We start from the raw sequence: 57515 nt of genomic DNA, 5'->3' as shown, positions 1-57515 counted from the left end.
TCCAGTTTTGAAAGAATAATCTTTCTAACCTTAGGGTTTCAAGACACAAGCTAGTCAAGGAAACAACTGAGCGAATGAAGGAGCGTACTTAAGTACGTGACTGATTGAGCGAAGGCGGTTGACGCAGGATAGCGCCGTGTATTGGAAGCCGAATAAGTGAAGTGATGATGGCAAAGAGGTCACACCCGTTCCCATACCGAACACGGAAGTTAAGCTCTTTAGCGCCGATGGTAGTTGGGGGCTTCCCCCTGTGAGAGTAGGACATCGCTTCGCGCAAAAAGTCGTTGCTGATTTAGTCAGTAGTGGCTTTTTTATTTTTGTATTAATATTAAACAGTACTATTAAGTATTAGGCTGTCCAATAAAATCTTTAAAAAGCACGAAAGTATGTGAGATTAATAAGGCAGAAACGTTGTTAAAACCTAACGTTTCTGCCTTTTGTTATATCTATTTTTAGCGATGTTTCGTTTTATACTGTTAATTTTACAAAACGCTTAAAGGCCTCTTCTTCCTCAATAAATGGATTATGATTTGATATTTCAAAAATTGTTAATGAGGCATTAGGAATTAAATTAACAATTTCAGTCCCAAATTCTACAGGGCATTGCGCATCGTGTTTTCCTGCAAATATAAAGGTTGGTACTTGAATAGATGCTAATTGCTCCCGGAGATCAAAGTTTTGAACTACAACTTTTCTAAAATAATCGAGATTCCTTCCAATAGTAAGCCCACTATTTGGACGCAATAACGCTGATTTTAGGTTTTCCTCAGAATGATAAGACATTAAAGCCCATTCGTAACTCAGACTTTTGCGTTCCTCTTGTAACGTGCTAGAATCCTTCAGTAGCTCCATAATTTCAATAGTCCGCGAATAATTGTCGTTACTAGGACTATAAATACTATTAGGATGGCTGGCATATGCTTTACTTGCTGCAGTACATCCAGCTACTACTTTAGTTAACGATTGGGGTGCTTCAATGGCGTATTGTAGCGCGAGCATCCCTCCAGTAGAATGACCTGCAAAAGCCCATTTCTCAAGTCCTAAAACCTCTCTAATGTCTTCTAAATCAAGAATAATTTCCTTTAAACTCAATTGCTTGTTATCTTCCAGTTTAGCAGAATTTGCGGCACCTCTCACATTAATCAAATATACTTTATAATCTTTGGTAAATGGATTAGCAAATAAATTTCCTCGTGAATTGAATTCCATGTAAAAATGAGTAATTGCTATTGGTTCACCATTCCCTGCTACAAAATATTCAAAACGCCCTCTACTCGTTTCAATATAATTTGTTTCCCACATAACATAGCTCCTATCTAAAAAGTTTTCATTCAATACTTTTACTGTAAAACGATGGATACCCATATAAATAAAATCTCAGTCTTTTGTGTAAGTTAATCTAGTCCGAATATTTGAAACTTTATTAAATGTACAACGTAAAGGTGGTATTGGCTATTTTTGAGGAGGCTTATGATGAAAAAGTTTCTAGTTTTAATGGGAATGACAGCTGTCCTTGCAGCGTGTGGCGATAAGGAACAACCAACAGAACAAAAGCAAGCTAATTCTACAGCTACTGAACAACAAGAAAAGAAGGGAGAACAAGCAATAATGGATGAAAAAATATTAGGCAAATGGCAAGGGGAAATTGAAATTCCACAATTGCCACTTGAAATTATTGTTAACTTACAAAAGGATAGTGGTACCCTTTCTGTACCAGCTCAAAACTTAATTGATTTTCCATTTGAGTCGATTCAGTATAAAGGTGAGGAAGTTAAAATTTTAATTAATTTAGCGGGATCAGTTATAAAAATTACAGGTACATTTGATGGTACGTCTATTAACGGTTCCTTTACGCAAAATGGACAAACATTCCCGGTGCAGCTTAAAGCATTTCAAGAGGAAGTTATAACGTATGAAATAGTTCATGTTCCAGTTTCGGGAGGCACGTTAAAGGTGGCACTTCAAATGCCAGAAAAGCCAACAGGGGAACTGGTAATTATTCAAGCAGGCTCTGGACCGACGAATAAGGACGGGAATTCCATTGGTGGTGGTAAAAATAACAGCTTAAAAATGATAGCAGAAGGATTAGCGGAAAAGGGCATCGCTACGATTCGTTTCGATAAGCGGGGAATTGGTGAAAATACGGCACTCATCAAGAAAGAGGAAGATCTCACAATAGATCAATATGTGGGAGATGTAAATGACATCATTGCCTTTTTCGAAAAGGATGAGCGTTTCCAGGAAATTCACTTAATTGGTCATAGTGAAGGCGCATTAATTATGACGCTAGCTGCACAAAATAACAATGTAACCTCACTTATATCATTAGCTGGAACTGGACGAAGAGCAAATGTTATATTAGAAGAACAGTTAGCTAAACAATTACCATCAAACTTAATGGAGCAGTCGCACCAAATATTAGACAGATTGTTAAAGGGAGAACAAGTTAAAACGGTACCTACAGAGCTTCAAAGCCTCTTTAGACCATCTGTACAACCATATTTCATTTCATGGCTTAAATATGATCCTAAAGAGGAAATGAGCAAAGTCCAAGTACCCGTATTAATTGTTCAAGGACATAATGATATTCAAGTGACAGTAGAGGACGCAGAACTGCTAAAAGCAGGTAATCCAAAAGCAAAAGTTGTTTATTTTGAGGAAATGAATCATGTTTTAAAGAATACATCTAGTAACTATGAACAAAATATAGCGAGTTACTCTAACCCAGAGCTTCCATTGGCAAAGGGATTATTAGAAGAGATTATAAAAATAATCGAATAACTGTTTGCAGGAAGGATATAAATTTACACGATGTAGAGTAAGTTTATATCCTTTTATTAAAAAGAAGTAAACAGACAATTAAAACTGATAAATAGTTATAATAAACACTTGAAAATTTTTATAACGTTGCTATAATAATAAATGTGCTTAAGAGATAGGCATAAATGAATAGTAATGTTCCGAAGTAGCTCAGTGGTAGAGCAACCGGCTGTTAACCGGTTGGTCGTAGGTTCGAGTCCTACCTTCGGAGCCATTTTTTTGCTCATTTTAATAAGAAAATGATAAAAATAATAAAGATTTAAATTATTTTTAAAAAAGACTTGCACAAATGAGAAAACGATGGTATTATAAATATTGTCTTAAAGAGTTCGACATCCATGGCCCGTTGGTCAAGCGGTTAAGACACCGCCCTTTCACGGCGGTAACACGGGTTCGAATCCCGTACGGGTCACCATTTAGGACTTTACAATCAAATAGTAAGTAACACTCGTTTATAATGGAGGATTAGCTCAGCTGGGAGAGCATCTGCCTTACAAGCAGAGGGTCGGCGGTTCGAGCCCGTCATCCTCCACCATTTTTTAAAAAGTGTTATTACTTATATCGGTGGGGTAGCGAAGTGGCTAAACGCGGCGGACTGTAAATCCGCTCCTTAGGGTTCGGCGGTTCGAATCCGTCCCCCACCACCATCTTATAAAATGTTTGGGGTATAGCCAAGCGGTAAGGCAACGGATTTTGATTCCGTCATGCCCTGGTTCGAATCCAGGTTCCCCAGCCATTTTTTTTGCTTTATGAGCCATTAGCTCAGTTGGTAGAGCATCTGACTTTTAATCAGAGGGTCGTAGGTTCGAATCCTGCATGGCTCACTTTTGTTTTTAAAATGATAAGTGTACTTAAATAATAAATTTCAATCCTTTACTTATGAAAATTGAGTAAAGGATTTTTTGCGTATAAAAAGGGAATTATAATGAATGTCTCGAATTTCCAACATAAGCTTTAACTAAGCTTATGTTGAAAAAAAGTATAGGCAACTTTAGAGGGGGCAAAATAGATGGGGAAAAAAGATGTTTCAATTATTGGGGTGCCGTGTGATTACGGACAGCAAAGACGCGGAGTAGATATGGGACCAAGTGCAATTCGATATGCGGGGTTACAAAGCCGATTAACAGTGCTTGGTTATAGCGTAGAGGATGAGGGCGATATTCATGTAAGCAATCAAACATCGACTAACCAGGTGGATGCGCAATTATTAAATTTAGATGAAGTTGTTAAAGTGAATACAGCATTAGCGAATAAAGTAAATGAAGTAGTTGAAAAGCAGCGTGTGCCCCTTGTTTTAGGGGGAGATCATAGCATTGCAATTGGAACACTTGCGGGGCTCTCTAAGCATTATCAAAACATGGGGATTATTTGGTTTGATGCACATGCTGATTTAAATACACCTGAAACGACACCATCTGGAAATATCCATGGTATGCCACTTGCAACGAGTTTAGGTCTTGGTCATGAAAGGCTGACGGCGATTTTACATGATGCCCCTAAAATTAAGCAAGAAAATATTATTATTATTGGTGGTCGCTCGATTGACGAGGGAGAACGTAAACTTATAAAAAAACTTGGAATAAAAGTATATACGATGTATGAAATTGACCGACTTGGTATGACGTATGTAATGGAAGACACGTTAGATTACTTCCGTAAGCAAAAAATTGATGGGTTACACTTATCATTAGATTTAGATGCTTTAGATCCGCTCTATACACCAGGTGTAGGGACGCCGGTAGCGGGGGGGATTACGTATCGTGAAAGTCATTTAGCGATGGAAATGATTCAGGAGTCTGGTCTACTCACATCAGCAGAGTTCGTGGAAGTAAACCCGATTTTAGATGAGCGCAATAAAACGGCAGATGTCGCAGTGGCATTAATAGGTTCCTTATTTGGAGAAACTTTAGTTTGAATATTTTAGGAGAAAGCGGACCACTCAACATAAAATTTGATATAATGTAGTTATGCGTTTTTTAGTTTGGATAAAAATGAGGACATAGTTAAATCAATCCCAAAAGAATTTAAATAAAAGTGAAACTTTCTCATAAATGAAACGTAAATATAGAACAGCTATAAAGGTGGAGAGGAAAAACACATGGATGCGTTAGTAAATAAAAGAATAAAGCAAGTGCTAAAAGGTGATCAAAACGCATATGCCGATATTGTTAACCTCTACCAGCACAAGCTGTACCAAGTTTGTTATCGTATGCTAAGCAATAAGCAAGAAGCGGAAGATATTGCACAGGAAGCGTTTATTCGTGCTTATATCAACCTTCATTCATACGATCAAAATCGAAAATTTTCAACATGGCTTTACCGAATTGCGACCAATTTATGTATCGATCGCATACGAAAGAAAAAGCCTGATTATTATTTAGATGCCGAAGTTGCAGGGACAGAGGGGCTAGATATGTATTCCCAAATCGCAGCGGATGGTCAGTTACCTGAAGAAGCTGTTGAGCAAATGGAACTTCAGGACCGTATTCAATATGAAATTAGCCGCTTACCAGATAAATATCGTTCTGTAATTGTCCTAAAATATATTGAAGAATTATCATTACTTGAGATTAGTGAAATATTAGATATGCCGCTTGGTACAGTGAAAACACGTATTCATCGTGGACGTGAGGCACTGAGAAAGCAATTAAACAATGTAAAGTAGGAGGCTGATAGGCATGAAAATGTGTCCGTCACAATTCGTGAATTATATGCACGAATATTTAGATGGCGATATTAGTCGCGAGCATGAGCAAGAATTAAAGCACCACCTACAAGCATGCCAAGATTGCCAACAACATATGCATGAATTAAGTGACACAATTGCGTTTATTAAAAGCGCAGCGCATATTACTGCCCCGTCTAGCTTTGAGGATAGAGTAATAAAGCGTCTACCAAAACGTAAAAATTCAGTAGGCATTAAGCGTTGGTTCCGTCAGCATCCAGTTCTCGTTGCTGCTGCCGTATTCTGCTTATTTATGAGTGCTACATTGCTTGGCAGTTTCCCGAATGATGATCAGTTTTCTGTTACGAAGCAACCGAATTTAGTCGTGAATGGTCAAACGGTCCTTGTTCCGGCAGGTGAGGTTGTAAAAGGTGATATTGTTGTCAAAAACGGTGATATTGTTATTGAAGGGGAAGTTGATGGCAATGTAACAGTAATTAACGGTAATTACATGGCATCGACAGCGGTTGTAACAGGCCAAGTGAAAGAAATTGATGAAGCATTTGGCTGGTTATGGTATAAAATCAAAAAGGGATTTAATGATTTTACAAATATGTTCGAATAAATACGCAACTTTAACGTTTAAAGAACGTTTTATTAGAAATAGCAAAGTCTACTCGCTTGGGTAGACTTTTTTCTGTGATAAAGTTAATCATGGAGATAAATATGCTATACTAAATTCATTATGAATCGTTATTAAAAGTGGGGGATGCCACATGCAATTTATTGAGCAACTTGCAGATATAACAGCTGTTGAGGTTATATTTAAGTTATTGGATGTACTGCTCGTATGGTACGTCATTTATAAAGCATTAACCCTCATAAAAGGAACGAAAGCTGTTCAATTATTAAAAGGGTTATTTGTGATTGTTTTAGCTAAAATTGCGACGTATGTACTTGAACTTAATACGCTTGATTGGCTATTACAAGAAGTAATTGATTGGGGTTTCTTAGCCATCATCATTATCTTCCAACCTGAAATACGTCGTGCTCTTGAGCAAATTGGTCGAGGGAAGATTTTCCAACGTACGAATACACAGCAAGATGATGAACAAACACGTTTAATCGACGCAATGAAGAAATCTGTAAGCTATATGGCAAAGCGGCGCATTGGTGCCCTTATTTCGATTGAAAAAGAAACAGGGCTCAATGAATATGTGGAAACAGGAATTAAGATGGATGCCCAAATTTCATCCGAGCTACTGATTAATGTTTTCATACCAAATACGCCATTGCACGATGGCGCGGTTATTGTTCAAAAAAATAAGATTTCTGCTGCGGCTTGTTATTTACCACTTTCAGAAAGTGCATTTATTTCAAAAGAGCTAGGTACACGTCATCGAGCTGCACTTGGATTAAGTGAAGTAACAGATGCGATTACAATTATTGTGTCAGAGGAAACAGGTGCGATTAGTATTACGGCAAATGGTAACCTACACCGCAATTTATCCCTGACAGAATTTGAGGAATTATTACGTAAAATGTGGTTTGGCCCTGAGCAAGATTCAAACTTAGCTTCTAAGTGGACTTGGGGAGGGAAAAAGAATGGATAAATTATTCGATAGCCGGTGGATGTTGCTTTTGACATCGTTAATTTTAGCTGGCGCATTATTCTTATATGTCCAAACAGAGCTGAAAAAGGGCGATAATTCGGGCTCATATAATGAGGCAGATATTATTACAAATGTGCCGTTAGAAGTGTATTACGATGACAGCAATTTATTTGTAACGGGGCTACCAGATACGGTGAATGTCAAAATTTCTGGATCGACGCCAATTGTTAAAACAACGAAGCTCGAGAAGGATTTTAAAATATTCGTCAATTTAAACTCATTGTTAATTGGCGAACATAGCGTTACAATACAGCATGAAAACTTTTCTGAAAAACTAAATGTAGAGATTGAGCCAAAAATGATTAATGTGGTCATTGAAGAGAAAATCACAGGAGAGTTTCGAGTTGAGCCGGATATGAATAATAGTCTTGTGGCCGATGAATATATCGTAAAAAGTATGACGGCCAATCCAAGTCGCGTATCCATTACCGGTGCAAAAAGTGTTATTAATAGCATTAGTTATGTAAAAGCAACAGTTACCGGTGAAAAAGGCATGAAAGCATCCTTTGAGCAAGGAGCAACGGTTAAAGTGTTAGACCGCGACTTAAATAAGCTCGATGTGCAAGTCAGCCCTGAAAAGGTAAAAGTGAAAGTCGACATAATTGAATATAGTCGAGACTTTCCGCTTACAATTAAACAAAAGGGTGAGACAGCTGAAGGGGTAACAATCGAAAATTTAACAATCGAACCTTCAAAGATAGCTGTATACGGAATAAAGTCTGTAATTGATTCGATTTCAGATGTAGTGGTGGAAGTGGATCTTTCTAAAATTACAGAATCGGGATCTTATGAATTTAAAGTAACCTTACCAACAGGTGCAACAAAACTATCACAAGATAAAGTAACTGTTCATGCGGATGTAGTAAAAGAGTTAGTAAATCCAGAGGAATCACCAGAAAGCCCAACCGAAGATAAAGCTAGTATAGAAGATGTAGTGGATACGGGTGAGGTAGAGGACAATGTAATGGATAATTCAAATTAACGCATGGAATGTCAAGTGTTGAAGGAGAGAAAAAAGTAATGGGTAAATATTTCGGAACAGATGGCGTTCGAGGTGTCGCAAATAGTGAGTTGACGCCAGAGTTTGCGTTCAAGTTAGGTCGTATTGGAGGCTATGTATTAACAAAGGATTCAAAAGATCGGCCGAAAGTGTTAATTGGACGTGATACACGTATTTCTGGAGAGATGTTAGAAGGCGCATTAGTGGCAGGGCTTCTTTCAATTGGTGCGGAGGTTATGCGTTTAGGTGTGATTAGTACACCAGGTGTTGCGTATCTATCTCGCGTAATGAATGCAGAAGCGGGTGTCATGATTTCAGCTTCACATAATCCTGTGTCAGATAACGGCATTAAGTTTTTTGGTCCAGATGGCTTTAAATTGACGGATGCACAAGAAGCAGAAATTGAAGAGTTAATTGATGCAGAGGAAGACACATTACCACGTCCTATAGGCGCTGATATTGGTTCAGTAAGCGACTATTTCGAGGGCGGACAAAAATATATTTCTTACTTAAAACAAACAGTAGATGAAGATTTTGAAGGAATTCATGTTGGACTAGACTGTGCGCATGGTGCCACGTCTTCATTAGCAACGCATTTATTTGCGGATTTAGAAGCCGATATTTCAACGATGGGTTCATCACCAACGGGTTTAAACATTAATGAAGGTGTTGGGTCTACTCATCCTGAAAAGCTTGCGGAATTTGTGTTAGAGCGCGGTGCACATATAGGTTTAGCATTTGATGGTGACGGAGATCGTTTAATTGCAGTTGATGAGAATGGTCAAGTCGTGGATGGTGACCAAATTATGTTCATCATTGGTAAATACTTAAATACTAAAGGTCGTTTAAATAAAAATACGATTGTCTCAACGGTAATGAGTAATATGGGCTTTTATAAAGCAGTCGAAGAAAACAGTATGACAAGTGTGAAAACAGCTGTTGGTGATCGATATGTAGTGGAAGAAATGCGTGCAAATGGCTACAACGTTGGCGGCGAGCAATCAGGTCATATTGTATTTTTAGATTACAATACGACAGGTGACGGCTTACTAACAGGCATTCAGCTTGTGAGCATCATGAAAGCAACAGGTAAAAAACTTTCAGAGCTTGCAGGAGAAATGCTGATTTTCCCACAACGTTTAGTAAATGTGCGTGTAACAGACAAGCATGCCGTAACGCAAAACGAAAAAGTAGCAGCGGTTATTGCGGAAGTGGAAGCAGAAATGGCTGGAAATGGCCGTGTGTTAGTGCGCCCTTCAGGTACAGAACCTTTAGTGCGTGTCATGGTGGAAGCTGCAACAGAAGAAGCATGTGAATCATATGTAAATCGCATTGCAGATGTTGTACGTGATGAAATGGGACTTGCAGATTAATTGAATAATCAATTATGGGACGCAATCACTTAGGTGGTTGTGTCCCTTTTTGTAACAATTATTTGACGAACTGCATAAATTTTTGTATGATAATATTGCTCTTTGGATATTCAATAAAATACCAATTAAAAAACAAAGAGCATGAGTGTAAAAGGAGGAACGTTTAACACTTTAAACAATCGGAAAACAATTATAGCGCCTGAGCTAAGGAATCGAACGGAAAGTAAACCTTAGTTGACGAGGTGGAGGATTATCGAAATTTCGGCGGATACCTCCCGATCGCATGCCCGGTCGTCATTTTCGTTTTAAAACAGAGGAGTAATCCTATGCACAGAAAAACGAAACGGCAACAATTACACACGTAACACAGCTGCAAAGCATTTGGAAGTGAAGTGCGGAATCAATTACGCCTTGGCGTAATTGATTCCAGATTTTTTCGAGCTCGCTCGAAAAGTTTCTCTTAAAATCTGTGACATCCGCTGGGGCATTAACTTGATTTAGCTGAGGTTTGAACCATCACTTATAGAAGTGGTGCACTTCTGCTAAATCAAGTTAATCAGAATCCCATCACCAATTGCCTTTGTAGATCACTTTGCCTTTTTTTCTTACTGTTAAAGAAGGTGTATTTTCTTGATGAATAAAAATCTATAAAGGCACAAAACTTTGCTTTTGGCGTTGCGTGATGACGTTCGGAGGAAAAAGAAGATGTGTGGAATTGTTGGATATAATGGCGTTTTAGACGCGAAAGAAATTTTATTAAAAGGTTTAGAAAAGTTGGAGTACCGTGGCTATGACTCAGCAGGTATTGCGGTACACAATGAAGAAGGCGTAACTATCTTCAAAGAAAAGGGACGCATAGCAGACTTGCGTAAAGCCGTAGAAGAAGATGTAGAAGCAAATGTCGGAATCGGGCATACACGCTGGGCAACGCATGGTGTACCAAACCGTTTAAATGCGCATCCTCACACGAGTGCATCGGGTCGATTTACATTAGTACACAACGGTGTCATTGAAAACTATCACTTATTACAAAAAGCATATTTAAAAGGCGTTCCGATGAATTCGGATACAGATACAGAAGTCATCGTACAATTAGTCGATTTATTTGCTAATGAAGGTTTATCAACGGTAGAAGCTTTCCGCAAAACATTGTCATTAGTACATGGCTCATATGCGTTAGCTCTTTTAGATAATGAAGATTGCGAAACGATTTATGTGGCAAAAAATAAATCTCCATTGCTCGTTGGAGTTGGCGAAACATTTAATGTCATTGCTTCAGATGCCATGGCGATGCTACAAGTAACGGATCAATTTATCGAACTGCATGATAAGGAAGTTGTCATCATTCGTAAAGAGCATGTGGAAATTTCAACGCTAGAAGGACGTCTTATAGAGCGCGCACCATATACAGCACAGCTCGACGCGGCGGATATTGAAAAAGGGACGTACGCGCACTATATGTTAAAAGAAATGGATGAGCAGCCGACTGTTATCCGTAAAATTATTCAAGCGTATGCGAACGAATCAGACATTACAATCGATAAGAATATTTTACAGGCACTGGCACAAGCAGATCGTTTATATATTATCGCAGCTGGCACAAGCTACCATGCAGGTTTAATTGGGAAGCAATATTTCGAGAAAATTGCAGGTATCCCAGTGGAAGTGCATATCGCGAGTGAATTTGGCTACAACATGCCATTATTATCGAAAAAGCCGTTGTTTATTTTTATTTCACAATCAGGTGAAACAGCAGATAGCCGCCAAGTATTAGTGAAAATTAAAGCGCTTGGCTATGAGGCATTAACAATTACAAACGTACAAGGTTCAACACTTTCTCGTGAAGCTGACTACACATTATTATTACACGCAGGTCCAGAAATTGCCGTCGCATCAACAAAATCGTATGTTGCGCAGGTTGCTGTATTAGCGGTTGCCGCATATGCAGTCGCAAAAGAAATGGGTGTAGCAATCGATTTTGATTTAAAACAAGAGCTTGCAATCGTTGCAAATGCGATTCAAACAATGATTGATTCTAAAGATGTGATCGAGCAAATTGCCGAAGATTATTTGAAAATTGCACGCAATGCATTTTTCATCGGACGTAATGTCGACTTCTGTGTTTCATTAGAGGGCGCATTAAAGTTGAAGGAAATTTCTTATATTCAAGCAGAAGGTTTTGCTGGTGGGGAATTAAAGCATGGTACAATCGCACTTATCGAGGAAGGTACACCGGTATTTGCACTCGTAACGCAAAAAGGTGTCGCGTTGAACATTCGCGGTAATGTGAAGGAAGTCGTAGCACGGGGCGCAAACGCATGCATCCTCTCAATGCGCGGCATGGAAGAAGAAGGCGACACATTTGTCATTCCAAAAGTAAATGACTTATTAACACCACTTGTATCTGTCGTGCCACTTCAATTAATTAGTTACTACGCTGCCTTACATCGCGGCTGTGACGTTGATAAGCCGAGGAATTTGGCTAAGAGTGTTACGGTTGAGTAGTGTGGGATGGTTGGTTGCAGTTTTATAAAAATGTAAATCATTTGAGAAGAATCTATTATTTATAATAAAGTGTGATTAAAAGTTCTGTGTTAATATACAGGGTTTCCCTTTCTTGTTTAATTAGGCGTGATTGTGGAAACATAAAATAACAGGGATGCTTCATATTAGCTATTTATAATATGGAGTATCCCTGATTTTTTTAATTTAGACTTTGAAAACATATGATAAAAACGCTGAAATTAGGCTCTGCACGTTTAGTGTGCAGAGATAATAAAGTTGTTTAATTTAAAATAAAGTCATTTAAAAAATAATAAAGTTGTTTAAAAACCCTTATTGCACTATCGGGGTAGGTTAGCTCTATAAGAAAAAAGTAGTTAATTTTGAATTTCAAATATCATCATGCATACATAGAATAAATTGTATAATTTTAAATATTTCCAATATAATGAAAAAAGAAGGAATGAAAGTGAAAGAATACACAAATTTAATATATCTAAGCAAGTGCAAGCAGAATTCAACCAAAAATAGCTAGAGGAGGCATTCACATGAATCAATCTTTAATTATTTTCATAGTGGCTATTCCCTGCATCATTATGGCGATTTATTTGTTTCTCTACACAAAGAAACGTGCAGCAGCCTGTCATATCCATACACCAAACGGAATAGATGAGGGCGAGTATGTGACGATCGGGGGAATCCAGCAATTTTTATATCATCGTGGTGAAAATAAGGAACATCCCGTCCTCTTATTCCTTCATGGAGGTCCTGGTAGTCCTATGCTTCCTTTTGCCCAAGACTTTCAATTTCCTTGGGAAGATAAAGTAACCGTCGTTCACTGGGAACAGCGAAACAGCGGTAAAACCTTTTTTGCGAATGATCCCCAGAAAGTTACGCCGACAACAACGATTGAACAAGCATTACAGGATACATATGAAGTTGTGAGCCATTTACAAAAGAAATATAACAAAGAGCGAATCCTTCTGCTTGGTCATTCATGGGGTTCTGTCTTAGGCAGTCTATTCATCTTGAAATATCCGCAGATGGTTCAAGCCTATATTGGAGTTGGACAAGTTGTAAATATGTTTGAAAACGAACGAATTGGCTACGAGAAAGCATTGGAATGCAGCAGACAAGTAGGAAATCAGAAAGATATTAGCACCTTACAGGCTTTGAGCCCTTATCCCGAGCACCAATTTAGTGATGACATGCTCAAGAAGCTTATGAAACTCCGTAAGTTGCAAGGTAAGTATAAGCTTGCGATGCAACCATCACCCCAACTAGTCATGAGCGTACTATGTTCTCCCTTTTATTCGTTCAAAGATATTAAATACATGTTAATGAGCGATGTACTAGAAATAAAACAGCGTGCTATTTTGGAATATTTGTTTAAGTCCTATGATCTGAACATGGTAACTTCAGACTATCAAGTTCCAGTTTTCTATATCCATGGCGAGGGTGACTGGCAAACTCCTTATTCTCTTGCTCGCACATACTTTGAGCAAATCAATTCGCCAATGAAACAATTTTACTCCATACCAAATGCTGGACATGTGCCGATGCTTGATCAGAAGGAGCTATTCAACGAAGCTTTATTTGACATTATCGATCAAGTCAAACATTAATTTCCAAAGCGATTCCATCATATGCCACCGTGATGGAATTGGACTCAAATATCTCAACCAAGTCAGTATGCAAAAGTTGCACATTGTTTTTGTGAAGAATTACACTTCAACTATCGGGTGCGTTAGTTGAAAAAGAATTAAAGAACTTTATTATCATTTTAAGTAACAATATTCGCTTAGTTCAATGCAGTTTTAATCAACTTTTTTAAGCCTTATTACATTCTATGTAGTAAGGCTCTTGCTTTTATATTAGCAAATTAAACAACTTTATTATTACTCTACATTTAGTTGTATTGAAGTAACCTACACCACTATAAACCTAAAGGTGCAACTATTTTTCAGACTTACCTTGGTGACCTGCATAGTTGTCCTCACCTGGATCAAGATCAATGACTATGCGGTGCGGATCAGCCAATGCATATTGATGCTCGCAGCGCCAACGCATTTCCTCTGTAAAACCGATCGTTTCTCCATCTGCAATAATATCGCCTTGATTAAATAAATAATATGCAAAGTTATTCAAGCAGTCTGCAACCTCATTGGTATCCATATCATAGAAGTGACATTGCACATCAGGAATACCTAGTGCAGCAAGCCCAATGGAATCCATAAGCCCTTCCTGGCGTTCACTGCCCGTACCCTCAACATTGTAGAATCGAATGTTCAATGCTCCATACAATATTTCTCCTTGATCAATAGCGACCAAAAACATGGATGGCTCGACCAACTTATTGCTTTCTCTAAAATAAATCGCAGCGCAAGGAACCGTTTCCAAAATTGCACGAAGAACATTCGTATGTAGTTCCAATCTTTTATGAGGCTCCAATCCAGATGCCATCATATCGACAAGTAATAACGCGTGACTGCACTCTTGCAATGTTTGGCCTGCTTCATTCCAATGCCAATTTTGCTGCAAAGCGCCTTCATAATCGGATATTGGACCAACATTTTTGCCAGTAAGCGTTGTTTGTGCAGGTAATTCACCTTCTGCGTATTCCACCATGTAATTTAAGTGGAAAAAGTGAAGCATTTCGCCTTTTTCATGTTGCTCATAGGGTTCCCATACTGCTAGTGACCCGCTTTCTTCATTTTGCGGTCGATCTGTTTTCCCCGTATATTGTTCTATCTTGCTATAGAGTAGTTCACGGTCTACTATTGGCTTTTCTTTAAATAGCAGTTCAATAGCGTAAACTCTAGCAAATCCAAAGTCTTTCTCTTGCTCTATGATTTCGTTCATAAGGCACTCTCCCTTATTCTAGATTGTTTTCTTAATTATAGATTGATATGTTCATCCACTTCATTAAGAATACATGAAAGATTATGAACCGCCCATCATACTAATTCCCTATCGTATCCAATTAAGGGTATCTATATGTAACGGGGTAACTAGTATTGTGTAGTTAGTTTAAGTAGAAGTATTTTAATTTGGATATTAAAAATATGCAAAATTTGAAAAAATGTTAAAATTGAAAGATAGAATAGGAGGGAAATAAATTGATTACATTACAACCTATGAATAAAGAGGAGTTCAAACAATATATCAGTTATGCAATTGAAGACTATGCAAAAGACAAGATTGCTTCCGGAAATTGGAGTAAAGATGAAGCGATTGACTTGTCGAGGGAATCATTTGAACGACTACTACCAAAAGATGAGAAGACAGAGAATAATCATTTATTGTCTATCTTTCACAACGATATCTTAATTGGAATGATTTGGATTTCACAAAAAGCGCCTACAAATCCTAGTGAAGGTTTTATATATGATTTTGTAATTTCTGAACAATATCAAGGGCAAGGGTATGGTAAGAAAGCAATGAAAGAAGCTGAAATTATTGCTAAAGAGTTAGGTATGAATAAAATTGGTCTAAACGTTTTTGGCCATAACAAAATTGCACGTAGCTTATATGAAAAAATGGGTTATGAAATTACGAATATAACAATGGCTAAAACAATTTGATTATGTAAAATCAAAGTCCAAGTGCTCAATTAATATTGAGCTTGTTTTTTACAGAGGAGAATATAAACATCTTTGCTTTTGATATTAAAGGAGGCTTCTTAAATTACTGTTGCTTTAATTGAAGATTCGCTTCCTGAAATAATTAAATATTTTATTATTATTCTCCACATATTTTCCATATTGAAAATGAAGTAATAAAAAAATTAAGAGCTCACGCATTAAGTATTTTTAAATTAATTTCTGGAGGAATGATCATGAATTTAAAAAGTGAAAGAATATACCTTCGCCTATTAACAGAAACAGATGCCCCTCTTTTCTTAGCAAATACACAAGACGAAGAAATCAGATATATGACAGGCACAAAAGCTATATTTACTTTAGAACAAATTGAGCAATATATTAAAAACGTAGCGAAAGATCCGACACGCCATGATTTTGCGATTTGTTTAAATGAAAACGATGAAATGATTGGAGAATTATCTATTACGGATATTGAACAGGATAATCAGAAAGCTGGATTTCGAATTTCAATGTGTTCGATTGAATTGACAGGTAAAGGTTATGGTACTGAAGCGATCAAACTTACCTTGAAATTTGTCTTTGAAGAATTGAAATTAAATCGACTACAGTTAGAAGTATTCAGTCATAATAAACGTGGAATTAAAGCATATGAAAAGACAGGATTTATACAAGAAGGCATCTTGCGTGAATCGTTAAATTATAATGGAATTTATTCGGATGAAATTATCATGTCCATTCTTAAAACGGATTATGAGAAGTGAGATATGTTACTTCAACGAATTCTTTACAAAACAATCACCTTATAAGATATCAATTAATCTTATGAGGTGATTTCTTTTTTGTGAATAAAGTTTAAGCTTTTTTAATCTCTAGAAAGAGCAAACGTAACTTCGACTTCCCCATCTACTGTAGCAACAGCATTAGCTTTTGCGATTAATCCACGAACTCTCGTGATTTCTACTTTTAAATGCAATTGATCGCCAGGTTGGACTTGTTTCTTGAACCGACAATGGTCAATGCCAGCAAAAAAATCCAATCTCCCCTCGGTTTTCATCTTTCATTAACATAACAACCACACTTACTTGCGCTAATGCTTCAACGATTAAAACACCTGGCATTTCTGGGTAGTTAAATAATGAGACACCACATCTATATATTTAAGGTTCCTGTAAACTGTTCTAAAAGTTACTGTAAGGATGGGAGGTTATGATAGCCATAGCGCAATAAAATGCGGAAGAAAAGGAGTTTTTAAGAATGAGTTCGTTTGTTACTAGGAAAGAAAGAATCGTTTCCTTAGATATTATTCGTGGGCTAGCGTTATTTGGTATTTTGTTTATAAATGTAGCAGGATTCAAGGTATTAGTGGCGGGTGAACTACCTGAGAATAGCGGAATTGATGGTATTATTGAAATGTTCATTGATATATTTATTGAGAAGAAATTCTTTTCGATTTTTTCATTCCTCTTTGGTGTAGGTTTTTATATTTTTACTTCGCGTGCAGAAGCGCGTGGTGATAAGCCAAGATGGCGTTTTGCAAGACGTTTACTAGCTTTATTATTAATTGGAATCGCCCATATGTTTGTTTTTTGGGGCTCCATTCTTTTTATCTATGCAGTTATCGGTTTTTTACTTATTCCATTCTATAGTGCAAAGGTTTCAACAATTCGTAAATGGCTAATTGCTATCATTACTGCTCACATCCTTTGCATTCTTGGACAATTATTTATGCCAGATCAAGGGGCTCTTTCTACGGTCTTTGAAATAGTAGGAAATGATGCAGTTACTATATTTATCATGTTTTTATCTGGTTTTTTAGTAGCAAAAGCAGATTGGATTAGTCATATTAGTGAATATACAAAACAACTAAAGTGGATTCAATTTGTGACATTCCCCATTTTTGTAGGAATCTCACTTTGGATTGGGTTTACCACAAAAGGAGATTATCAAAGTCTACAATTAATTTTGGGGCTAGGTGTAATTCCGACAACATATTTATATTTAACTTGTCTATTTGTCATATTAGAGAATAAAAGTATCACGAAGTTCCTTAAGCCAATAGGACGAGTTGGTCAAATGGCATTCACAAATTATTTGGCGCAAAGCTTTATTGGACTAGCGATTATTTCTTTAATGGGGCTTGAAGTTGTTACACCTTCTTATGTGGTAATTATCGCAATCTTAATTTTCGCCATTCAAATTATTTTTAGTGTTATCTGGTTCAAGTTTTTTAAAATGGGACCATTTGAAAAACTATGGCGCTTTATGACCTATGGAAGAAAAGCAGTGTCAAATAAATAATTACATGCGAAACTCCCTGTGGTGAATGATCTAATTTACCAGGGAGTTTTTAGTGTTATATTACTCACGAAAGCAGGAATTTTTGTTGAAATAAATATTTTTTAAAAATTGAACCGATTCTACTTCGGCAATCGTCTAATAGCAGAATTTGAAATAGGTTGAACGGGAGGGTAGTAAATTGGACAGAGAAGAGAAAGATTTTATGTTAGAAAAAATAATGATTGAATATGGGAACGAGCTTGTGCGGTTAGCATTTTCTTATGTGAAAGACGCAGAAGCAGCGAAGGATATCGTTCAAAATACGTTTATCAAATGCTACAAAAAACTGGATTCGTTTCGATTTGATGCACAAATAAAAACATGGCTGTACCGGATAACCATTAATGAATGTAAAGATTATTTGAAAAGCTGGCATTATAAAATGGTACAAGTAAAAAGTTTTATAAACGAAACAGCGAAGTCCATATTACCATCAACAGAAAAAGCAGTCATCGATAAATTCAATAATGGAGAAATAAAAGATACAATTTTTTCTCTGCCAAAAGTATATCGGGAAATCATTTATTTATACTATTATGATTCATTAACGACAGGGGAAATTGCCGAAGTGTTAGATATTCCGGTGAATACGGTGAAAACGAGATTAAGAAGAGCAAAACAAAGGTTAGAGCCGTTAATAAGGGAGGCAGAACTTAATGGAAGATAAACGGTTGAAAGATAAACTTCATAAGATGTCTGGTCGGGAATTAACATTTACGGAAGAAGATCGGAATGAAGTATTTGAACAAATTCGTAAACTGGAGGAAGGCCCACATACACAAAAAAAATCGCTTATTTCTTCTAAAAAGTTAGCTCCCTTTACAGTTTCCTTTTTAGTAGTAGGTTTGTGTCTATTTTTGTTTCTTCCATCGATATTCTCTGGAAATTTGAATAAAGAATCAAACACAATTATTGCAAATAACCCGGTAGTTGAGGAAGCGGAATATTTAACTACTTTAATTACGGTCAAGTCGAAGGAGATGGATGATCGAACTTATTTAAATCTTTTACTTACTTATAATAAAGAGAAAAAGATGATGAAAGTTGTATCAATTCCTAATGCCGCATTTGTGCCGGTAGCAAATAATGATGATGGGTCTATTGAATATGATAAATTGTTATTTGCCTATAACTTTGGTGGTGCAGAAAATGTAAGAACAGCCGTTTCAAAACTATTAGATTTACCGATTGATTATTATGCCAATATCGATTTAGAAACCTTTTCAACACTAATTAATTCGGTGAATGGAATTGATTACGAATTGCCTGAAGATATGCGAGTAAGAGCGATAACACAAGTGGCATTTGACTTTAAAAAAGGACAGCAACGTTTGAATGGTGAGGAAGTTGTGGCATTAATGATGGCTGCTACGGTGAAAGAGGGAATCGACTTGGATGAAGAGGACCTATTAAATTTAATGACTGCTGTTATGAATAAAACAAAGAGCGAAATACTACCAACACAATTAAAAGAACTATTTGCTCAACTAGAAGCCAATGTATCGCTTGATTCGTTGTTAGACAATCAAATAAAAATTGATTCTATCAAATTAGTTTCTTTAAGCGATGGAATGATAACAGATCACATACCATTAAGTAGTACGACAGGTAAATTCATCTATCGATTTGAGGCGGATTTTTTAAATTCAATTTCAGAGCAGTTAACTACATTTAATTAAAATAAAATCATCTCGCCGCTATAAAATCTAAGCGGCAAGATGATTTTTTTATGGACGAACATGATTAAAGTTGTGAAGAAGTATACTGAAATGGGTAGCGCAAAATAGTTGAACAAGTCATTTGGTGTTAAAATAAAAAAACGGTATGGAAATCATATTTTTAATACAAATAAAATAAAATTATTATGAAAGTAAATGCGAATGAAGGGAGAGTTTATATGGGAAATGATTGGGATAAAGCAGTAGACTCTCTTTCAAAAATTAAAGTTTTTTCAAATCCAAATAACAAGTCTGTAACGATAAGTGATGTCCCTAATGATATGAAGTGTATCGGGGTTGGGACAGATGCGGCTGTTTTTCAGTCTATGTCAACTCCAGCCTATGCTTTTAAAGTTTATGCCAAGGATAAAGTAAATAAAGTAAAAGTTGAAGCGAATGTTTATGAAATATTAGGGGATTCACCTTTCTTTCCAACTTGTTTTGCCTCATATGGCAATTTCCTTGTATTAAGTTACGAAGAGGGAAAAACGCTATTTGACTGCCTATTACAAGGTATACACATTCCAGAAACCGTTGTAAATGAAGTGGAACAAGCAAGGGGATATGTTAGGGAGAAGGGCCTGAACCCACGTGATATTCATTTGAAAAATATATTATTACAAAATGGAAAAGCGAAAATAATCGATGTTTCTGAATATATACAGCCAGGGAATGATTTCAGGTGGGAACATTTGAAAAAGGGATATGAGCAATACTATCATTTAATCGATAGAAAATCTGTTCCATTTTGGTTAGTAGAAACTATTCGAAAGTTGTATAACGAGCAGGGAAAGCAGTCTTCATATGAAGAGTTTACAAAGTTGATTTCGAAGTTATTTTATAAAAAGTAGTTGACTGAATAAGAACTTCAGAATCAATTTAAAGCCTCATAAGAAACGTATATGAAATGGCTTATTATTAAAATGTTATTTAGGCAGGATCTTTTTTCTTTCTTGAATTGAAGCATGTTGGCAGTGATACTATTAGCGCCTTTTATTCTAAAAAAGAAAGACGCTATCCATAATATAGTGGATAGCGTCTTGATATTTCGAATTGTTCTATTAAGGATTTGTCGACCAAAGTCCCGCATGTTTTAATACAACACGTGGATGAAGTTTTAGCTGTGCAACCATTAAGTCTGCTAAATCTTCTGCTTGCATTACATTTTCAGGATTGCCGTCTGTTAAATTGAGCTCAACAGCCATATCTGTTGCAACCGTACTTGGAGTTAATGTTGTAACGCGAATGTTTTTCTTACGCACTTCTAGCATTAACGACTCACTTAGTCCGATAACTGCAGCTTTTGAAGCAGCGTATGCACTTGTAGTTGGTGCACTTCTTTGCCCAGCTGTTGATGAGATGTTAATGATGTCGCCCGTGTTGCGTTCAATCATTTCTGGTAAGACCGCACGTGTTGTGTAGTACACACCTTTAACGTTGACATCGATAATATTTGTCCATTCCTCAGGCGTTAAGTCCATGAAGCTGCCGAATTTTGCAATGCCGGCATTATTTACTAAAATATCGATTGCACCAAGCTCGCCACGAATTGATTCAACCGCTGCTGTGATTGAGTCTAAATTCGCTACATCCGCTGTAGCGATTGCTACTTTCACATTATATTGTTTAAGCTCCTCTGCAACTTTTTGTAAATTTTCAAGCGTACGGCCAACTAGACCTACGTGAACACCTTCCTGTGCAAGAGCTGCTGCTGTTGCACGTCCAATTCCACGCCCTGCTCCTGTAATTAAAGCCACTTTTCCTGTAATTGTTTGCATATTTTTTTCTCCTTTAGATAAGATTGTTTTATATTGACTAAATAAAGTGTAATAAAATAAAAAAGTTAATACTTAAGTAAGGTGCGTTTGATAAACCCGTTCGGATGGTATAATTATTTACGCTGTTTTACTCGGAAATGATTTGTCTTTAAGACTATCTTCATCTTACCTACAGTTTTCTCCCTTGTGAAGAACGCACTTTTTTGTACGGAGGTTACCAAATGGTTACTACGATAAGTAAAGGAGAGGTGTCTATGTCAGATATATTAAGAAAAGAGATACAAGAAAGAATATTAAATCAAGATTATCATTGTGAAAAAGAGCTTACTTTATCGATTATTAGTGGGAAATGGAAAGTTGTTATTTTGTGGCACTTAGGTGTAGAAGGGACGCATCGATTTAGTGAACTTCAAAAGCTTTTCCCGAAAATATCTCATAAAATATTATCAAATCAGTTACGTGAACTGATTGAAGACGGGATTGTCCATAGGGAAGTGATTCCAGAAGTTCCTCCCAAAGTAGAATATTCAATGACTGAACTTGGAATGACGTTATTACCAATCGTTGAGATGATGTATGAATGGGGAAAAAACCGAATAGATCAAATTAAACAAGAGAGATAGAACATTTGAATTAAAAGGTGGTACAAAATATGAAGATCCATAGATTAGATCATATAGGTATAACCGTCAATGATCTTCCTGCCGTGAAGGCGTTTTTCCTTGATTTTGGACTTGAAATACTAGGAGAAGGAAAAGTGGAAGGCGAATGGGTGCAGCGGATGGAGCAGATAATCGGGTTTCAAAATGTTAAAGAGGAAGATGGCATGTTGCAAACGTCAGACGGTGACTCAAATATAGAACTAGTCGTATTGCGAACGCCAGATGGTAGCACAAATATAGAATTAGTTAAATTTCACACGCCTTCAAATGAAAATAGCATACAGCATCCTTTAGCAAATACGCTAGGTACTCGACACATTGCTTTTGCTGTTGAAAATATTGAAGCTCTTGTTACGAAAATGACAAAGAACGGTGCAGAACTTCTTGGTGAAATACAAAACTACGAAAACGTTCAGAAATTATGCTTCATTCGTGGACCAGAAGGAATTATTTTGGAGCTGGCCGAAGAAATTAAATAAATAACCAAATATAAACCTCGATCTATTAGTCATGGATCGAGGTTTTTCTTAATCATATTTCCTTTTCTATAATAGAAAGTTAACATACAGCATCTGTTTAACAGCTGAATATTGATTATAAAAATAAAATGTAAAGCCTACTTGACATGGAAGCGGAATGTAAAGTAAGCTTTACTTATTAAGAAATGTACAGTTTACTTTACATTAAGTAAGGAGGAACTATGAAAAATCGAATTCGTGAATTAAGGAAAGTGAAGCAGATTACACAAGAGGAATTGTCTAAAGAAGTTGGTGTTTCAAGGCAGTCGATTATTGCAATTGAATCAGGGAAATTCAATCCATCTATTGAGCTCGCATACAACATTTCCAAGGTATTCAACTGCACGATTGAAGAAGTGTTTCTATTCGAAGAGGAGGGAATGTAATTATGGATATTTCTATCGGTGGCATGATTGGATTATACGGAGGAATGCTTGGCGGGCTTCTTGGTTGGTGGTTCGGGCGGAAAAAGGCTAGGGAAAAAAGAGGATTAGACGAGTTATACTATCATATTTGGCAAAGGGCAAGATCATATGCATGGTATGCGACATTAGGAGCAATTTATATTTTCTTTTCGCTTATCATGTTTGGGATTGAATTAAGCGCGGCAATGGTTTTAGCTCTTATTTTATTAATACACTTAGGAAGTTGGGCAATCATCGGGATCGTTTTGACAATCAATATGACTATTTCCCCAACTAAAAAGCTTTCTCGTATGAAAATTGCCTGGATCGTCGTGGGTTGTTCGTTTACTTTTTTTACAGTCCTCTCTATTGTGACGGGTAACTGGCTATTTTTATTGTGGAGTATTTTGCCTAATGTAGTTGCACTGACTACCGCAATAAAAACACCTCAAAAGAAAACCGAATAAACTACTAAAAGAGGTTGTCCCTAAAATGTTGAAAAACAATTTTAGGAACAACCTCTTTATAATTTTACTCCGAAAAAGCTTCCGAATAATGAACGATACCTTGCACATTTTGAAGTGAATTTTCGGCTAACTCTAAAGCCATAAATACTTCAGAAGGTACTTCAAATGGTGCTCGTATATTCCAACTACTAGCTTGTTTAAAACCAAACTTTGGATAATAATCTTTGTGTCCTAAAACAATGACAGATTGATTGCCAAGCTCTTTTGCCACTTTTAATGCTTCCTGAATTAATTGGCTGCCAATGCCTTTTTTCTGATGATCAGGCGCAACACAAACCGGGGCAAGTGCTAAGGAATCCGCGATGTTATCCCCATTTATGATTGTAATTTTGGATAAAAGAATGTGACCAATGATTTCCTTGTCCTCATTTATTGCAACTAATGAAAGTTCAGGAATAAATGCATCCGACTGTCTAATTCGATTTACGAGTAGATGCTCTTTTTGGTCGCTATACTCTTCATCTAAGAAGGCATTTCTTATAACTTCTTCAGTCGTGCTATATTCTTCAGCGTGCTCTGGTCTAATTAAAAATTCCATTTATAGTCTCCTCGTACTTTGAATGTCTACTATAATTCATTAATAATATTGCATTATTCACTGCTTTAATTCAACTATTAACTTAGCCGTCTTATTATATCCGTAGTAATTCACCCCCTCAAGAGTAAGATTACCTTAGCTAATCGAAGCATAATTAACCACATATAAGTGGAGAAATACCTCTTATCGTGTTTTAGTAACCACTTATAACTGAACGTACATTGTTAGGAAATGGATATGGTAAAGTTATGGTAATGGAGGAATGCTCGGATGAAAATTCACTTAGTAATTAACAATGAGCTTGAAGAAACTGAAATTCATATTCATGCGAAAGAGTACAATGAGCAAATTGAACAATTGATGAGGCAATTACAATCAACACAAGTTTCAAAGATGATTGATGGTTATTTAAAACAAGAAATTCATATGCTTAAAATCGATGAAATTTATTCAATTTATGCGGATGGATCGAAAGTCTATTTACAAACAGAGGAGCAGGAGTTTGAGGCAAAGAAGAAGTTATATGAGCTTGAAGAACAATTTGCGAAGGATTTTGTTCGAGTAAATAAATCGACATTAATTAATCTAAATAAAATTGCCTCAATTCAATTAGCGACAATTGGAACGACTCAAGTTCTTTTAGATAATGGCGTTTCGATCCATATTAGTCGGAAATATTTAAAAGAATTGAAAGTGCAATTAGGAATTGGAAGGGGGTACTAACATGCGATATTTTCGTATTTTAATAATTAGTGTACTCATCTCGCTAAGCTGCTCTTATATCATTATGTCTTTAAATATTTTAGCAACAAATGAAGTAATGACTGGACAGCAATTAGTAGAAGAAGTCATTATCGCAATCGTATTGGGAGTAGCGATTAGCGTTATCTCGCAAATTTTCGAAGTTGAACGAATCCCATTTATAGGGCAGTTATTAGTACACATTTTAGGCATTCTAGTTCTTGTATTCGCTGCAGGCTATTTTGGGAATTGGTATGATGTTTCAGATTTATCGACAGTTATGTTTGTATTGATTGCTACAGTTATCATCTACATTGGTACGTGGTGGGTTATACAAAACTTAATAAAAAAGGACATAGATGAACTGAATCAAACAATTAAAAAGAGACGTGGTGAACTGAAATGACGAGTATTATACAGGTGGAAAATTTGCACAAGACATATGGTCAACAAGAAGCTGTAAAAGGAATTTCATTTACAGTTGAAGAAGGTACGCTCTTTGCATTTTTAGGAACAAACGGTGCGGGTAAATCTACTACGATTGAAATCTTATGTACATTATTGCAAAAAACGAGTGGTACAGTTCGTATTAATGGCTATGATTTAGATGAAAATAATCAAGCGAATATTCGAAAGTCAATCGGTGTTGTTTTTCAACAAAGCCTGTTAGATGGCAAATTAACGGTACAAGAAAATATTTTACATCGAGGAAAAATGTATGGTTTATCGAAAATACAATTACAGCAAAACTATCAATTTGTTTCGACCTATTTACAGTTAGATGATATTGAACAGAAAAAATACAGTGCATTATCAGGTGGTCAAAGAAGACGGGCTGATATTGCAAGAGCATTAATTCATCGCCCCGGGATTTTATTTTTAGATGAGCCTACTACTGGATTAGATCCGCAAACGCGTCAATTTGTTTGGCAGGCCGTTAAAAGATTGCAACAGGAAACAAATATGACAGTGTTTTTAACGACACATTATATGGAAGAAGCAGCCGTTGCAAATCAGATTGTTATTTTAAAAAATGGAGAAATTGTTGCGGAAGGGACGCCGGATGCATTAAAAACGAAATATGCCTATGATCAGCTAGATGTTGTTTTTCAAAATATAGCTGAAGGGGAAAAGTGGCTACAACAAAATGGGTTAACCTTTACTGTGCGAAATGATGTTTATTCCATTCGGGTTACTTCTACTATGCATGCTTTGACATTATTGAAACAAGTTGAACCATTGCTTGCATCTTTTGAAGTAATTAAAGGCACGATGGACAATGTGTTTATTCATATCATGCAGGAAGGGGAAACGGTTTAATGGAATCATTACTTAGTTTAGTAAGCCGAAATAATAAAATGTTTCGTCGAGATAAAGCACAAGTATTCTTTTCGTTATTATCTATCATCATTGTCATTGCTTTATACGGAATCTTTCTACAAAAGATGCAAGTTGATGCCATTGAACAGGTAACGAAAGCTACTCCAGAAACAATTACAATGGTAAACGAATGGTTAGTTGCTGGCTTATTATCCATGATGGCAGTTACATCGACACTAGGTGCATTTGGTATAGCAATCCAGGACCTTGAATCTAAATCAGCAGCCGATTTTTTAACGGCACCTATTTCCAGAGCGAAAATTCAGGCTAGCTACGTATTAAATGCATTTATTATCGGATTTTCCTTTTCATTCATTGCGTTTGTTGCATGCGAAGTTTTTATTATTGCAACAGGTGGTCAGCTTTTAAATGTTACGGAAATGATGAAAGTAATAGGACTATTAATATTATCTGTCTTACTAGCAAGTACATTGAATATGTTTCTTGTATTATTTGTTCACTCGCAAAATGCGTATTCGACATTAACTACAATTGTTGGAACATTAATAGGGTTTCTCTGTGGTGTGTATGTTCCTTTTGGTGTATTGCCTGGATTTGCCCAAAATTTAATTATGTATTTTCCTATCAGTCACACAACGGTTCTTTTACGTGAGGCATTTATGCAAAATTCGATTCAAACGGTTTTTGCGGGAGCTCCAAATGAACAGGTAGAAGCTTATAAAATCAACTTTGGCGTCGTTTATGAAATGAATGGCAATTTACTAGCTTCTTCGACGAGTTTACTTATTATAGTAGGAACAACAGTTATACTTGCAGTGTTATCCATCCTTCTATTTAAAAAGAGAAATAAGTAAAAATGATTATATATAACATAAGATCGCTCTGTAATGGGCGGTCTTATTTTGTATGTAAAAGGTTATTTAAATAACGACTTCCATCCACAGCATTTCCCTATATTAAAAAAATAGTGAACCTTTTCCAGGAGTCACTTGTTTATAATGTATAACGTGAAGAAAGGGGTGCCTCGAATTGACCGAACGAGAATTATTCGATGCATATAACAAAGACGTATACCGCACCTGCTATTACATGCTGCGGAACAAACAAGATGCAGAGGATATTTGCCATGACGTGTTTATCACGATTTTTCGTCAAGATTGGAAAGATGTTGAGCATACACGGGCATGGATTATGCGCATCGCGATGAATCATTGCTTAAATTTACTGAAAAAGAATCAAACCCAGCGTGAAAAACAGCAGCAGATTCAATGGTCCCATGAACAAACTACGGCAGTGGTTAAATCGGTAGATACGATCCTATTAGAGAAAACAGTTGCAGCAGAATGGGAGGAACTTTTAAAGCAACTTCCAGATAAGTTGATGGCCGTTGTTACCCTCCGCTATATTGGTGAATTATCGATGGTAGAAATTGCTGAAATTTTAGCGGTACCTGTAGGCACAGTGAAGTCGAGGCTTCATAAGGCATTGAAGATTTTGCGTAAAAAGCTTGAATCGAATCACAACTCATGGTTGAAGGGGGAGAATCAATTTGGAACGCTTTGAAAAGAAGATTAAAAATGAAATGAAGAACTCGGATAATTTATCTTATCCAGATTTTGATCAAATGTGGAACGATATTCAGCAGGATGAATTGAAAACGAATGGAGGCAAACCAGTTGTAATTGTTCCTCGAAAACGAAAACGATTTGCTTTAGTAGCGGGTTTAACCGTTGCATTATTGGCAACACCTGTTTATGGAGCACTAACTTATGACTGGTCCAATATACTTTCTTATAGAGAAGGGATTCAGACAGCATTAGAACAAGGGGTTGGACAAACAATCGAGCAATCCATTACAAAGAACGATGTTACGCTAACCGTGCATACGGCGTTTATAGACGATAATCGAACGTTGTTATTGTATAGCTTAAAACCTAACGCGTCATGGAGTGGAAAAGATATTAGATTTGAACAAATTGGATTGAAAGATCAAAATGGCGATTTAATCAAAGGGAATTATGTACACAAGTGGAACGATGAACTTGGTGTGTTCCAAGGGTATTTTGAAACGGACTGGATAGCGAAAGAGGAGACTACGAATGTTGAGTTTGTTATAGAGAATGTAAAGTTCATAGGCGATATAAGTCGACCAATTAACTATGATCCTAACAATTCCGATACGCAGTCTTTCAAAATTCAGCAGGATGGAATTGACAGTGTGACATTGCAAGCTTTTGAGCAACCTGAAGAAAAAACACTACTTCGAACATCCATTTTGTTTACAGATGATAAAAGGGCAACTGAAAGCTGGACCCATATTGAAGTAATGGATGACATGAATCAACCGATTGAAAAAACTGGAATTTCCGTTTCTGGAACCCCTGGAGCAAAAGGAGAATACTTAAGCCAGCAAGTATTTAATACGGACAGCTTACGTGCAAAAAATGCTAAATTTCAGTTAACTTATAATCAAACACTAGAAACTACTAATGGCATTTGGAACATAAATTTAAATTTAGAAAAAAAACAACTGAAAAATGCATCATTTAAAGAAGTATTAAACATTCCAATGGACAATGACCCGATGGAAGGAAAAATTCGCGAGATGACGGTAACACCAACTCAAGTTCGCCTCATCCTTGAAGGTAGTGGTAGCTATTACAATTTCCCTTACACAGATTATCAGCTGGATATAGGGGGAACTCTGTTAACTGGGTATATGCTAGATCTATATAAAAGGATGGGTCCTAACGAGATGGAACTACGCTTTGAAATTACTGGGATTGATGCGATGTCTTTAGCGAATCAACCGATGACGTTTATCGCCAATCACCGTATTAATGAAGCTGAAGGCGATAACAATCCGATACGTTTGACGGATATATCAGCAGAACGTCAAAGTTTAACAACCCATATTGCGGGATATCCGATTTCATGGACGTATTATATGAAGGATAATAACCTCTATGTGGAATCTTTAAGTTCAGACACAATATTCGGTGGAGTTATTCAAACCTATTACCAGGACGGAAAAGAGCGGGAGTATGGAATACCTGCTATTCAGGGGATATTTGGCAGTGAGAATAATAAAAGAATGGACGTGTATGAGAATTTCGACAAGACCGAGCTCGACATTTTCATTTCGAATTATACAACCCATGATCACGATGATGTACTACGAGTTCCGCTTAAGGTTGGAAAATAACACTGCATCGCGATACAGTTTTGAAATTTGTGATACTCACTCTATTGCTACATGAAGGAAGATCAAGGGGAGATTGCAAAAAAATGGATGTTTCCCTTTATAAAAAATTATCAAAAGCACCAACTACTACTATTTTCAATAAACGAATATATATCATTCGTCAGGAGAAGTTATAAGTAGGAGGTGTGATAAATGGCAATTCGGATTTTTTTATTACTACTATTTATGGGCTTTAGTTTTTCAATAGATGCGTCTGCTGAAACCCCACTTAAAGCTGCATTTATACGGGATCATCAGCTTTGGTTGAAAGAGGGCGATAAAGAAACGCAACTTACAAAAGGTACGTATGCTTACAATCCGCAGTGGTCAAAAGATGGTCAATTTATTGCGTACACAGCAGGTGACAAAAGTGGCGACAATACCAACTTATTTATTTATGATTCGGAGAAAAAGGAAAGCTATTTGCCATATATCTCAATTCAAACGAGCGATTATAAATGGTCACCAACATCCAATCAGCTAGCATACAATTCAGGTGGTGTTTTAAATGTTACAAAGACAAAAAATGGGCGACCACATGGTTTTGAAAATGTAGCTTTAGGTGTGAGTGATTTTGAATGGTTCCCGAACGGAAAGGAATTTATCGTTTCATCGGAATCCAATTTGCTCCCTACTGGATGGGAACCTGTTCATCTTTTTAAGGTGCCCGTAGATGCGAACCTTGATACGAATAAAATAAAACCTTTTTACACAGTTCAAACAAATACATCTGACTTATTTGCGATTGATGCAGAATATTTTAAATGGAGTCCAGATGGGAAATGGGTAAGTTTTTTATTAACTCCTACGGCATCTTGGGCGAATGATAGCAATACACTATCCGTACTTTCATCAATAGGAGAAAACTTTCAAGTGATAGGGAAAATGTTATGGAATGCAAGGTGGATCAAGTGGTCCCCAACAAAAAATCAACTAGCCTTCATATCAGGAGAAGGGAGATTTTACGTTGAAAACAAAAATGCAGCAGTTGCTGATATTCCATTAATGAATAAACCGAAAGAATATACACCAAAAGGATATGTTGACCTTGATTTAGAATGGTTTAATCAAGATGAAATAATTGTTGCGCGGGCGAAGGAAAACAAAAAGTGGAATGAAGGACCAGTTCCAACAATGTTTACAGTGCTCTATGTTATAAATATTCAAACGGGTGAGCAAAGGCAGCTAACCTTTCCGAAGAACAAACAATTAGATATCTCACCGCAAGTGGTTGGTTCGACGATTACTTGGTTTCGAACAACTGGAATGTGGAATAAAGGTGACGTTTGGGCTAAGGATAGCATAAATGGTCCAGAACATCTGTGGTTAAAAAATGTAGATTTTGCACCAACTTTTTTCTATAAATAGTAGATGGAGCAAGCCATGCTCCATCTTTTTTTAGTAATGGAAATTCCCACATAGCTGTTACTCAAATCGAACACTCTCAGATATTTCTTTGATTTTCTCCCAATGTAAAATTTGAATTTCTTCATTTGTACGTTCAATGATTGCTGCATCTGACCATTCTTTTAAAATTCGATTTAAATGGCGTTTTGTTGTGCCGATTAATGAAGCGACATCATCTAAAGTATTTGTTCTAATATAATTATTAAAATGTGAGGTCGATTCAATTGTACATAAATAGGCAGCTAAACGAACAGATGCTGGTGAAAGAGCATTCACCCTTGATGAAATTGTGCAAGTCCGAAGTTTATACGCTAATTCCTTTAATAATAATTGATTAAAATCGCTGTCATATTTTAAATATTTTTCATAAACGAAGCGGGAAATGAAGATAAAATCACATTTCTCAGCAGCTATGCAATTTGATTGAATGAAGCATCCCTCAAATAGTTCAATATCCCCCATGATAGCGGGCTTCTGACAATAGCGTAATAATAACTCTTTCCCCGTGATCTCTAAGCTAGAAACGAAATATCTCCCTTCTATTAAAAAATATAAGCCATCAAGCTCTTCCCCTGCTTTTAATATGTATTCATTTGGTAAGTAAGAACGCATCGTAATTTCGTGAATGATTTCTTCTGTAAACGTATAGTCATAAATTAAACGAAATGATTTTAAATTCATAATACCCCTCCGAGACATCGGTCCTTCACTATTATTTTATGAATATTATACTCAATTAAAAGGAAAGGGGAAATTTGGAATGAATTTCGTATTTGATATAGATGGTACGATTTGTTTTGATGGGAAAACGATTGAGCGTTCTATCATTGCGGCGTTAAATGATTTAGTTGAAGCTGGACATGAAGTTATTTTTGCTTCAGCTCGACCGATTCGTGACATGTTGCCACTGTTACCTAAGCAATTTCACCAAGGACGGATGGTAGGAGGGAATGGTGCATTTACATATAACAACGGTGACATTAAAGCGAATTATTTTAATGAGGATTTACTAGCAAAGCTCGTCTCGATTATTGAAACAAATGAATTAACGTATTTAGCAGATAGTGATTGGGATTATGCCTACACAGGGGATCAGAAACATCCGATTTATCGCAATATTAACCAAGCACAAGCAAAGAATCGACAGTTGAATGAGTTACATAAAATATGTAAAATTGTATTATTCCATCCAAGTGGTAAGTTGATAGACGAGCTATCTGCATTGCCTGTTATGGTGACAAGTTATAAAAGTGAAAATGCGATGGATATTAGTCCGCTCGGTATTAATAAAGTAAAAGGGCTTCACAATCTCAACATTCATCACTTTATTGCGTTTGGCAATGATAGCAATGATCAATGTTTATTTGAAAATGCTGCTTATAGTGTTTGTATAGGAAATCAAGATGTACAACAGTATGCAACAGAGAAGATTGATAGAGCGGATGTTGCAAAGACAATCCAAAAATTAATGACAATATGGAAGGAGAATGTAAAATGAACATACCTGCAAAGTTAAAGCAAGGTGACGAAATTCGGGTAATTGCACCGAGTCGCAGTTTGAAGATATTATCGGATGAAGGAGTTCAACTCGCGAAAAGACGACTAGAGGATCTAGGTTTTAAAGTAACATTCGGAAAGTATGTGGGGGTTCGTGATTTACAAGATTCTTCTTCAATTGAACAACGCATTGAAGATTTGCATGAAGCTTTTGCGGATAAAAACGTAAAAGGAATTTTGACAGTCATTGGCGGGTTTAATAGCAATGAGCTGCTTCCTTATATTGATTATGATTTAGTAAAGGCGAACCCCAAAATATTATGTGGATTTAGCGATATTACAGCACTTACGTCAGCCATTACTGCGAAGTGTGATTTTATTACCTATTCAGGACCGCATTTTTCAAGTTTTCAGATGACGGGTATGCAAGATTATCAAACGACTCATTTTATAAAATGTTTGATGAACGAAGAGGCTTATGAAGTACAACCCTCATCAAAATGGAGTGATGATTTATGGTTTTTAGATCAAGAAAATCGTCTGTACGAAGAAACGAAATGGAAAGTGTATTCGCAAGGCGAGGCGACAGGTCAACTTTTTGGCGGAAATTTATGTACATTGAATCTTTTGCAAGGCACGGAATATATGCCCGACTTAAATAATTGTATTTTATTTGTAGAAGATGATGAATTAATAACACCGGAATTGTTTGCAAGAGATTTAACTTCCTTATTACAAGTGACAAAAGGGTTAAAAGGATTATTAATTGGTCGATTCCAACGAGTATCAAAGGTGACTGAAGAACAGCTTCATTTTATATTAGATAAGCACCCACAACTAAAAGAGATTCCTGTCTTTTACGATCTAGATTTTGGCCATACACAACCGATTGCAATGCTGCCTATTGGTGGGACAGTTCGTATCGATTCAAATGGAATGAAGTTTGAATTGGTTGATTTTTAATGTCACTTCGGCCTAATTTGTCAGTATATTTCGAATCGTGTTAAATCGCCATTATTGAAAGGGGATAACAAATTGAATCAGTCTTTATTAATTATTGATGCACAACAAGAGCTAATTGATGGAAATGAACAGGAGAATCCTATTTATAATAAGGAACAGTTAATTAAAACTATTAATGATGTCATTGAGCAAGCCGTTAAAAATAATATAGAAATAATATTTGTTAGAGATTTAGATGTTGCTGAAGGAAATGGGAAGGGATTTGAAATACATAATGAAATCAAAATCCCTGTAGATTCAAAGTTCTTTAATAAGTCAGCGACAAATTCGTTTTATGGTACGGGTCTTTTAGAACATTTGAAGAATCAAAATATAAATCACGTAGTCATTTTAGGTTGTGAGACGCAGCATTGTATAGATAGTGCGGTTAGAACGGCAACTATTAATGGAATTGATGTGACACTAGTATCTGATGGACATTCAACTATAGGGAATAACGTGTTAGAACCAAAGCAAATTATAGATCATCACAATGTTACTTTACATGGTCATTATAACGTCGACAATTTTTCGATTGTTAGAGGTTCTAAGGAAGATTTGTTTAATCCGACACACGATACTTATAGGTAAAAGAGCATTTAAGAGAGAACTCTAATTAGGTTTTTACACTCGATATAGAAAATTAATAGGAAATTCAAACAGCGATGCGTCCACAGTTTTTTTGCAGAAGCATCGCTATTTTTATTAAACCCAAATCCCTAAAATCAAAGCGGCAGATCTTTTCGTTTAAACACTTCCAAACTCGCAATATAAAGTACAATGCCAATACCTAAAAGAATGCCAAACTTCCACCAATAGTTTTCACCTTCTAAAATAGCCGCAGTATCAAATAATGCGTTCATTGTGAAATAGCGAAGTACATCTAGACTTTCATCAACAGAACTTAACAGTTGAAATAAGAAAAAAGCGAGAGGAATACCAGCGCCAAAAGCTAGCGAGTTTTTCGATAAATTGCAAAGGCTTGAGAAAAAGAATGAAATACCACTAATCGCAAACATTAATAAAAATAATCCGATATTTAGCATTATAAAATCAGCAATTACAACGTCTACATCCGATTGGAAAACTTGAAGTGTTATAAAGCCTGCCGCTGTTTCGATACAAAACATTACAACTAAAGCAAAAATTAAGTAAGCAGCTTGCGTTACAATAATTGTAGAGCGCTTTGTTGGTGTGGACAATAAGTAAGCCATGGAACCGCGGTCAACTTGCGCAGCTATTAAACTGTTTGCGGTCATAATGATATAAATGATTGGGAAAATAACCCCATGAATTGAATAAAATGTAGAAGCGAGCATGCTCAATAATGTCGTTTGCCCAAAAAATCCAGCAAGCGGTGTACCTTCTACCATATGACCGATGTCCGTTATCATACGATCATCGAATACAGACACCATAACGACTTGTAATAAAGTTAAAACAAGCGTAAAAATAAGCCAAAGTTTTATATTCGCACGCATTGTTTGTTTGAAAATCGTACCATTAAACATGCCCATGACCTCCTGCATATAATTGATAAAAGTATTCTTGAAGCGTATGTTTTTGTTCGGTTAAGTTATTAAATGAATATGTTGATAAAACCGCTAAAAATTCGTTCAATGTATTATTTTCAAAAGAGACAGAAGCGGTTGTCAGGTTCATACGGATCGTCTGGAATTTTTCCTGCATAAAGCGTGTGCAGTCCTGTTCGTTACGAAATTCGATCATAAATTGTTGTGTATTATTTGATGTGATTGCTGAAATGGGTGTGATTGTATGAATTTTGCCGTCCTTAATCATCGCCACATTATCACAAGTTTCTTCGATTTCCTCGAACATATGGCTCGACATAAAAATCGTTTTCCCTTTTGCTTTTTCCTCTTTTATAATTTGAATAAATTCCGCACGCATTAACGGATCCAGTCCAGTTGTCGGCTCATCTAAAATTAGAATGGGTAAGTCAGCCATCAACGCGACAACTATGGCCGTTTTTTGTTTCATTCCCTTTGACATCCGTTTAATATTGGCGGATGGGTCAAGCTGAAGCCGATTCACCAATTCATCGGCATAGCTTAAATCTGTTAGCTGTAAAAGCGCGGCTTGTTGATGAATGAAATTCCAACCAGTGGAGACATCCGGAAAGGCAATCTCCCCAGGGATGTAGCCAACCGACTGCTTAATTTCCGCAGCATTTTGCCACGCATCTAAGTTATTAATTTTCACTGTGCCAGTATGAGGCTTTAGAAATCCCATCAAATGGCGGATTGTCGTTGTTTTTCCTGCCCCGTTCGTACCGATAAATCCAAAAGCTTCACCACGTTCAATAGAAAGATTTATTGCAAAAATCCCTCTATTATCACCGTAATCTTTTGTTACATTTTGTAATTTGATTATTGCCATGGTAAGTCTCCTTCCACACGTCGATCATAAAATTCCATGAAATGCTTTTCTAAACTAAATGGCACTTCGCTGAAACTACATAGAGGAAAGTTGGCTAACAGTTTAATGAGTTTGGGTAAATCACTTGGATAACAGCTAATTTGTAGTTCATTTGTTTGTTCACTTTTAAAGAGTATATGGCAAATTGAATTCGCCTCAATTTGCTGCACAAGTTGCATAAAGTTCGCGCTGTTTTCGACTGTGAGATGAAAGACTTTTTCCGTCATGTTTAGTAGTTCTTGTTTGTTAAATGAAGAAATGATATGACCTTCTTTAATAATCGAAATTTCATCACAAGTCGCATCAACTTCGGTAAAAATGTGACTGGAAAGTAAAATGGTTTTGCCCCGCTTCTTTTCATCTTTTATAAAATCGATAAAACGTTGCTGCATAATCGGGTCTAAACCACTTGTTGGTTCATCAAGTACGAGAATATCCGGATCATGCATGAATGCAGTCACAACCGCTAACTTCCTTTTCATACCGAGAGACATCCGTTTTATCTTGCCCTTAGCATCCAACTCAAAGAAATCGATTAGTTTTTTACAATGTGCATCATCTTTTACTTTTCTTAAATCCATCATCATTTGAATGAATTGCTCACCCGTTAAATGTTCGGGTAATGCGACTTCACCAGGTAAATAACCGAGTGTTTCTTGGATGGTGCTCGCATGAATCCAACTATCTAGCCCATTGACGGTTACGATGCCTTGTTGCGGTTTTGAAAAGCCCATAATGTGACGAATCGCCGTCGTTTTTCCAGCCCCATTCGGACCTAAAAATCCATATACAGTGCCTTTCTTAACGTTAAATGAAACATCAAAAATACCTCGCCCATGCCCATAATCCTTTGTGACATGCTGTAATGAAATGACGGTCATTTTCTCACTCCTTTCATGTTTCACGTTTAATATATTGAATATTTAAATTAATAGTATCACAACAATTTCAAATGAAAACTAAATGATCTCTGGTCATAAAGTTCTTGTAGAAGCTTACGGTTATTTCTCCATGATATTCATGTAGTTTGATTAATACACATACCCTTATAAGGTATATTAACTTTGACTGAAATGTGGGGAAGTAAAAATTTATATCTTATAAAAAGGTGGGGGATTATTGGGGAACTATCAATTGTTTGTATTAATTTCACTAGTTTTGTTAACAGTGATCGTTATAGCGATGGGAGTCATCTGGAGAAAAAAATATCGAACGATGCACGGAATGGTCATTTCCATGTTCTTCGGAATGAATGTTGGTTTGACTGTGGGTGTATTATTTGGTGTTACCTATCAAGGGAATTTATTTTATTCGACGATATTGTCGCTCGCTATTGGTGTACTTGCCGGCTCGATATGCGGTTTGTGTTTTGGGTTACTCGCAGTGTTCGAGGGATTAATGGCTGGTTTGATGGGTGGCATGATGGGAGCAATGGTAGGAGAGATGATTCGGACCGAGCAATCGTTTAGTTTAATCCAGCTATTTTTATTTCTTTCAGGTTGTACAATTTTTATTATGGCCATGTTGAAAAAACAAAAATATATTCAAGTGACTAAGAAAAGATGGCTAGTAAAACCGATTGTTGTATCGACTTTACTAGGTGTAAATATCATTGTGGGAAATTACTTTGCCGAAAACTTTGGAGGGTCTAATGAAGAGGGCTCGTTAAGTGGTCACCATTCTTCGCTAAATATCACATCAGAAAATAGTGCTGAAAAAAGCGAAATCATTGTTATAGAAGCTGATGAAATGAAGTACTCTACTAATGAAATTGTTGTGGAAAAAGACAGCGCGGTCCATTTAACTCTTATCAACCGAGACCAAATCGAGCATGATATTGAAATTAAGGCTCCGGTACTTCCAACTGATAACGAATCTAAACACCATCAGAGGACAGAAAACAATGCAATTCAACTTCATGCCGCGCCTAAAAGTACAGAGACATTAACATTTACGCCGACTGAGCCAGGAACGTATGAATTTATGTGCATAGTTCCTGGACATAAGGAGTTGGGTATGGTCGGTCGAATGATTGTTAGATAATTAATTTTGAAGGAAATAATATGCTGAAACTATAAAGATTTAACTTGTTTCAGAGGGAGTCAGTGGTAAGGGGGGAATCCAGACTGATATCGCAGGTATTTGAATGGATCATTTCGAGTGGTTCGAGACGTAATTGATAAAGGAATTAATCTATTTTTTAAGAAAATGAAATGATGAATATATGCGATCATTTTTTCGTAGAATTAAGTATACAAAATTGTGTGATTGCAAATTTCTAGAATACTTCAAGGAGCGGATCATTTGATATCCAGTTTAAAAGATATACAAGAGTTAGCCCTTCTCATTATTATTTTTTCCAGCGCTATGTATTGTAGGCAACTAAAACTGACGAGGTGGAAAAGAAAGCTTACTAAAGGCGAAATGACTATGTACATTCTAACTTCAATTGCACTTCCTATATATGGGGTTATTTATTTTATGTTTCTTTTTGAGACGTAATAATTATGTTAATTGCCCCTATAAAATGGTAAAGTAAGTCTATTATTGAAATTAGAAGTAAATTAATTGATTTTAATCTATCTCATATCGAACTAAAGGAAACGAATCCAATCGCTATTTTTGTTCACAATGAGGCTGGAGAAAAAGTAGCGGGAATCTCAGGGGAAACGCACGGAAACTGGTTAGAAATTTCATTTTTATGGGTCGATGAAACATTAAGAGGGCAGAATATTGGTACTAAATTGATGGAAGCTGCTGAATTAGAAGCGATGCAAAGAGGTTGTAAAAAGTCTTTTCTCGATACATTTAGTTTCCAAGCAAAGGATTTCTACATAAAGCTAGGCTATGAAGAAGTTTTTGCGCTTGATGAATACCCACTTCCAAGTAAGCGCCATTATTTTGTGAAAAAATTAAAGTGTAACGACTAAAATTATTATGACGTGGACTTCAACGGGAGGGATCGTCTTTTTTATCTATATAAAGGGAAGTTAATTTCTATGCAGATAAGCTAGGTCAAGTTTGGAATTAATTTTGCATACCTATAAAGTTAGGCGGGTGTTGAAAAACATGCTTTTAGCAAAGGAATTAGTAATAGTGCATATAGAAAATTCTATTGATTGGATAGAAAGTTTAATTGAATTAAATGAAAAGGATTGGAGAAAAACTGTTGGGCTGAGTAAATGGTCGGTTGCAGAAGTAGTTGGGCATTTTAAAGCATGGGATGAATTTGTTATCAATCAACGCGTACCTTATTTATTTCAACAAGCAGATTTGCCAAAAGCACCGGATACGAATAGTTTAAACAATGAATCGGCTAAAAATGCTAGGGAAAATACAAAGGCATTCATCATTGAGGAATTTGTTAATGCTCGGAAAAGGCTAATAAAAACGTTGTCTGAGTTGAAGGATGAGTTTTGGGAAGCTGAATTTATGCTAGGCTCGTCCAAATTAATGTTACCGAGTTATTTCCACGGATTAAAGGAACATGATTTACAGCACTTTTTACAAATTGCAGAAGTTGTAGATGCCGAATGGTTGAAAAATAAGTTAAATAAAATGATTTAGAGAAGTGGCATGAAAATAAAATAACGATTTGATGGACGGGATGAATAATTAATTTCATTTCGTTCTTTTTTTTCGTCCTTTTTAGATGTAGCATCGTTTATGTATGGAGAGGAGGTCGTAGGTTTGAATCGGTCAGAATTAGTTGAAAAAGCGATGCACGAACATACAGAATTATTGTTCCGCATTGCCTATTACTACGTGAAAGATAAATATTTAGCTGAAGACCTTGTGCAAGATGTGTTTTTGAAATTATATTGTTCAGATTATATAGAGCAAGGTGAGCTGAGGGCTTATTTATCAAGGCTAACGGCCAATGCGTGTAAAGATTATTTGAAAAGCTGGGCATATCGGAAAGTGAAGCTCACGATGAAATTAATGCCTAAGGAAAAAATGATACATAAAGATGCACTTGTCGAAAAAGATGAACTGAACGTACTGGATGCAGCGATATTAGCATTGCCACTCAAGCAGCGTGAAGCGATTGTTTATTACTATTTAGAAGGTTTATCTATCAAGGAAATTGCTGAGCTATTAAATCGACCAGAAAGTACGGTGAAATCAAGGCTGAAAAGTGCTAAAGAACATTTAAAACGAAAGCTGGGAAAAGAACAATGGGAGGTGCTGTTACATGACTAATTACCGACTGACCCCTTTAAAAAATACTGAAGAAAATAGGCAGCGAATCATCGAGAAAACGAGGGGGAATATGCAAAAGCCGCCGATAAAAAAGCCGAGTAAAACGTGGGTGCCAGTTGTCATAACGACTATAGCTCTTTTTATGGCTGTATTTTTAGCTGTTCCATATGTGCAACAAGCTTTCTTTGATGAGCAAAATTTTACGATTGAAAAGGTTGTTATTCCAAATGTGCAGTATACATCCCTTGTAGATTCAACTTATCTTGATGAAACGAATGAATTCATTTACAACACAGAGAATGGTTTTTTTGCGTTTGATGTAGAGACGCAAGGAGAGACGTTACTAGTAGATACTTCTGAAATTGCGCGTGTTTTTGATTATGCCGTATCAAAAGATTGGCTTGTTTGGGCTCAGCCTGTAAATAATGAGCGCAAAATCCATGTGTTAAATCGTGAGACGCATGAAGTGAACATAATGGAAACGCCGTATTTTTATGGCATTCAATTGCAGGGAGATACTGTTGTTTACACAGGATTCCAAGATAATAAGCCGTACACGTTTACATTAAATTTAAATGACGGGACATCTCAAATTTTACGTGAAATTGAAGGGGAAGGTAGTAGTAGCTGGCTAGCTTTTGAAGGGAATCAAGTTGTATTTTCAGAAGTCTTTAAGATGGAGGACGGAAAAAATACAGTTGTGACAGTGCATGATTTGGAAATGAAGAAAAAATTAGAAAGCTATGTATTTCCATATGATATTGCAGAAAATATTTTGTTAAAGGGCGATAAAATTTATAGTTATTTGTGGAATGAAAATGATGATGAGCCAGCTGCTATTGGCTTTATTGATAGGACAACAGGTGATTTTAATGTCATTGAAAAATCTGTCGGAATACATGATTATGCAACGGATGGTGAACATTTTGCTGTCGCCGTTGAAAAAGGTGAAAGCAATACTGTGCAGCTTTTTGCATTACAGGAGGGCGAATTGAAACTTCTATCCAAACTACCATCTATTAGAGAAAGGCTAGTACTACCTCGATTTACAGAGCAAGGTACGCTCGTTGTAAATGGGGAAGGTATGGATAAAGCGATGTATTTAATTCGGTTTAATAAGGAAAGTAAATAGCGTTCAATTTAAGGTTTTCTCTCTTTTCCATCAGTGGTTATTCTCAATCAGCGGCTTAAATTAGAAATTTTACACTATAATCCGTATACTTTACGTAACGACCTTTTGGAAATGGAGTTTAGTAGATGAAAACATTTAGCTTTAAGTTATTTGGCGGTTATAACATAGACATCGATCAAAAAGAGATGAAGATTGACTATTTAGGTGAGAAATGGTGGATACTTACGAAAGCAAAGCCGCGCATGAAAGTTATTCCGCTTGGAGAAATTAAACGCGTCGATTATAAAGAGGCGGGCATGAAATTTGGTTATGTACGTCTAATAACGAATGAAAATGAAGAGTATCCAAGCAGCACCTATGTAGCCCAGCATGATGAAAATGCATTTATGGTTGAAAAGGATGAACTGTCCAACTTAAATGAAGTGTTGGATTTACTGAAGAAACATAATAAAAAAATCGAGTTTTCCTATCAAAAAGCTTAGCCCAGTGCTAGGCTTTTATTTTTCCTTAATTAAAGTTTATAAAATAAAAAACCACCTAAAACATTGTTATATCAATGTTCTAGATGGTCAGCTTATTCAAACGTTACCTTCACCGTATACCCAAGATTGCTAAAGAAACCTTCAAGCACTTTCTCTGCGCTTTTTTCTGCTGATTGTAATAAACCGATTTCAATGGCTTCCTCTTTAATTTCCTCTTGTGCTACTGCCACTAAGTTAAATCCTTCATCCCATTTCACTTTCCCGCGGAAGAGTCCTTCATCTGAGAAAGTCTGGACACGATCCATCTGAATTGCAGGATCTTGTATAAGCGTTGCCCGTGGTAGGCTAATTTCTAACTTCTTTTTATCCTCATTCACCTTTATATCGCTTGAAGTAACCCCTTTAAGATCCACGCCAGCAATGACTGTGGCAGGAACGACCAATAAAACCTCTCTCTTTGTACCTGGGAAATTAACCGGAATATCATTTCCGAAAAGCTTATTGTCCTCTTCCTTAATAATTACTTTGACATGTGCTTCAGCTGTAGCAAGCGTTGCTAAATCTTGAATGTGTTCGATAAATGTTGTACTTTCCTTTTTATATGTACTCCCAGAAAATAACCACCAAATCCCACCAGATGTAATAGCTAAAAGAAGCAATGCAATTAATAAAATCTTTACGCCCCAAAATTTGAAAATGAGTTTAAATAATGCACCTGAGATATTAGGGTTGGCCCTTCTCTGTCCCATAACAACACTAGTAGCAGCACTTTCTTCTTCACCTTTTTTTAGTTCCTGCAGCACATGCTCAAGCTGTGTTAATGCTTCATCATTTTTCTTCATAGTATTTCCCCTCACTTTTCCCCTTCGAATTAAGGTTATTTTCCAATACTTAATTCTATTATCTTATTTTCTATGAATAGTGTAAATCAATTACGCCTTGGCGTAATTGCGTCCAGATTTTTTCGAGCTCGGGGCCACAGGACGTGGGTCAGTCAGCCGTTGTCACACGATGTGACGTCCTTAGGCTGACTTCCGTTTCCCTTAAAAATCTGTGACATCCGCCGGGGCGTAACTTGATTTAGCTGGGGTTTGACCCCCCCGCTGAATCAAGTTACAGTAGTTTACTATAGGCACATATAAAAAAGGAACCTCCTCTGCTTATTCGCATAAAAGAGATTCCCTTCATTATTAGTCGATTACAAATTCGTATTAAAATCTTTGATCATTTGTTCCATCATTTGGCTCGCATTTTTAGCTGCCACTTCGACGAAATCAACATAGGTAACATTCGATTCACCGTTCGCATCATCTGAAATGGCACGAATAATGACAAATGGGATGTTATTTAATTGCGCAACATGTGCAATAGCAGCACCTTCCATTTCTACTGCATATGGAGCGAATGTTTGTGCAATTTTATCACGTTGTTCATTACTTGCAATAAATTGGTCACCACTAGCGATTCGGCCTTTGAAAACATGAATATCCTCAGACAAAGTTTTTGCAGATTGTTCTGCTAGTTGAATTAACTTCTCATCGGCTGTAAATATACTTGTTTCCATTCGAGAAATAACACCAGGTTCTTCTCCAAGTGCAGTAATGTCTACGTCATGCTGAACTGCATCCGTAGAAATTACGATGTCTCCTACTTTCACATCTGGGTTTAATCCGCCGGCAACACCTGAATTAATTAAGTAATCTACACCGAAATGATCGGCTAAAATTTGTGCACATGCTGCTGCATTAACTTTTCCGATACCCGATTGCACGAGTACGATATTTTCTCCATCAAGTGTCCCTTGATAAAATTCCATTCCTGCAATCTCTTTCGTATTTTCAATTTCCATTTTTTCGCGAAGAATTTCGACCTCTTCACTCATTGCCCCAATAATACCGATTACGTTTTCATTCGTTTGTTTATTATCGCCTGTAGTTGTATCTTTTTCGTTATTCTGCGCGTTGTCTGAACAACCGACCATCATTAAAACTAACATTAATAGAGTGACAACATATTTAACATATGATTTCTTTTTCATTAAACTTTATTCCTCCTAAAATAACCTAAACACGAACGATTTGATTTGATATAGTTGTTAATGTTCGACTTAACTTCGATAGTATATAACAGCAATCGAATAGTTGCAATAGATTATTATTATAAAAACACTTAAATCTATTAATTTTTTATTGCAAACATTCTCTACTTTGCTAGGACGTATTATTACTTATAATATTGTAGATAAACATAAATAAGGAGCTAAAACTATGAAAATAAAACAAATTACACAAAATAAAAAGCAGTTTCTAGAATTATTGCTATTAGCAGATGAGCAAGAAAGTATGATTGATCGTTATTTAGAGAGAGGGGAGATGTATGTTTTAGAAGAGGATGGTGTAAAAGCTGTATGTGTTGTAACAGATGAAGGGGACGGTCTTTTTGAAATTAAAAATCTTGCTACTGACCCTTTGCATCAAAGAAAAGGCTATGGCAGAAAAATGATTCAAGAGATGTTCTCTCATTATCAACATAAAGGGCATACAATGCTTGTTGGAACAGGGGACAGCCCTTTGACAATTCCATTTTATGAATCATGTGGCTTTGTCATTTCTCATCAAATCGAAAACTTCTTCCTTGAAAATTATGATCAACCTATTTTTGAAAATGGTAAACAATTAATGCATATGGTGATATTGAAAAAATACTTAAAATACCCCCCCTTATTCCCAATAATTTGTATAATGGTATAGGAATATTAGTATATTCAAACGATTAAAAGCATCTAGAAAATTGCTTAGTGGGGGAGAAAAAATGATTCGTAAGTTGTTAGTTCCAATCTTTGCATTATGTTTATTTTTTACAGGGGCTATGGCTACTGTGCAAGCGCAACTATTTACAGATGTTCCAGATAGTTCGCAACAAAAGGCTGAGTTAGATTTTTTAATTTCATACGGTATTATTGATGCGGAGCCGACGGGGGCTTTTCGCATAAAAGATACGATTACACGCTATGAGGCGGCAGAAATGCTTGTACGAGCATTGCAATTAGATACCGAATTAAGTCCGATTCCTACCTATTCAGATGTTGCGGCAGATGATCCGCGAATGCCGATTATTGCAGCAATAACAGAGTATGGGGCTATGACAGGGAATAACGGTCAGTTTAATCCAGATCAAAATTTAACGCGTGCACAGACTGCGGCAATTTTAGTTCAAGCGTTTCCCTTAACAGGAGCGGTTGAGGATAGTAGTTTCCCAGATGTGCCAGCCACACATTGGGCAGCAGCTTCAATTAATATTTTAATTGCCAATCAAATCACGATCGGCTTTGAAGATGGGAAGTTCCATCCAGAGGCATCGTTAACACGTGGGAGCTTTGCGGTATTTATGGCGCGCGTTTTAGATCCATCATTCCGACTTGAAAAACCTGTAGTTCAGGACCCACAACAACCACAAGAGCCTATCGTAACTGAAAAGCCACAAGAGCAATTAAGTTGTGCGCGTGAAACAGATACAACTACATATAAAGTGGATGTAGCAGTAACGAATTTATGGAAACACCGCAATAAATCTCGCGCAGTAGACACGCCATCGACTACAAATCCGGTTGAAATGCAGAAATGGATTTCTTCGATGTCATTAGCGCAAAAAAAATGGCTAGTTGATCGTACAGATACGCAAGCATTGTACGGAGATGAAGTAACAGTACTAGAAACGCAAGGCAACTGGATGCGTGTTGCAGCGAATGACCAGTATGTCCCTTATCAAAAAGAAGGCTATCCAGGTTGGGTTTCGAAATCACATCTCGCTTCAACAAAGATGAACTATGATGATTGTGCGATTGCCATTGTGACTGCTAAAAAAGCGCCATTATATAATTCAGATGCCACGAAGCATTTAGAGATTAGTTATGCAACAATTTTACCTGTTATAAAAGAAGATAAAGATTACTATTTCGTACAAACACCGAGTAAAGGGATCAAACTATTAAAGAAAACTGATGCGAAATCATTCCAAAATTATAGTGATGTGCCAAAGCCGTCAGTAGAGACAATTATTAAGGAAGCAAAACGCTTTATGGACTTACCGTATTTATGGGCAGGTACATCTTCATGGGGGTATGATTGTTCGGGAATTTTATATGCAGTTATGCGTACGCACGGCATAATGATACCTCGTGATTCATTTTACCAGGCAACAAAAGGAACACCAGTGGCGAAAAAAGATTTGAAGCCAGGTGACTTTGTATTCTTCGCATATAATGGAGGTAAAGGTAAGGTGTATCATGTGGGGATGTATTTAGGCAACGGTCAAATGTTGCACGCACCGCATTATGCATCTAAAGTAAAAATTGAATCAATGAACCAAGGCGCTTACCAACGTAATTATTCAGGCGCGCGTCGCTATTTATAAATGGTTTGTATGTGAATAAATTAGCAAGTTGCAGGGTAAATGTAATAAGATAAAGGAAAATACAAACTGTATGGAGGCGTTTTGATGAATATATGGTTACTAGCGGCAGTCATTATTCTAATTTTAGCAGTCGTTATATTTGTAGGATGCATCGCTGTTGTTATTTTTCCATTAAAAAATGTAATTACCGTTATTTTAGCGCATATGCAAGGTATTCAAAAGCAACTAGAAGGAATTCAAACGCAAACAACGGCACTGACTGCAACGGTGGATAAAATGAAAACGGATCTAGATTATAAAAAGCAATCGTTTCAAACCGTTGTCCAATCAGTAAAAGATGTAGGCACGGCATTGAATGTGTTAAATGATTCTTCGCAAAAGGCAACGACAGCTATTGTGAAGCAATTTCAAAATGATGAAGAAAAGCAAGCGCAAGTAGAAAGATGGACGAATACAGCCGTAAGCTTTTTAAATCGTAAGGCGAACTAAAGATTAGAATACGAATCACCACATCAAGTGTAAAAATTTGATGTGGTTTTTTGTTTTTAATTTGTAATTTAAGTTGGACAGGACATAAAATCCCACTGTACTAAATCACTAAAATACAGCGTATTCTGTACTACAACAAGACTTGCTCGTTCGGGAACTATTTTACTAAAAATGCGCTTTATACCTTGATAACACTGATGTCACAAAGTGTTCAAAGAAAGCGCCATAATTATGAATACATTGTGAAAAGCTGAACAAAGGGCTTTCATTTTATTAAAATCGGAGTAGAATAGGAATCAGGAAGTATGTTATACAACAACTTTCAAAAGGTATTGGAAATGAATGATTGTTATAGTACACAAAATACATTTTAAAGGAGAAATGAATGATGTGGGTAGTAACAGTATTTAATAATCAAAACGATATTCGTATGTTCGAATACACAAGCAAAAATGAGGCAGCACAAGAATTAGCGAAATATACAAACGCAGTATTATCATATACAAACTAAAAGGAGAGAATACACATGTGGGTAGTAACAGTATTTAATAATCAAAATGATATTCGTATGTTCGAATACACAAACAAAAACGAGGCGGCTCAAACGTTAGAGAAATATAAAAATGCCGTATTATCTTTTACAAACTAATGATGAGAAAGACCTGAGTTCGGAAACATTCGAATTCAGGTCTTTTTTTACATTCATTATGAAAGCAAAGCTAGACGATTGAAAGGCTCGTATGGATAAGGTTGTTTTGCATGTGGTAAATGCCCAAGTATTTTGTGAATCAATTCCCCCACTTGCAAATCCAAATCTTGCTCATACATTTGAATAGCCCGCTTGAATTTATCCATTTCCATTTCGTTTTTCAAAGTGCTATATACCTCCAATAAAGAATGAGCACAGTCGGTAGTTTGAAAAACGAGCTGTGCAGGAAGTAAGTAATCCATATTAATCTGTTCCTGACCAGGTAATACAGACTCGATGAAAATCGGGATTTTTTTCGAAAGCGCTTCTGCTACTGTAACACCACCTGGCTTTGAAATAATGGCATCCACCTGATCATAAAGAGCATTCATCTGTGCGCGGCTCGCAATATAAGGGAGCGGTGTTACGTTAGGTAGCGAAAGATTTTGAAGTTCCTGTAATAATCTTTTGTTGTTGCCGCATAGTACAGAAAAGTGAATATTGCTTAGCCCGAGACATTGATTGACGAGTGATTTAATATTGCCTAACCCACAATTCCCACCGGCAATTAAAATATGCGGGGGATGTTTTAATTGCCGGTTAGTAACAGGCTGAATTTCTGGGTGAATGGGAATGCCTGAAATAACGATTTTTTCTTCCGCCACAAAAAATTGCTCCATTAAATGTGTGGCTACAAATTTTGAAGGTGCTAAATGTAAATCCACACCATCTTTTGCCCAAACACCACTAGTAAAGAAATCTGTATAGGCATTAATAATTGGAACTTGAATTTTTCCAGCCTGCTTAAGACGACTAGCAGCATGTGATGGAAAGCTATGTGTACAAATGATTGCCTCTGGTTGTTTCTCCAAAATAATTTGCTCTAGTGCCTGCTCCATCATATATTCAAATGGCTGAAATAACCGAACTTGATAGTCCTTCGCATTAAAATTTTCTTTATAAAAACGACTGTAGGATTTAGGATATTGCTGAATCCATGTTAAATAACATTTAGAAACAACGCGTTCTAACCTTGGCCATGTGTGATGGAAAATATCAACTTTTTCTACGCTAACTTGAGGGTCTTGCTGACGAATATGCGCTTCTAATGCGTCTGCCACCAGGTGATGCCCAGATTTCATTTGCATAAAGGGTAAGATTAGAATCATTTCTTTCACGTCCTTTTATGAAGTAGTTATTTCTTTTTAAGGAGATAGTAAAGTCCGAACAGTAGCGCAATCCCAAGTCCGATAAGCGGTAAATATTTATATGGGATATGAAACAGGTTGCCGGACAAGTAGCCTAATGCAATAAATGGTACTGTCCAAATGAGTGTCCCGATGAAGCTATAAAGTAAAAAGGGAAGTAAAGGAATATGAGATAACCCTGCAATATAAGGGTTCATTTGCCTCGCTCCAGGAATAAAAAAGCCAACGATTAATGCTCTTCTATAATTGCTTTGATATTTTTCTTGCCAGGCTTGTACTTGAGAATTGTTGAGTTTTAGCCGCTTGACTACTTTTTGAAATACGGGTGCCCCTGCATAATGCCCGATGCCGTATGCAACAGTCATGCCGATAAATGCTCCTAAAATGGCGCTCATCACCGAGGTCACCCCATTCAATTTTTGCGAGTGAATGAAAATTCCAATAATGAATAGCAGTGTTTCTTCAGGTGCAGGGATGCCAACAATTCCGAAAAACAAACAAATAAAGATAATAATTGCCCCGTACTGCTGTATAAGGTTTAGTACATTATCAACTGTGAACATATTGCTTCGTCCAATCATGCGGATTTGTAAAAACTTGTCCTTCTCGCGTAGCTTGCTCTAAAAAGTGATGCAATGTTTGTAGCATATGTTCGGGTGCGTCATGATCCGCTCCGAAAGTTTGCCCGCAGTCATGTAAAACATAAATCGCACCGTCACACCTTGCTTGATGAAGTTGCTGAAGTAATGAAGTTTTACACGTTTGCACTTTCCAATCTCCGAAAATAGAAGTCCACATCATAATTTGAAAGTCTTTTGCGATTTTGAGTGTCGCCGCATTGAAATGCCCCCAAGGAGGACGATAAAGTGTGACAGGCTCGTTTGTAATGCTTTCAAGAATTTGTTTGCTCTTTAATAATTGTCTTTTTAGCTTAGCTGGTGTCATGACAAAGCTTGATTGATGCGTATAGTGATGGATGCCAATAACATGTCCTTCTGCCTGCATGCGTTTAATGAGCTCTGGATGTTGTAATGCTTTTTTTGCCACAACAAAAAATACCGCGCAGACTTTATACTTTTTCAGTAAATGTAATAATTGCGGTGTATATTGTGGATTAGGGCCATCATCAAACGTCAATAATAGGCCTTTTTGTGCTGTGTTTTTCACAATTCTTTTTGAAAAGGTCCGAGTGAAAATAGTTGGTAATACGGTATAGCAAGCAGCACTACTTAATACACTTAGCCCTAGCATGACTTTTTTCATTTGCAACCCTCCTGAATTTCTATACCCGTTACAAGTGAAAGTATGAGTAGATTCATTGATTTTTCTTTGGAGTAATGCGCTAATAATTTGTTTATATGTATAGTTATGAAAGAAAATTCTAAATTAATAGAATAATAGTGGAAGAATATGTTACAATTTCTTTCAAATTATAAAAGGAGGGATTTGGATGTTTACATATCAAATAGATGAGGAGCTTGCATTAAAGCTCGTAACCATTCAGGATGCACCGAGGGTTTTTGAATTAACGGATGGATCACGCACTTATTTAAAACAGTGGCTACCATGGCTAGATACAACGAAAACAGTACAAGATACGGAAAACTACATTAAGTTCACGCTTCAAATTTTTGCGGATAATAAAGGGTTAAACACGGCGATTGTCTATAAAGGTGAAATCGTTGGTATCGCTGGATTTAATGATGTTAACTGGTCAAATCATACAGCGTATATCGGCTATTGGTTAGGGGAGTCCTATCAAGGACATGGCATTATGACACGTGTTGCGAAAGCGTTAACGGAGTATGCATTTACTGAGTTGAAATTGAATAAAGTTGAAATTCGCGCGGCACAAGGTAATCGTAAAAGCCGAAGTATTCCCGAACGTTTAGGTTATGTAAATGAGGGCTGTATCCGAAATGCAGAATGGCTGTATGATCAATATGTCGATCATGTCGTATATGGTATGTTGGCGAGTGAATGGAAAAGTAAATAAGTTTAACCAGTTATCGGACAAAAAATGATAACAATAAATTTACTAGTTTTTAACCCAGTTTTAACCTTTCCTATTTATAATATCTTTTTGGAAAGGGGGGATCAAAATGATTCATATAATAGAAGGAAAACATTTGTATAGTTGTTGGAATGTTGTTAAATCAGCGTTTCTATAGCAATTACAAGTGTTTTTTTATTGATGAAATATAGGAAGTCAAAAAAATCGTAAAAATATACTTTAATTGTCTTTCACTTTAAGCAAAAATTCCTTAAATCTCCATACTTATGAAGGGAAAACTTCACAATAAGTACATAGAAAATTCTGTAAGTTACTGCTATGCTTTTATTGAAGTGATAAACATAATCGGAGTACTGCATCATACAAATCGGTTAGCTGTAGTACCATCGATACGACAAATTTAGGCGAACTTTGTAAATTGGCACAAAGTTATACATATGGATAGGCACCGTTAATTTTTATAAAGTAGAGGAGGGTGAAGTTTGTCTATTAAGTTAAAAATAATTGGTTTTTTTATTTTATTTGCGATTGTTCTAGGGGGCACAGCAGGAACAATCTTATTTATCGAAAAAAATAGTTTAAATAAGCAGTCAAAAGAAACAACGGAATCACTTACTGAGCAGGCAACAGAGACGGTGAAAAAGGATTTACAACGTTTAACCTCACTCATTGGTGAGCAAGTTATTACGATGGAAAAGGAAATTGACCGCACGATGTTTCATGCTGCATTAATTTTACAAGAAATGGATCGAAATAATGACGTTTCATTAGCACAATTAGAACAACTAAAAACGACAACTGGTATGGGTGACTATTATATTGCAGGTACTGACGGTGTTTTCACACTTTCAACTGAAGCAGGAGCACCTGGTTTAAGTTTGTATGATATTTGGGATGGCTACCGTATGCTCATGACGGGTGAGACAACGGAGCTCCCATCCGCAATGAAGATAAAAGTAGAAACAGGCGAAATTTTTAAATTTACAGCGATTCCACGGGCAAACGGGAAAGGCATTGTGCAATCATCTCTAGCGGTGGATGGCGTTGAAGATATGTTAACAACGTTTTTTGAGCAAGATTATGGGTTACAAAGCCTGAATTTATTTGATAACAGTTCTCTTGTATTAACTGAAAATAATGTATCGGGTGCGAAATCAACGTTTGAAAAGGGAAAAGTAACAACGGATGAAGAAGTCGCAGCTATTTTTTCAGGGAAAGAAGCATCAGTGAAAATGGATGGCAATATTGCAGAAGTGTATGCGCCAGTTTATTATGATGGCGAGGTGCGCTATGCGCTTTATGCATCGATTGATACACAGCCATATTTTGCATCGACAAATTACACGAGTGATTCCTTAAAAGAAATCAGTGCAGCGATTAGTAGCTCGATCATTCAAACAATCCTAATTAGTATTGTCATTATGATTGTGTTGCTTGCTATTTTATCTGGTGTTATTACAAAACAATTGAAGCCACTTGGACTGTTTGCGAAAAATTTGCGTGAACTTGGCACGAACGACGAAATAAGTGAAGTGAAGGAAGCCGAATTAAAAGAGATACAAAGCGCAATTGAAGAGGTAAAACAACATTACAAAACGATTTTAACTTCTGTACATGACAATACACAAGCCGTTTCACAGGCACAAGGTGAATATTCATCTGAAATGCACACGACAACGGAAACATTATATGAAGTAACAGCGGCCGTTCGCTCTACTGCATACAATACCCAGCAGCAGGCAGAACAGGTAATGCAGGCAGAACAAAATATTGAAAACAAAGCGATTATGTTACAGCAAGTATTAGGTCAGACAGAGGAGCTTGCAAAATTCTCCCATGATACAAAATCTGCAACATTACATAGTATTAAGGGAATGGAACTGTTGTCGAAAACGATTGATACGATGGCTGAAGAAGTACATTATAATGGCGATCGTATGAACGGCTTGCTTGATAACTCAGCCCAAATTGGCGACATTATCCAACTGATTGAAAACATCGCAAATAATACGAACCTATTAGCGTTGAATGCTTCCATCGAGGCAGCAAGGGCAGGGGAACAAGGGAAGGGATTTGCGGTTGTTGCGGATGAGGTACGTAAATTAGCAGAACAAAGTGCGGTTGCTACTAGGAAAATTAGTGGCATTTTATTAGAACTTCAGCAGGAAATCGGGTTAGCAAAAACGAGTAATGATCAGCAAATTACGACGATTGAATCGAGCAAAGTTGAAATGACCGATGCGCGGTATTTAATCGAGCAATTGATTGATAGTACGGAATTATCTCGTCATAAAATTACAGCATTAGATAAGCTAGTAGAAGATTTGGAGCTCTCGGGGCAAGATGAGAATAGAATCTTCAAATCGCTATATACGAGCATCCAATCAAATGCTGCAAATAGTGAAGAGCTATTATCGATGATTGAAGGGGTATCGTTATCCGTTCAACGTTTAAATGGACTGCTTGACGCATTAGTAAGCCATACAGAAGAACTAGAGCACGCGTTTTAAGATAAGAACCTATTTTCAAGCACACTAGCTGTAAGTGAGAATGAAATAAATAAAAAAGGGATTCGTTCTATTTCATATAGATCAATCCTTTTTTTATTGAGCAAATAATTGAAAAGGAAGAGATTTAACGCGCGTAAACAAGAAGTGGTGTTTTGTTACGATAATTTAACCTTTTGTAGAATATTATTGTATATTTAGAATTTGGATGTAGTATTCTCAATTAGAGGTGTGTATAAAAAAAGTGTTATTGTCACAGTTTATCCTTATATAATCAAGGATTTAAGTGATTTAAACGCTGATGGTTGACGAATATTAGATAATATAAGATAATCGTTAATAGTAATGATAATTATTTTATAATAATTATAAATATGAAAATTTTATTTACTACTAGGAGGAAATTACACATGGCTTTAATCGGTAAAGAAATTCAAGAATTCTCAGCAAAGGCTTTCCAAAAAGGTGAATTCATCGACGTATCTTCAGAAAACTTCAAAGGACAATGGTCAGTAGTATGCTTCTATCCAGCAGACTTCACATTCGTTTGCCCAACTGAATTAGGCGACTTACAAAACGAATACGCTACATTAAAATCTTTAGGCGTTGAAGTATACTCAGTTTCTACTGATACACACTTCACACATAAAGCATGGCATGACACTTCTGATGTAATCGGTACTATTGAATATATCATGATTGGTGACCCATCTCACACAATTTCTAAAGGCTTCGACGTATTAAACGAAGAAGACGGCTTAGCTGAGCGCGGTACATTCATCATCGATCCAGATGGCGTTGTTCAAGCAGTAGAAATCAACGCAGGTGGTATTGGCCGTGATGCTTCAACTTTAGTAAACAAAATTAAAGCAGCTCAATACGTTCGCAATAATCCAGGTGAAGTTTGCCCGGCTAAATGGGAAGAAGGAAGCGCAACATTAACTCCAAGCTTAGACTTAGTAGGTAAAATCTAAGATCTTTCGCTAAGGAAATATAGTATGTAGCAGTACATTCGCTACAAACAAGGCAGGCGGCAAAGAGCAATCACTGTGATTGATTTTTGTCGCTCTGTTTTTAACTGGATAGAACCTTGTATTATATTGTGCGAGGTAAACCATTTTAATTCATAACAATAAGGCTGTTTTAAGGTAATACTCTCTACCTTTATTAAAAGGAAATGAGGTGGAAAGCTGACTGTATAGAGAGTGAGGTATGACCAGATTTTTTTACGTTGTCCGATTGAAGGGGGCAAGAAAATAAAACAATCGGTAGGAATCATGCAGCAGCGAAAAGATGTTAGATAATCAAATTAAAGCACAATTACAACAATATTTAACGATGCTTGAAGGTGACTTAGTATTAAAAGTAAGTGCGGGCGATGATAAAGTTTCAAAGGATTTACTTGAATTAGTAACGGAAATTGAGAAAATGTCTCCACGCATTACACTTGAGCATACAATTTTAGAACGCACACCAAGTTTTAGTGTAAATAAAAAAGGTGAAGCAGATTCAGGTATTGCATTTGCAGGTTTACCACTTGGTCATGAATTTACGTCATTAGTATTAGCATTACTACAAGTTTCAGGCCGTGCGCCGAAAGTAGACGAGTCAGTTATTAAACGTGTACAAGCGATTAAAGAGCCAATCCATTTTGAATCATTCGTTAGTTTAACTTGCCACAACTGTCCAGATGTTGTACAAGCTTTAAATATTATGGCGGTATTAAACCCGAATATTTCGCATGTCATGATTGAAGGTGGCGCTTTCCAACATGAAGTAACAGAGCGTGATGTTATGGCTGTACCAACTGTATTTGCAAATGGTAAAAACTTTGCAGGTGGTCGTATGGACATTGAAGATATTTTAAACCTAATCGGCAGTAAGTCAGATGGCTCTGAATTTGAAAATGTTGAACCATTTGAAGTATTAGTTGTTGGTGGTGGTCCTGCAGGTGCAGCAGCGGCAATTTACTCTGCGCGTAAAGGCATTCGCACAGGTATCGTAGCAGAGCGCTTCGGTGGACAAGTAAATGATACATTATCAATTGAAAACATTATCGGAACGAATGCAACAGAAGGTCCGAAATTTGTGGCGAGTTTAGAATCTCATGTTGCTGATTATGAGATTGATGTAATGAAAGCTCAACGTGCAGCGAAAATCGAGAAAAAAGATTTTGTAGAAGTTACGCTAGAAAATGGCGCGGTATTAAAAGGGAAAACAGTGATCCTTTCTACGGGTGCTCGTTACCGTCAGCTTGGTGTACCTGGTGAGCAAGAGTTTAAAAATAAAGGTGTTGCATACTGTCCACACTGTGATGGTCCTATTTTTAAAGGGAAAAATATCGCGGTTGTTGGTGGCGGTAACTCTGGTGTTGAAGCAGCAATTGACTTAGCGGGTATTGTAAACCACGTTACTTTACTACAAGGTGCTGCAGAACTTACAGCAGATAAAGTTTTACAAGAACGCGTACGTAGCTTGAAAAACGTAACCGTTATTACAAATGCTTTCACAAAAGAAATTACAGGTACAAATAAAGTAAATGGCCTAACGTACTTAGACAATGTTTCAGGTGAAGAACGCCATATTGAGCTAGAAGGTCTATTCGTTCAAATTGGTTTACTACCAAACACAGAATTTTTACAAGGTGCAATTACAATGAATGCACATGGTGAAATTATTGTTGATAAGCACGGTGCAACAAATATGCCAGGTGTCTTTGCAGCAGGTGACTGTACAGATGCAGCTTTCAAACAAATCATTATTTCAATGGGTGCTGGAGCTACGGCAGCACTTGGCGCATTCGACTATATGATCCGCAACACATCAGGTGAATCTGAAGTAGTGAATGCATAAACGAATAAAATAGCGGGAGCCTTCGTGAAGAGGGCTCTTTTTTATCATTATCCGACAGAAGACTTCCACTTCAAGGAATGTGTAGGGCATAGCCCAATAAGTAAGTGGGAGATGAATGTCGGTAGGCGGTAGCCTAAAGTTTTTTCTTACACTTGAGAACATACATTCTATTTGGTAGAATGTAAGAAATGGAGGTGAACCGATTGTTGACTTATAAAGCGTATAAATTCCGTCTCTATCCGACAAAAGAACAGACGACATTAATCAATAAAACGATTGGCTGTTGTCGCTATATTTTCAACTATTGTCTAGCGGAGTGGCAAGCTGCATACAAAGAAACAGGCAAAGGTTTGTCATATGGAAAATGCTCCGCGATGCTGCCAACATTAAAAAAACAAGAGGAAACAAGCTGGCTAAAAGAAGTAGATAGCATTGCCCTTCAAACAACGGTACGACATTTAGCGGATAGCTATGACCGTTTTTTCAAACAACAAAACGAAGCACCGCGTTTTAAATCGAAGAAAACCCCCACGCAAAGCTATACGACAAAAATGACGAATGATAATATCAAAATAATCAAAGGTCGCATCCAACTCCCGAAACTAGGTCATGTGAAATTCGCAAAATCCAAAGAAATTACAGGAAAAATCATTAGCGCAACCATTAGAAGAAACCCTACAGGTAAGTATTTCATCGCAGTTTTAGCGGAAACGGATATCCAAGCCTACCCAAAAACAACGAAAAACGTCGGCATTGATGTTGGTCTCAAAGAATTCGCAAAGTTATCTGACGGTACAACCTATGCCAACCCTCAGTTTTTCCGTAAGCTAGAGGCAAAATTAGCAGAAGAACAACGCATTTTAGCCTGTAAAAAAGAGGGGGCCATCAAACGAAACTGTCCATTAGATGAAGCGAAAAACTATCAAAAACAGCGCATAAAAGTAGCAAAAATTCATGAGAAAATCCGCAATGCACGGCAGGATTACTTACACAAAATATCCACTGAAATTGTCAAAAACCACGACATCATTGGAATTGAAGATTTGTGTGTCAGTAAGATGCAAAAAAATCCCCAACTTGCCAAAGCCATTAGTGAGGTGAGCTGGTCAGAATTCGCGCATATGCTCGAGTACAAAGCACAATGGCACGGCAAACAGGTGATTCGAGTAGGTAAAACATTTGCCTCTAGCCAGCTTTGTTCACATTGTGGCTATCAACATAAAGACGTAAAGAATCTCGCTATCCGAACATGGACGTGTCCAAACTGTCATACGCAACATGACCGAGATCTTAACGCAAGCATCAATATTCTACAAGAAGCATTAAGGCTTCAAACCGTAGGGACTACGGGGATTGCTCGGTGAATCTCCATCTAAAAGGGGTTTCAGTCAAGAATCTCCCTCCTCTAAGCGATAGCGTAGGTGGGAGTAGTTCAAACCGATTATTCAGACGTTTGATATAATTGTTGTAACAGTAAAAATATCGAGGTGACTATGATATTGAAATCCGAAAAAACAATGAGAACTTGCTCACAAGGACATACTTATTATAAAAGCAGTGACTGCCCGACATGCCCTGTTTGTGAAACGGCGAAAAAACCAACAGAAGGATTTTTAGCAATACTTTCCTCTCCTGCAAGACGAGCATTAGAGCATGAAGGAATTACGACGTTACAACGCTTAGCCGAGTTTTCAGAAAAGGATATTTTAAAATTACACGGTGTTGGGCCTGCAAC

General features: G+C 36.7%; 59 protein-coding genes, 6 tRNA genes, 1 rRNA gene and 1 pseudogene (1 of these 67 running past the window's edge). 53 read left to right on the top strand and 14 right to left on the bottom strand.

Annotated elements, in window-relative coordinates; translation table 11 throughout:
• Positions 1–157 precede the first annotated feature (157 nt).
• A 5S ribosomal RNA gene (rrf, locus tag MHI10_RS20435) occupies positions 158–273 on the top strand.
• 195 nt (positions 274–468) lie between these two features.
• Here rrf and MHI10_RS20430 read toward each other — a convergent pair.
• Positions 469–1302 carry an alpha/beta fold hydrolase gene (locus tag MHI10_RS20430; RefSeq protein WP_340788758.1) on the bottom strand — a complete coding sequence of 278 codons (834 nt, stop codon included), beginning with the start codon at positions 1300–1302 and terminating at the stop codon, positions 469–471.
• A 171-nt stretch (positions 1303–1473) separates the two neighbouring features.
• Here MHI10_RS20430 and MHI10_RS20425 point away from each other — a divergent pair, with 171 nt between their 5' ends.
• From MHI10_RS20425 to MHI10_RS20355, 15 genes are all read left to right on the top strand, one after another.
• Positions 1474–2781, top strand: a complete 1308-nt coding sequence (locus MHI10_RS20425; RefSeq protein WP_340788755.1) for an alpha/beta hydrolase — start codon at positions 1474–1476, stop codon at positions 2779–2781.
• Positions 2782–2959: 178 nt separating this feature from the next.
• Positions 2960–3034: transfer RNA gene (locus tag MHI10_RS20420), tRNA-Asn, on the top strand.
• 126 nt (positions 3035–3160) lie between these two features.
• Positions 3161–3235 (top strand) — tRNA-Glu (locus MHI10_RS20415).
• A gap of 44 nt (positions 3236–3279) precedes the next feature.
• Positions 3280–3355 (top strand) — tRNA-Val (locus tag MHI10_RS20410).
• 28 nt (positions 3356–3383) lie between these two features.
• A tRNA-Tyr gene (locus MHI10_RS20405) sits at positions 3384–3467 on the top strand.
• A gap of 14 nt (positions 3468–3481) precedes the next feature.
• Positions 3482–3556: transfer RNA gene (locus MHI10_RS20400), tRNA-Gln, on the top strand.
• A gap of 15 nt (positions 3557–3571) precedes the next feature.
• Positions 3572–3644: transfer RNA gene (locus tag MHI10_RS20395), tRNA-Lys, on the top strand.
• A 185-nt stretch (positions 3645–3829) separates the two neighbouring features.
• Positions 3830–4735, top strand: a complete 906-nt coding sequence (gene rocF / locus MHI10_RS20390; RefSeq protein WP_340788753.1) for an arginase — start codon at positions 3830–3832, stop codon at positions 4733–4735.
• A gap of 183 nt (positions 4736–4918) precedes the next feature.
• On the top strand, positions 4919–5485 hold the full coding sequence (gene sigW / locus MHI10_RS20385) for an RNA polymerase sigma factor SigW (protein WP_340788751.1): 567 nt from the start codon (positions 4919–4921) through the stop codon (positions 5483–5485).
• A 13-nt stretch (positions 5486–5498) separates the two neighbouring features.
• A complete protein-coding gene (locus MHI10_RS20380) occupies positions 5499–6110 on the top strand; it encodes a zf-HC2 domain-containing protein (RefSeq protein WP_340788749.1) in 612 nt (203 codons plus the stop codon).
• Between the two features lie 151 nt (positions 6111–6261).
• Positions 6262–7098, top strand: a complete 837-nt coding sequence (gene cdaA, locus MHI10_RS20375) for a diadenylate cyclase CdaA (RefSeq protein WP_340788747.1) — start codon at positions 6262–6264, stop codon at positions 7096–7098.
• Entirely contained in the window at positions 7091–8140 is a 1050-nt protein-coding gene (locus MHI10_RS20370) for a CdaR family protein (protein WP_340788746.1), read from the top strand. Before cdaA ends, MHI10_RS20370 begins: the two co-directional genes overlap by 8 nt.
• A 38-nt stretch (positions 8141–8178) precedes the next feature.
• Positions 8179–9531, top strand: a complete 1353-nt coding sequence (gene glmM, locus MHI10_RS20365) for a phosphoglucosamine mutase (protein WP_340788744.1) — start codon at positions 8179–8181, stop codon at positions 9529–9531.
• A 705-nt stretch (positions 9532–10236) separates the two neighbouring features.
• Positions 10237–12036, top strand: a complete 1800-nt coding sequence (glmS, locus tag MHI10_RS20360; protein ID WP_340788742.1) for a glutamine--fructose-6-phosphate transaminase (isomerizing) — start codon at positions 10237–10239, stop codon at positions 12034–12036.
• 545 nt (positions 12037–12581) lie between these two features.
• Positions 12582–13658, top strand: coding sequence for an alpha/beta fold hydrolase (locus MHI10_RS20355; RefSeq protein WP_340788740.1), 1077 nt, complete (start codon positions 12582–12584; stop codon positions 13656–13658).
• 331 nt (positions 13659–13989) lie between these two features.
• On the opposite strand, the gene MHI10_RS20350 is transcribed toward MHI10_RS20355, so the two are convergent.
• Positions 13990–14895, bottom strand: coding sequence for a DUF4261 domain-containing protein (locus MHI10_RS20350; RefSeq protein ID WP_340788738.1), 906 nt, complete (start codon positions 14893–14895; stop codon positions 13990–13992).
• 257 nt (positions 14896–15152) lie between these two features.
• Here MHI10_RS20350 and MHI10_RS20345 point away from each other — a divergent pair, with 257 nt between their 5' ends.
• The gene (locus MHI10_RS20345; protein WP_340788736.1) at positions 15153–15617 is read left to right on the top strand and encodes a GNAT family N-acetyltransferase; all 465 of its coding nucleotides are present in this window, start codon (positions 15153–15155) and stop codon (positions 15615–15617) included.
• Positions 15618–15871: 254 nt separating this feature from the next.
• Complete coding sequence (locus MHI10_RS20340) at positions 15872–16399, top strand: GNAT family N-acetyltransferase (protein ID WP_340788735.1); 528 nt, start codon at positions 15872–15874, stop codon at positions 16397–16399.
• Between the two features lie 101 nt (positions 16400–16500).
• Here the strand turns inward: MHI10_RS20340 and MHI10_RS20335 are convergent.
• Positions 16501–16765: pseudogene (locus MHI10_RS20335) on the bottom strand (3-hydroxyacyl-ACP dehydratase FabZ); the annotation flags it as partial.
• Between the two features lie 127 nt (positions 16766–16892).
• Here MHI10_RS20335 and MHI10_RS20330 point away from each other — a divergent pair.
• The 4 genes from MHI10_RS20330 (at position 16893) to MHI10_RS20315 (ending at position 20544) form a co-directional block, all read left to right on the top strand.
• Positions 16893–17936, top strand: coding sequence for a DUF418 domain-containing protein (locus MHI10_RS20330; RefSeq protein ID WP_340788733.1), 1044 nt, complete (start codon positions 16893–16895; stop codon positions 17934–17936).
• A 178-nt stretch (positions 17937–18114) separates the two neighbouring features.
• Positions 18115–18642, top strand: a complete 528-nt coding sequence (locus MHI10_RS20325) for a sigma-70 family RNA polymerase sigma factor (protein WP_340788732.1) — start codon at positions 18115–18117, stop codon at positions 18640–18642.
• Complete coding sequence (locus MHI10_RS20320; protein ID WP_340788731.1) at positions 18632–19654, top strand: LCP family protein; 1023 nt, start codon at positions 18632–18634, stop codon at positions 19652–19654. The genes MHI10_RS20325 and MHI10_RS20320 overlap by 11 nt, the downstream gene beginning before the upstream one ends.
• A gap of 218 nt (positions 19655–19872) precedes the next feature.
• Positions 19873–20544 (top strand): serine/threonine protein kinase, encoded by a 672-nt coding sequence (locus MHI10_RS20315; protein ID WP_340788729.1) that lies wholly within the window; start codon positions 19873–19875, stop codon positions 20542–20544.
• 210 nt (positions 20545–20754) lie between these two features.
• Here the strand turns inward: MHI10_RS20315 and MHI10_RS20310 are convergent, their stop codons facing one another.
• A complete protein-coding gene (locus MHI10_RS20310; RefSeq protein ID WP_340788728.1) occupies positions 20755–21471 on the bottom strand; it encodes a 3-ketoacyl-ACP reductase in 717 nt (238 codons plus the stop codon).
• A gap of 254 nt (positions 21472–21725) precedes the next feature.
• On the opposite strand from MHI10_RS20310, the gene MHI10_RS20305 reads away from it, so the two are divergent.
• The 4 genes from MHI10_RS20305 (at position 21726) to MHI10_RS20290 (ending at position 23522) form a co-directional block, all read left to right on the top strand.
• Positions 21726–22094: a winged helix-turn-helix transcriptional regulator gene (locus MHI10_RS20305; protein ID WP_340788726.1), complete on the top strand. Its 369-nt coding sequence runs from the start codon at positions 21726–21728 to the stop codon at positions 22092–22094.
• A gap of 29 nt (positions 22095–22123) precedes the next feature.
• Entirely contained in the window at positions 22124–22612 is a 489-nt protein-coding gene (locus MHI10_RS20300; protein ID WP_340788724.1) for a VOC family protein, read from the top strand.
• Positions 22613–22833: 221 nt separating this feature from the next.
• A complete protein-coding gene (locus tag MHI10_RS20295; RefSeq protein WP_340788723.1) occupies positions 22834–23037 on the top strand; it encodes a helix-turn-helix transcriptional regulator in 204 nt (67 codons plus the stop codon).
• 2 nt (positions 23038–23039) lie between these two features.
• Positions 23040–23522, top strand: a complete 483-nt coding sequence (locus MHI10_RS20290; RefSeq protein ID WP_340788722.1) for a hypothetical protein — start codon at positions 23040–23042, stop codon at positions 23520–23522.
• 64 nt (positions 23523–23586) lie between these two features.
• On the opposite strand, the gene MHI10_RS20285 is transcribed toward MHI10_RS20290, so the two are convergent.
• Complete coding sequence (locus MHI10_RS20285; protein ID WP_340788721.1) at positions 23587–24120, bottom strand: GNAT family N-acetyltransferase; 534 nt, start codon at positions 24118–24120, stop codon at positions 23587–23589.
• A 270-nt stretch (positions 24121–24390) separates the two neighbouring features.
• Here MHI10_RS20285 and MHI10_RS20280 point away from each other — a divergent pair, with 270 nt between their 5' ends.
• The 7 genes from MHI10_RS20280 to MHI10_RS20250 all read left to right on the top strand — a co-directional run bounded on the left by MHI10_RS20280 (position 24391) and on the right by MHI10_RS20250 (position 30814).
• Positions 24391–24843: a LytTR family DNA-binding domain-containing protein gene (locus MHI10_RS20280; protein WP_340788720.1), complete on the top strand. Its 453-nt coding sequence runs from the start codon at positions 24391–24393 to the stop codon at positions 24841–24843.
• 1 nt (position 24844) lies between these two features.
• On the top strand, positions 24845–25267 hold the full coding sequence (locus MHI10_RS20275) for a DUF3021 domain-containing protein (protein ID WP_340788719.1): 423 nt from the start codon (positions 24845–24847) through the stop codon (positions 25265–25267).
• Entirely contained in the window at positions 25264–26181 is a 918-nt protein-coding gene (locus MHI10_RS20270; RefSeq protein ID WP_340788718.1) for an ABC transporter ATP-binding protein, read from the top strand. Before MHI10_RS20275 ends, MHI10_RS20270 begins: the two co-directional genes overlap by 4 nt.
• A complete protein-coding gene (locus MHI10_RS20265) occupies positions 26181–27056 on the top strand; it encodes an ABC transporter permease (protein WP_340788717.1) in 876 nt (291 codons plus the stop codon). Before MHI10_RS20270 ends, MHI10_RS20265 begins: the two co-directional genes overlap by 1 nt.
• Positions 27057–27231: 175 nt before the next feature.
• Positions 27232–27765: an RNA polymerase sigma factor gene (locus tag MHI10_RS20260; RefSeq protein ID WP_340788716.1), complete on the top strand. Its 534-nt coding sequence runs from the start codon at positions 27232–27234 to the stop codon at positions 27763–27765.
• Positions 27752–29407 (top strand): DUF4179 domain-containing protein, encoded by a 1656-nt coding sequence (locus MHI10_RS20255; RefSeq protein ID WP_340788715.1) that lies wholly within the window; start codon positions 27752–27754, stop codon positions 29405–29407. Before MHI10_RS20260 ends, MHI10_RS20255 begins: the two co-directional genes overlap by 14 nt.
• Before the next feature lie 192 nt (positions 29408–29599).
• On the top strand, positions 29600–30814 hold the full coding sequence (locus tag MHI10_RS20250) for a translocation protein TolB (RefSeq protein WP_340788713.1): 1215 nt from the start codon (positions 29600–29602) through the stop codon (positions 30812–30814).
• A gap of 57 nt (positions 30815–30871) precedes the next feature.
• On the opposite strand, the gene MHI10_RS20245 is transcribed toward MHI10_RS20250, so the two are convergent.
• Complete coding sequence (locus MHI10_RS20245) at positions 30872–31534, bottom strand: Crp/Fnr family transcriptional regulator (protein WP_340788711.1); 663 nt, start codon at positions 31532–31534, stop codon at positions 30872–30874.
• 79 nt (positions 31535–31613) lie between these two features.
• Here MHI10_RS20245 and MHI10_RS20240 point away from each other — a divergent pair, with 79 nt between their 5' ends.
• The 3 genes from MHI10_RS20240 (at position 31614) to MHI10_RS20230 (ending at position 33943) form a co-directional block, all read left to right on the top strand.
• Positions 31614–32351 (top strand): HAD family hydrolase, encoded by a 738-nt coding sequence (locus MHI10_RS20240; RefSeq protein WP_340788710.1) that lies wholly within the window; start codon positions 31614–31616, stop codon positions 32349–32351.
• Complete coding sequence (locus MHI10_RS20235; RefSeq protein ID WP_340788708.1) at positions 32348–33313, top strand: S66 family peptidase; 966 nt, start codon at positions 32348–32350, stop codon at positions 33311–33313. Before MHI10_RS20240 ends, MHI10_RS20235 begins: the two co-directional genes overlap by 4 nt.
• A gap of 72 nt (positions 33314–33385) precedes the next feature.
• Positions 33386–33943: a cysteine hydrolase family protein gene (locus MHI10_RS20230; protein WP_340788707.1), complete on the top strand. Its 558-nt coding sequence runs from the start codon at positions 33386–33388 to the stop codon at positions 33941–33943.
• A 134-nt stretch (positions 33944–34077) separates the two neighbouring features.
• Here MHI10_RS20230 and MHI10_RS20225 read toward each other — a convergent pair whose 3' ends face one another.
• Genes MHI10_RS20225 through MHI10_RS20215 form a run of 3 tightly spaced genes read right to left on the bottom strand, consistent with a single transcriptional unit; the run spans position 34078 to position 36672 of the window.
• Complete coding sequence (locus tag MHI10_RS20225; protein WP_340788706.1) at positions 34078–34863, bottom strand: ABC transporter permease subunit; 786 nt, start codon at positions 34861–34863, stop codon at positions 34078–34080.
• The gene (locus MHI10_RS20220; RefSeq protein ID WP_340788703.1) at positions 34856–35752 is read right to left on the bottom strand and encodes an ABC transporter ATP-binding protein; all 897 of its coding nucleotides are present in this window, start codon (positions 35750–35752) and stop codon (positions 34856–34858) included. The genes MHI10_RS20225 and MHI10_RS20220 overlap by 8 nt, the downstream gene beginning before the upstream one ends.
• On the bottom strand, positions 35743–36672 hold the full coding sequence (locus MHI10_RS20215; protein WP_340788702.1) for an ABC transporter ATP-binding protein: 930 nt from the start codon (positions 36670–36672) through the stop codon (positions 35743–35745). Before MHI10_RS20215 ends, MHI10_RS20220 begins: the two co-directional genes overlap by 10 nt.
• Positions 36673–36910: 238 nt before the next feature.
• Between MHI10_RS20215 and MHI10_RS20210 the strand changes: the two genes are divergently transcribed.
• The 6 genes from MHI10_RS20210 to MHI10_RS20185 all read left to right on the top strand — a co-directional run bounded on the left by MHI10_RS20210 (position 36911) and on the right by MHI10_RS20185 (position 41608).
• Positions 36911–37834 carry a plastocyanin/azurin family copper-binding protein gene (locus MHI10_RS20210; RefSeq protein WP_340788699.1) on the top strand — a complete coding sequence of 308 codons (924 nt, stop codon included), beginning with the start codon at positions 36911–36913 and terminating at the stop codon, positions 37832–37834.
• Positions 37835–38334: 500 nt separating this feature from the next.
• A complete protein-coding gene (locus MHI10_RS20205) occupies positions 38335–38721 on the top strand; it encodes a GNAT family N-acetyltransferase (protein ID WP_340789304.1) in 387 nt (128 codons plus the stop codon).
• Between the two features lie 139 nt (positions 38722–38860).
• Complete coding sequence (locus tag MHI10_RS20200; protein ID WP_340788697.1) at positions 38861–39358, top strand: maleylpyruvate isomerase N-terminal domain-containing protein; 498 nt, start codon at positions 38861–38863, stop codon at positions 39356–39358.
• 123 nt (positions 39359–39481) lie between these two features.
• Complete coding sequence (locus MHI10_RS20195; protein WP_340788695.1) at positions 39482–39994, top strand: RNA polymerase sigma factor; 513 nt, start codon at positions 39482–39484, stop codon at positions 39992–39994.
• The gene (locus tag MHI10_RS20190; protein ID WP_340788693.1) at positions 39987–41126 is read left to right on the top strand and encodes a hypothetical protein; all 1140 of its coding nucleotides are present in this window, start codon (positions 39987–39989) and stop codon (positions 41124–41126) included. The genes MHI10_RS20195 and MHI10_RS20190 overlap by 8 nt, the downstream gene beginning before the upstream one ends.
• Positions 41127–41251: 125 nt before the next feature.
• The gene (locus tag MHI10_RS20185; protein ID WP_340788690.1) at positions 41252–41608 is read left to right on the top strand and encodes a hypothetical protein; all 357 of its coding nucleotides are present in this window, start codon (positions 41252–41254) and stop codon (positions 41606–41608) included.
• A gap of 92 nt (positions 41609–41700) precedes the next feature.
• Here MHI10_RS20185 and MHI10_RS20180 read toward each other — a convergent pair whose 3' ends face one another.
• Both MHI10_RS20180 and MHI10_RS20175 read right to left on the bottom strand, forming a co-directional pair.
• The gene (locus MHI10_RS20180; protein ID WP_340788689.1) at positions 41701–42450 is read right to left on the bottom strand and encodes a DUF4230 domain-containing protein; all 750 of its coding nucleotides are present in this window, start codon (positions 42448–42450) and stop codon (positions 41701–41703) included.
• Between the two features lie 356 nt (positions 42451–42806).
• Positions 42807–43646, bottom strand: a complete 840-nt coding sequence (locus MHI10_RS20175; RefSeq protein ID WP_340788687.1) for a 5'-methylthioadenosine/adenosylhomocysteine nucleosidase — start codon at positions 43644–43646, stop codon at positions 42807–42809.
• A gap of 229 nt (positions 43647–43875) precedes the next feature.
• On the opposite strand from MHI10_RS20175, the gene MHI10_RS20170 reads away from it, so the two are divergent.
• The 5 genes from MHI10_RS20170 to MHI10_RS20150 all read left to right on the top strand — a co-directional run bounded on the left by MHI10_RS20170 (position 43876) and on the right by MHI10_RS20150 (position 47159).
• Positions 43876–44358: a GNAT family N-acetyltransferase gene (locus MHI10_RS20170; RefSeq protein WP_340788685.1), complete on the top strand. Its 483-nt coding sequence runs from the start codon at positions 43876–43878 to the stop codon at positions 44356–44358.
• 61 nt (positions 44359–44419) lie between these two features.
• Positions 44420–46021 (top strand): NlpC/P60 family protein, encoded by a 1602-nt coding sequence (locus tag MHI10_RS20165; RefSeq protein ID WP_340788683.1) that lies wholly within the window; start codon positions 44420–44422, stop codon positions 46019–46021.
• A gap of 84 nt (positions 46022–46105) precedes the next feature.
• Positions 46106–46510, top strand: coding sequence for a DUF948 domain-containing protein (locus MHI10_RS20160; protein WP_340788682.1), 405 nt, complete (start codon positions 46106–46108; stop codon positions 46508–46510).
• A gap of 388 nt (positions 46511–46898) precedes the next feature.
• Positions 46899–47021, top strand: coding sequence for a hypothetical protein (locus tag MHI10_RS20155; RefSeq protein ID WP_269084208.1), 123 nt, complete (start codon positions 46899–46901; stop codon positions 47019–47021).
• 15 nt (positions 47022–47036) lie between these two features.
• Positions 47037–47159 (top strand): hypothetical protein, encoded by a 123-nt coding sequence (locus MHI10_RS20150; RefSeq protein WP_340788678.1) that lies wholly within the window; start codon positions 47037–47039, stop codon positions 47157–47159.
• A gap of 56 nt (positions 47160–47215) precedes the next feature.
• On the opposite strand, the gene MHI10_RS20145 is transcribed toward MHI10_RS20150, so the two are convergent.
• Genes MHI10_RS20145 through MHI10_RS20135 form a run of 3 tightly spaced genes read right to left on the bottom strand, consistent with a single transcriptional unit; the run spans position 47216 to position 49669 of the window.
• A complete protein-coding gene (locus MHI10_RS20145; RefSeq protein ID WP_340788675.1) occupies positions 47216–48367 on the bottom strand; it encodes an MGDG synthase family glycosyltransferase in 1152 nt (383 codons plus the stop codon).
• Positions 48368–48393: 26 nt separating this feature from the next.
• Complete coding sequence (locus tag MHI10_RS20140; RefSeq protein WP_340788673.1) at positions 48394–48969, bottom strand: DedA family protein; 576 nt, start codon at positions 48967–48969, stop codon at positions 48394–48396.
• Positions 48956–49669: a polysaccharide deacetylase family protein gene (locus MHI10_RS20135; protein ID WP_340788672.1), complete on the bottom strand. Its 714-nt coding sequence runs from the start codon at positions 49667–49669 to the stop codon at positions 48956–48958. The genes MHI10_RS20140 and MHI10_RS20135 overlap by 14 nt, the downstream gene beginning before the upstream one ends.
• A gap of 187 nt (positions 49670–49856) precedes the next feature.
• Between MHI10_RS20135 and MHI10_RS20130 the strand changes: the two genes are divergently transcribed.
• From MHI10_RS20130 to MHI10_RS20105, 6 genes are all read left to right on the top strand, one after another.
• Positions 49857–50402 (top strand): GNAT family N-acetyltransferase, encoded by a 546-nt coding sequence (locus MHI10_RS20130; protein ID WP_340788671.1) that lies wholly within the window; start codon positions 49857–49859, stop codon positions 50400–50402.
• A gap of 500 nt (positions 50403–50902) precedes the next feature.
• Positions 50903–52930, top strand: coding sequence for a methyl-accepting chemotaxis protein (locus tag MHI10_RS20125; protein ID WP_340788670.1), 2028 nt, complete (start codon positions 50903–50905; stop codon positions 52928–52930).
• 407 nt (positions 52931–53337) lie between these two features.
• Positions 53338–53901, top strand: coding sequence for an alkyl hydroperoxide reductase subunit C (ahpC, locus tag MHI10_RS20120; RefSeq protein ID WP_057986083.1), 564 nt, complete (start codon positions 53338–53340; stop codon positions 53899–53901).
• A gap of 319 nt (positions 53902–54220) precedes the next feature.
• Positions 54221–55780, top strand: coding sequence for an alkyl hydroperoxide reductase subunit F (gene ahpF, locus MHI10_RS20115; RefSeq protein WP_340788666.1), 1560 nt, complete (start codon positions 54221–54223; stop codon positions 55778–55780).
• 188 nt (positions 55781–55968) lie between these two features.
• Positions 55969–57144, top strand: coding sequence for an IS200/IS605 family element RNA-guided endonuclease TnpB (tnpB, locus tag MHI10_RS20110; RefSeq protein ID WP_340788665.1), 1176 nt, complete (start codon positions 55969–55971; stop codon positions 57142–57144).
• Positions 57145–57279: 135 nt separating this feature from the next.
• On the top strand, positions 57280–57515 hold the 5' portion of the coding sequence (locus MHI10_RS20105) for an RNA polymerase alpha subunit C-terminal domain-containing protein (RefSeq protein ID WP_340788663.1). It continues 61 nt past the right edge of the window; the window shows 236 of its 297 coding nt (coding positions 1–236); its start codon is at positions 57280–57282; the stop codon falls past the right edge of the window.

The sequence above is a fragment of the Solibacillus sp. FSL K6-1523 genome, assembly GCF_038005225.1.
Classification (GTDB): Bacteria; Bacillota; Bacilli; order Bacillales_A; family Planococcaceae; genus Solibacillus.
This window is presented reverse-complemented; position numbering and strand designations above follow the sequence as displayed.

What these genes read in the sequence shown, in the direction of transcription:
- MHI10_RS20430 (WP_340788758.1), bottom strand. Translation starts at nt 1,302, where the DNA reads ATGTGGGAAACAAATTATATTGAAACGAGTAGAGGGCGTTTTGAATAT.
- MHI10_RS20425 (WP_340788755.1), top strand. Translation starts at nt 1,474, where the DNA reads ATGAAAAAGTTTCTAGTTTTAATGGGAATGACAGCTGTCCTTGCAGCG.
- rocF (WP_340788753.1), top strand. Translation starts at nt 3,830, where the DNA reads ATGGGGAAAAAAGATGTTTCAATTATTGGGGTGCCGTGTGATTACGGA.
- sigW (WP_340788751.1), top strand. Translation starts at nt 4,919, where the DNA reads ATGGATGCGTTAGTAAATAAAAGAATAAAGCAAGTGCTAAAAGGTGAT.
- MHI10_RS20380 (WP_340788749.1), top strand. Translation starts at nt 5,499, where the DNA reads ATGAAAATGTGTCCGTCACAATTCGTGAATTATATGCACGAATATTTA.
- cdaA (WP_340788747.1), top strand. Translation starts at nt 6,262, where the DNA reads ATGCAATTTATTGAGCAACTTGCAGATATAACAGCTGTTGAGGTTATA.
- MHI10_RS20370 (WP_340788746.1), top strand. Translation starts at nt 7,091, where the DNA reads ATGGATAAATTATTCGATAGCCGGTGGATGTTGCTTTTGACATCGTTA.
- glmM (WP_340788744.1), top strand. Translation starts at nt 8,179, where the DNA reads ATGGGTAAATATTTCGGAACAGATGGCGTTCGAGGTGTCGCAAATAGT.
- glmS (WP_340788742.1), top strand. Translation starts at nt 10,237, where the DNA reads ATGTGTGGAATTGTTGGATATAATGGCGTTTTAGACGCGAAAGAAATT.
- MHI10_RS20355 (WP_340788740.1), top strand. Translation starts at nt 12,582, where the DNA reads ATGAATCAATCTTTAATTATTTTCATAGTGGCTATTCCCTGCATCATT.
- MHI10_RS20350 (WP_340788738.1), bottom strand. Translation starts at nt 14,895, where the DNA reads ATGAACGAAATCATAGAGCAAGAGAAAGACTTTGGATTTGCTAGAGTT.
- MHI10_RS20340 (WP_340788735.1), top strand. Translation starts at nt 15,872, where the DNA reads ATGAATTTAAAAAGTGAAAGAATATACCTTCGCCTATTAACAGAAACA.
- MHI10_RS20330 (WP_340788733.1), top strand. Translation starts at nt 16,893, where the DNA reads ATGAGTTCGTTTGTTACTAGGAAAGAAAGAATCGTTTCCTTAGATATT.
- MHI10_RS20320 (WP_340788731.1), top strand. Translation starts at nt 18,632, where the DNA reads ATGGAAGATAAACGGTTGAAAGATAAACTTCATAAGATGTCTGGTCGG.
- MHI10_RS20315 (WP_340788729.1), top strand. Translation starts at nt 19,873, where the DNA reads ATGGGAAATGATTGGGATAAAGCAGTAGACTCTCTTTCAAAAATTAAA.
- MHI10_RS20310 (WP_340788728.1), bottom strand. Translation starts at nt 21,471, where the DNA reads ATGCAAACAATTACAGGAAAAGTGGCTTTAATTACAGGAGCAGGGCGT.
- MHI10_RS20305 (WP_340788726.1), top strand. Translation starts at nt 21,726, where the DNA reads ATGTCAGATATATTAAGAAAAGAGATACAAGAAAGAATATTAAATCAA.
- MHI10_RS20300 (WP_340788724.1), top strand. Translation starts at nt 22,124, where the DNA reads ATGAAGATCCATAGATTAGATCATATAGGTATAACCGTCAATGATCTT.
- MHI10_RS20295 (WP_340788723.1), top strand. Translation starts at nt 22,834, where the DNA reads ATGAAAAATCGAATTCGTGAATTAAGGAAAGTGAAGCAGATTACACAA.
- MHI10_RS20290 (WP_340788722.1), top strand. Translation starts at nt 23,040, where the DNA reads ATGGATATTTCTATCGGTGGCATGATTGGATTATACGGAGGAATGCTT.
- MHI10_RS20285 (WP_340788721.1), bottom strand. Translation starts at nt 24,120, where the DNA reads ATGGAATTTTTAATTAGACCAGAGCACGCTGAAGAATATAGCACGACT.
- MHI10_RS20280 (WP_340788720.1), top strand. Translation starts at nt 24,391, where the DNA reads ATGAAAATTCACTTAGTAATTAACAATGAGCTTGAAGAAACTGAAATT.
- MHI10_RS20275 (WP_340788719.1), top strand. Translation starts at nt 24,845, where the DNA reads ATGCGATATTTTCGTATTTTAATAATTAGTGTACTCATCTCGCTAAGC.
- MHI10_RS20270 (WP_340788718.1), top strand. Translation starts at nt 25,264, where the DNA reads ATGACGAGTATTATACAGGTGGAAAATTTGCACAAGACATATGGTCAA.
- MHI10_RS20265 (WP_340788717.1), top strand. Translation starts at nt 26,181, where the DNA reads ATGGAATCATTACTTAGTTTAGTAAGCCGAAATAATAAAATGTTTCGT.
- MHI10_RS20250 (WP_340788713.1), top strand. Translation starts at nt 29,600, where the DNA reads ATGGCAATTCGGATTTTTTTATTACTACTATTTATGGGCTTTAGTTTT.
- MHI10_RS20245 (WP_340788711.1), bottom strand. Translation starts at nt 31,534, where the DNA reads ATGAATTTAAAATCATTTCGTTTAATTTATGACTATACGTTTACAGAA.
- MHI10_RS20240 (WP_340788710.1), top strand. Translation starts at nt 31,614, where the DNA reads ATGAATTTCGTATTTGATATAGATGGTACGATTTGTTTTGATGGGAAA.
- MHI10_RS20235 (WP_340788708.1), top strand. Translation starts at nt 32,348, where the DNA reads ATGAACATACCTGCAAAGTTAAAGCAAGGTGACGAAATTCGGGTAATT.
- MHI10_RS20225 (WP_340788706.1), bottom strand. Translation starts at nt 34,863, where the DNA reads ATGTTTAATGGTACGATTTTCAAACAAACAATGCGTGCGAATATAAAA.
- MHI10_RS20220 (WP_340788703.1), bottom strand. Translation starts at nt 35,752, where the DNA reads ATGGCAATAATCAAATTACAAAATGTAACAAAAGATTACGGTGATAAT.
- MHI10_RS20215 (WP_340788702.1), bottom strand. Translation starts at nt 36,672, where the DNA reads ATGACCGTCATTTCATTACAGCATGTCACAAAGGATTATGGGCATGGG.
- MHI10_RS20200 (WP_340788697.1), top strand. Translation starts at nt 38,861, where the DNA reads ATGCTTTTAGCAAAGGAATTAGTAATAGTGCATATAGAAAATTCTATT.
- MHI10_RS20190 (WP_340788693.1), top strand. Translation starts at nt 39,987, where the DNA reads ATGACTAATTACCGACTGACCCCTTTAAAAAATACTGAAGAAAATAGG.
- MHI10_RS20185 (WP_340788690.1), top strand. Translation starts at nt 41,252, where the DNA reads ATGAAAACATTTAGCTTTAAGTTATTTGGCGGTTATAACATAGACATC.
- MHI10_RS20180 (WP_340788689.1), bottom strand. Translation starts at nt 42,450, where the DNA reads ATGAAGAAAAATGATGAAGCATTAACACAGCTTGAGCATGTGCTGCAG.
- MHI10_RS20175 (WP_340788687.1), bottom strand. Translation starts at nt 43,646, where the DNA reads ATGAAAAAGAAATCATATGTTAAATATGTTGTCACTCTATTAATGTTA.
- MHI10_RS20170 (WP_340788685.1), top strand. Translation starts at nt 43,876, where the DNA reads ATGAAAATAAAACAAATTACACAAAATAAAAAGCAGTTTCTAGAATTA.
- MHI10_RS20165 (WP_340788683.1), top strand. Translation starts at nt 44,420, where the DNA reads ATGATTCGTAAGTTGTTAGTTCCAATCTTTGCATTATGTTTATTTTTT.
- MHI10_RS20160 (WP_340788682.1), top strand. Translation starts at nt 46,106, where the DNA reads ATGAATATATGGTTACTAGCGGCAGTCATTATTCTAATTTTAGCAGTC.
- MHI10_RS20155 (WP_269084208.1), top strand. Translation starts at nt 46,899, where the DNA reads ATGTGGGTAGTAACAGTATTTAATAATCAAAACGATATTCGTATGTTC.
- MHI10_RS20150 (WP_340788678.1), top strand. Translation starts at nt 47,037, where the DNA reads ATGTGGGTAGTAACAGTATTTAATAATCAAAATGATATTCGTATGTTC.
- MHI10_RS20145 (WP_340788675.1), bottom strand. Translation starts at nt 48,367, where the DNA reads ATGATTCTAATCTTACCCTTTATGCAAATGAAATCTGGGCATCACCTG.
- MHI10_RS20140 (WP_340788673.1), bottom strand. Translation starts at nt 48,969, where the DNA reads ATGTTCACAGTTGATAATGTACTAAACCTTATACAGCAGTACGGGGCA.
- MHI10_RS20135 (WP_340788672.1), bottom strand. Translation starts at nt 49,669, where the DNA reads ATGAAAAAAGTCATGCTAGGGCTAAGTGTATTAAGTAGTGCTGCTTGC.
- MHI10_RS20130 (WP_340788671.1), top strand. Translation starts at nt 49,857, where the DNA reads ATGTTTACATATCAAATAGATGAGGAGCTTGCATTAAAGCTCGTAACC.
- ahpC (WP_057986083.1), top strand. Translation starts at nt 53,338, where the DNA reads ATGGCTTTAATCGGTAAAGAAATTCAAGAATTCTCAGCAAAGGCTTTC.
- ahpF (WP_340788666.1), top strand. Translation starts at nt 54,221, where the DNA reads ATGTTAGATAATCAAATTAAAGCACAATTACAACAATATTTAACGATG.
- tnpB (WP_340788665.1), top strand. Translation starts at nt 55,969, where the DNA reads ATGGAGGTGAACCGATTGTTGACTTATAAAGCGTATAAATTCCGTCTC.